Source organism: Thermoleptolyngbya sp. M55_K2018_002, assembly GCF_015295965.1.
Lineage (GTDB): Bacteria > Cyanobacteriota > Cyanobacteriia > Elainellales > Elainellaceae > Thermoleptolyngbya > Thermoleptolyngbya sichuanensis.
Map to the genome: position 1 here is coordinate 1 of NZ_DVEA01000204.1, position 50844 is coordinate 50844.

At 56.4% G+C, this 50844-nt stretch carries 42 protein-coding genes, 1 tRNA gene and 2 pseudogenes; 24 read left to right on the forward strand and 21 right to left on the reverse strand.

Annotated features, from left to right (window positions below; translation table 11 throughout):
• From IGS51_RS22345 to IGS51_RS09875, 7 genes and pseudogenes are all read left to right on the forward strand, one after another.
• Window positions 1-134, forward strand: a pseudogene (locus IGS51_RS22345) (agmatinase); the annotation flags it as partial.
• 171 nt (window positions 135-305) lie between these two features.
• Complete coding sequence (hypA, locus tag IGS51_RS09850; protein WP_297078242.1) at window positions 306-686, forward strand: hydrogenase maturation nickel metallochaperone HypA; 381 nt, start codon at window positions 306-308, stop codon at window positions 684-686.
• A 100-nt stretch (window positions 687-786) separates the two neighbouring features.
• Window positions 787-1569 carry a hydrogenase nickel incorporation protein HypB gene (gene hypB / locus IGS51_RS09855; RefSeq protein WP_297078243.1) on the forward strand — a complete coding sequence of 261 codons (783 nt, stop codon included), beginning with the start codon at window positions 787-789 and terminating at the stop codon, window positions 1567-1569.
• A 214-nt stretch (window positions 1570-1783) separates the two neighbouring features.
• Complete coding sequence (locus IGS51_RS09860) at window positions 1784-3286, forward strand: sodium:solute symporter family protein (RefSeq protein ID WP_297078244.1); 1503 nt, start codon at window positions 1784-1786, stop codon at window positions 3284-3286.
• A 152-nt stretch (window positions 3287-3438) separates the two neighbouring features.
• A complete protein-coding gene (locus IGS51_RS09865) occupies window positions 3439-3717 on the forward strand; it encodes a (2Fe-2S) ferredoxin domain-containing protein (protein WP_172354837.1) in 279 nt (92 codons plus the stop codon).
• Between the two features lie 103 nt (window positions 3718-3820).
• Window positions 3821-5227: a 1-acyl-sn-glycerol-3-phosphate acyltransferase gene (locus IGS51_RS09870; protein WP_297078245.1), complete on the forward strand. Its 1407-nt coding sequence runs from the start codon at window positions 3821-3823 to the stop codon at window positions 5225-5227.
• 92 nt (window positions 5228-5319) lie between these two features.
• Window positions 5320-5760 (forward strand): DUF29 domain-containing protein, encoded by a 441-nt coding sequence (locus IGS51_RS09875; RefSeq protein WP_297078246.1) that lies wholly within the window; start codon window positions 5320-5322, stop codon window positions 5758-5760.
• Between the two features lie 185 nt (window positions 5761-5945).
• Here the strand turns inward: IGS51_RS09875 and IGS51_RS09880 are convergent, their stop codons facing one another.
• Complete coding sequence (locus IGS51_RS09880) at window positions 5946-6797, reverse strand: peptidoglycan-binding protein (protein WP_297078247.1); 852 nt, start codon at window positions 6795-6797, stop codon at window positions 5946-5948.
• A gap of 339 nt (window positions 6798-7136) precedes the next feature.
• Between IGS51_RS09880 and IGS51_RS09885 the strand changes: the two genes are divergently transcribed.
• Complete coding sequence (locus IGS51_RS09885) at window positions 7137-7445, forward strand: hypothetical protein (RefSeq protein ID WP_172358854.1); 309 nt, start codon at window positions 7137-7139, stop codon at window positions 7443-7445.
• A gap of 131 nt (window positions 7446-7576) precedes the next feature.
• Window positions 7577-9304, forward strand: coding sequence for a succinate dehydrogenase/fumarate reductase flavoprotein subunit (locus IGS51_RS09890; RefSeq protein WP_297078248.1), 1728 nt, complete (start codon window positions 7577-7579; stop codon window positions 9302-9304).
• 71 nt (window positions 9305-9375) lie between these two features.
• On the opposite strand, the gene IGS51_RS09895 is transcribed toward IGS51_RS09890, so the two are convergent.
• Window positions 9376-10395, reverse strand: coding sequence for a tetratricopeptide repeat protein (locus IGS51_RS09895; protein ID WP_297078249.1), 1020 nt, complete (start codon window positions 10393-10395; stop codon window positions 9376-9378).
• Window positions 10396-11078: 683 nt separating this feature from the next.
• Between IGS51_RS09895 and IGS51_RS09900 the strand changes: the two genes are divergently transcribed.
• Together IGS51_RS09900 and IGS51_RS09905 are read left to right on the forward strand one after the other, a co-directional pair.
• Window positions 11079-12698 carry a radical SAM protein gene (locus IGS51_RS09900; RefSeq protein WP_297078250.1) on the forward strand — a complete coding sequence of 540 codons (1620 nt, stop codon included), beginning with the start codon at window positions 11079-11081 and terminating at the stop codon, window positions 12696-12698.
• A gap of 183 nt (window positions 12699-12881) precedes the next feature.
• On the forward strand, window positions 12882-13223 hold the full coding sequence (locus IGS51_RS09905; RefSeq protein ID WP_297078251.1) for a hypothetical protein: 342 nt from the start codon (window positions 12882-12884) through the stop codon (window positions 13221-13223).
• A gap of 100 nt (window positions 13224-13323) precedes the next feature.
• Here the strand turns inward: IGS51_RS09905 and IGS51_RS09910 are convergent.
• Window positions 13324-13394 (reverse strand) — tRNA-Gly (locus tag IGS51_RS09910).
• A gap of 261 nt (window positions 13395-13655) precedes the next feature.
• Window positions 13656-13994 (reverse strand): hypothetical protein, encoded by a 339-nt coding sequence (locus IGS51_RS09915; RefSeq protein ID WP_297078252.1) that lies wholly within the window; start codon window positions 13992-13994, stop codon window positions 13656-13658.
• A 266-nt stretch (window positions 13995-14260) separates the two neighbouring features.
• Between IGS51_RS09915 and IGS51_RS09920 the strand changes: the two genes are divergently transcribed.
• The 6 genes from IGS51_RS09920 (at window position 14261) to IGS51_RS09945 (ending at window position 22219) form a co-directional block, all read left to right on the forward strand.
• Complete coding sequence (locus IGS51_RS09920; RefSeq protein WP_297078253.1) at window positions 14261-17881, forward strand: EAL domain-containing protein; 3621 nt, start codon at window positions 14261-14263, stop codon at window positions 17879-17881.
• Window positions 17882-17894: 13 nt separating this feature from the next.
• Window positions 17895-18029, forward strand: coding sequence for a hypothetical protein (locus IGS51_RS09925; protein WP_297078254.1), 135 nt, complete (start codon window positions 17895-17897; stop codon window positions 18027-18029).
• Between the two features lie 90 nt (window positions 18030-18119).
• Complete coding sequence (locus tag IGS51_RS09930; RefSeq protein ID WP_297078255.1) at window positions 18120-19928, forward strand: proline--tRNA ligase; 1809 nt, start codon at window positions 18120-18122, stop codon at window positions 19926-19928.
• 30 nt (window positions 19929-19958) lie between these two features.
• A complete protein-coding gene (locus IGS51_RS09935) occupies window positions 19959-20612 on the forward strand; it encodes a Uma2 family endonuclease (RefSeq protein ID WP_297078256.1) in 654 nt (217 codons plus the stop codon).
• 434 nt (window positions 20613-21046) lie between these two features.
• Window positions 21047-21799, forward strand: a complete 753-nt coding sequence (locus IGS51_RS09940; protein WP_297078257.1) for a GerMN domain-containing protein — start codon at window positions 21047-21049, stop codon at window positions 21797-21799.
• 204 nt (window positions 21800-22003) lie between these two features.
• Window positions 22004-22219: a hypothetical protein gene (locus IGS51_RS09945; RefSeq protein ID WP_297084920.1), complete on the forward strand. Its 216-nt coding sequence runs from the start codon at window positions 22004-22006 to the stop codon at window positions 22217-22219.
• Window positions 22220-22447: 228 nt separating this feature from the next.
• On the opposite strand, the gene IGS51_RS09950 is transcribed toward IGS51_RS09945, so the two are convergent.
• The 6 genes and pseudogenes from IGS51_RS09950 to IGS51_RS09975 all read right to left on the reverse strand — a co-directional run bounded on the left by IGS51_RS09950 (window position 22448) and on the right by IGS51_RS09975 (window position 35177).
• On the reverse strand, window positions 22448-23116 hold the full coding sequence (locus IGS51_RS09950) for a type I restriction endonuclease subunit R (protein WP_297078259.1): 669 nt from the start codon (window positions 23114-23116) through the stop codon (window positions 22448-22450).
• A gap of 51 nt (window positions 23117-23167) precedes the next feature.
• The gene (locus IGS51_RS09955; protein ID WP_297078260.1) at window positions 23168-24802 is read right to left on the reverse strand and encodes a bifunctional pantoate--beta-alanine ligase/(d)CMP kinase; all 1635 of its coding nucleotides are present in this window, start codon (window positions 24800-24802) and stop codon (window positions 23168-23170) included.
• A gap of 329 nt (window positions 24803-25131) precedes the next feature.
• On the reverse strand, window positions 25132-32214 hold the full coding sequence (locus IGS51_RS09960) for a PAS domain S-box protein (RefSeq protein WP_297078261.1): 7083 nt from the start codon (window positions 32212-32214) through the stop codon (window positions 25132-25134).
• Between the two features lie 451 nt (window positions 32215-32665).
• Window positions 32666-34108, reverse strand: a complete 1443-nt coding sequence (locus IGS51_RS09965; protein WP_297078262.1) for a GAF domain-containing protein — start codon at window positions 34106-34108, stop codon at window positions 32666-32668.
• 514 nt (window positions 34109-34622) lie between these two features.
• A pseudogene (locus tag IGS51_RS09970) lies at window positions 34623-34754 on the reverse strand (IS1 family transposase); the annotation flags it as partial.
• A 9-nt stretch (window positions 34755-34763) separates the two neighbouring features.
• A complete protein-coding gene (locus IGS51_RS09975) occupies window positions 34764-35177 on the reverse strand; it encodes a hypothetical protein (RefSeq protein WP_297078263.1) in 414 nt (137 codons plus the stop codon).
• 87 nt (window positions 35178-35264) lie between these two features.
• Between IGS51_RS09975 and IGS51_RS09980 the strand changes: the two genes are divergently transcribed.
• Entirely contained in the window at window positions 35265-35420 is a 156-nt protein-coding gene (locus IGS51_RS09980) for a hypothetical protein (protein ID WP_297078264.1), read from the forward strand.
• A 347-nt stretch (window positions 35421-35767) separates the two neighbouring features.
• On the opposite strand, the gene lipB is transcribed toward IGS51_RS09980, so the two are convergent.
• On the reverse strand, window positions 35768-36469 hold the full coding sequence (gene lipB / locus IGS51_RS09985; protein WP_297078265.1) for a lipoyl(octanoyl) transferase LipB: 702 nt from the start codon (window positions 36467-36469) through the stop codon (window positions 35768-35770).
• Window positions 36470-36633: 164 nt separating this feature from the next.
• On the opposite strand from lipB, the gene raiA reads away from it, so the two are divergent.
• Window positions 36634-37299: a ribosome-associated translation inhibitor RaiA gene (gene raiA, locus IGS51_RS09990; protein ID WP_297078266.1), complete on the forward strand. Its 666-nt coding sequence runs from the start codon at window positions 36634-36636 to the stop codon at window positions 37297-37299.
• 1066 nt (window positions 37300-38365) lie between these two features.
• Window positions 38366-39811 (forward strand): sugar transferase, encoded by a 1446-nt coding sequence (locus IGS51_RS09995; RefSeq protein ID WP_297078267.1) that lies wholly within the window; start codon window positions 38366-38368, stop codon window positions 39809-39811.
• 223 nt (window positions 39812-40034) lie between these two features.
• Here IGS51_RS09995 and IGS51_RS10000 read toward each other — a convergent pair whose 3' ends face one another.
• A complete protein-coding gene (locus tag IGS51_RS10000) occupies window positions 40035-40409 on the reverse strand; it encodes a hypothetical protein (protein WP_297078268.1) in 375 nt (124 codons plus the stop codon).
• A 60-nt stretch (window positions 40410-40469) separates the two neighbouring features.
• Between IGS51_RS10000 and IGS51_RS10005 the strand changes: the two genes are divergently transcribed.
• Window positions 40470-40685: a hypothetical protein gene (locus tag IGS51_RS10005; RefSeq protein WP_297078269.1), complete on the forward strand. Its 216-nt coding sequence runs from the start codon at window positions 40470-40472 to the stop codon at window positions 40683-40685.
• Here the strand turns inward: IGS51_RS10005 and IGS51_RS10010 are convergent.
• The 6 genes from IGS51_RS10010 to IGS51_RS10035 all read right to left on the reverse strand — a co-directional run bounded on the left by IGS51_RS10010 (window position 40626) and on the right by IGS51_RS10035 (window position 46339).
• A complete protein-coding gene (locus IGS51_RS10010) occupies window positions 40626-41135 on the reverse strand; it encodes a hypothetical protein (RefSeq protein WP_297078270.1) in 510 nt (169 codons plus the stop codon). The two genes, IGS51_RS10005 and IGS51_RS10010, sit on opposite strands and share 60 nt — an antisense overlap.
• A 148-nt stretch (window positions 41136-41283) precedes the next feature.
• On the reverse strand, window positions 41284-42270 hold the full coding sequence (gene secF, locus IGS51_RS10015; protein WP_297078271.1) for a protein translocase subunit SecF: 987 nt from the start codon (window positions 42268-42270) through the stop codon (window positions 41284-41286).
• 76 nt (window positions 42271-42346) lie between these two features.
• Window positions 42347-43759, reverse strand: a complete 1413-nt coding sequence (gene secD / locus IGS51_RS10020; RefSeq protein WP_172354971.1) for a protein translocase subunit SecD — start codon at window positions 43757-43759, stop codon at window positions 42347-42349.
• 92 nt (window positions 43760-43851) lie between these two features.
• Window positions 43852-45030 (reverse strand): glycerate kinase, encoded by a 1179-nt coding sequence (locus IGS51_RS10025; RefSeq protein WP_297078272.1) that lies wholly within the window; start codon window positions 45028-45030, stop codon window positions 43852-43854.
• A 1-nt stretch (window position 45031) separates the two neighbouring features.
• The gene (locus tag IGS51_RS10030; protein ID WP_297078273.1) at window positions 45032-45382 is read right to left on the reverse strand and encodes a DUF565 domain-containing protein; all 351 of its coding nucleotides are present in this window, start codon (window positions 45380-45382) and stop codon (window positions 45032-45034) included.
• A gap of 39 nt (window positions 45383-45421) precedes the next feature.
• Complete coding sequence (locus tag IGS51_RS10035) at window positions 45422-46339, reverse strand: NAD(+) kinase (protein WP_297078279.1); 918 nt, start codon at window positions 46337-46339, stop codon at window positions 45422-45424.
• A gap of 484 nt (window positions 46340-46823) precedes the next feature.
• Here IGS51_RS10035 and IGS51_RS10040 point away from each other — a divergent pair, with 484 nt between their 5' ends.
• The 3 genes from IGS51_RS10040 to IGS51_RS10050 are packed head-to-tail and all read left to right on the forward strand — an operon-like array spanning window position 46824 to window position 48677.
• Window positions 46824-47618 carry a DUF2993 domain-containing protein gene (locus IGS51_RS10040; RefSeq protein WP_367279305.1) on the forward strand — a complete coding sequence of 265 codons (795 nt, stop codon included), beginning with the start codon at window positions 46824-46826 and terminating at the stop codon, window positions 47616-47618.
• Between the two features lie 23 nt (window positions 47619-47641).
• Window positions 47642-48292 (forward strand): MotA/TolQ/ExbB proton channel family protein, encoded by a 651-nt coding sequence (locus IGS51_RS10045; RefSeq protein WP_297078275.1) that lies wholly within the window; start codon window positions 47642-47644, stop codon window positions 48290-48292.
• Window positions 48276-48677 (forward strand): biopolymer transporter ExbD, encoded by a 402-nt coding sequence (locus IGS51_RS10050; RefSeq protein ID WP_297078276.1) that lies wholly within the window; start codon window positions 48276-48278, stop codon window positions 48675-48677. The genes IGS51_RS10045 and IGS51_RS10050 overlap by 17 nt, the downstream gene beginning before the upstream one ends.
• Window positions 48678-48727: 50 nt before the next feature.
• Here the strand turns inward: IGS51_RS10050 and IGS51_RS10055 are convergent, their stop codons facing one another.
• The 3 genes from IGS51_RS10055 to IGS51_RS10065 all read right to left on the reverse strand — a co-directional run.
• Window positions 48728-49672, reverse strand: a complete 945-nt coding sequence (locus tag IGS51_RS10055; RefSeq protein WP_297078277.1) for a glycosyltransferase — start codon at window positions 49670-49672, stop codon at window positions 48728-48730.
• A 257-nt stretch (window positions 49673-49929) separates the two neighbouring features.
• Entirely contained in the window at window positions 49930-50463 is a 534-nt protein-coding gene (locus tag IGS51_RS10060; protein WP_172354959.1) for a DUF4330 domain-containing protein, read from the reverse strand.
• Window positions 50464-50649: 186 nt separating this feature from the next.
• On the reverse strand, window positions 50650-50844 hold a 195-nt coding region (locus tag IGS51_RS10065), incomplete at its 5' end, for a hypothetical protein (RefSeq protein ID WP_297078278.1).

The window sequence follows — 50844 nt, forward strand, 5'->3', positions numbered from 1 at the left end:
CGGCGCTGATGGCGACTCGCGTAATCTGCGACACGATGGCGCATCTGGTGATTTCGGGGCAACTGCCGCGCCGCGAAAAGCCCGCCTACATTCACGCCGAAGCAAATATGGCGGTGGATCAGGCGTGGTCGTAGCGATGGAGAATCTGTGCATGAAATGATGCGCTTAATGATGCGCTTAACGTCTATTTCTAACGTCTACTTCTATTGTCGTGAAGCGTGTTAGGGGCGATCGCCCTCATCCCCAATTGCTATCTGTTTCTAGTTCTACGCAGCGTTCTCGCTTTACTCCTCCGTTAATCCGATATGCATGAAACCGACATGACCAAAGCGCTCATCCTGACGGTCAAAGACTGGTGGGAATCGCAGCCCGATCGCCCCACCATTCAGCGCATCCATCTGATCGTTGGGCGATTTACCTGCGTCGAACCCGCCAGCCTGCGGTTCGCCTTTGACGTGCAGACCCCAAACACCTTCCTGCACGGTGCAGAGCTAGCGATTCGGGAAACGCCCCTGATTGCCTTTTGCCATACCTGCCAGCAGGAGTATGCGCCGGAGATTGGGCTGCACTATGCCTGCCCCACTTGCCACGCGCCTATGGACGACATCCGCTCTGGGCGAGAACTCAAAATTGACCGGATTGAATACGCCGCCGCCCACAGCGCCGACCTGGCCATCCTCCAGTAAGTAACTCGGCATTTTGCCTTTTACTCACTCGGCGGATGACTCGGCCAAAACGCTCGACTGACCCACTCGACACACTCTCGATACCCACCGTTGAACCACCATGCACCTGACCCACGACGCTGCGATTGAAATGAACCTGCTCCACGCCAACCAGGCCGGAGCCGACCACAACCGCGCCCATTTCGACGAATGGGGCATCACCTGCCTGAACCTGATGAGCAGTCCCGGCGCGGGCAAGACGGCCCTGCTGGAGCGCACCCTGGAGCATCTTGCGCCCCAGATCAACATCGCCGTGATAGAAGGCGACATGACCACAGAACTAGATGCCGATCGCCTGCGCCAGCACGGGGTTCCGGTGGTTGCGATCAATACTGGGCGATCGTGCCATCTGGATTCGCGCATGGTGGCGGGCGGCATTCACCTGCTGGAACACCAGTGCAACCCGGCAGCGCTTGACCTAGTGCTGGTGGAAAACGTGGGCAACCTGGTGTGTCCAGCGGAATTTGAAGTGGGAGAACACGCTAAGGTCGCGCTGCTTAGCATAACCGAGGGCGAAGACAAGCCGCTGAAATATCCCATCATGTTCCGCGAAGCCGATTGTCTGCTGATTACCAAGATGGATCTGGCTCCGCATCTGGAGGTGGATTTGGAAAAGCTGGTGGCGAATGTGCGCCAGGTTAATCCGCAGGTGGTGATCTTACCTGTTTCTGCCAAAACTGGGGCAGGACTGGAGGCTTGGTTTGACTGGGTGCGATCGCAACTGGGTTCACCAGATCTATGCCAAAGCCATTCATCAGACCCTTCGCAAGACCGCTCACAAAACTATTCGTCAGACCCTTCGCATCATCCTGCGGCCGCTTATCCAATGGCGATCGCCCCCTAGCAGATTTTGCAGTCAGAAACTTAGTCAGAAACCTGATTGAGGGTATTGCATCAGGCGTGCATCGACGCACATAGAGGACAGCAGTAGAGGCAGGGCTACCTCCGGCCAGAGACACGACCCCGCCCCAACTGGCTCCCAGACCGACCGAAACCAAATCGATGACAGCTTAATCCACTGTCAACCGTTCACTCTTATCGACCAGGAACAACTCATTATGGCAGAACATATCTTTTTCTGGGGGATTATCGTATTCCTCTTGGGAACTTTGGGCGTTGGTGTTTGGGCTTCCAAGCAGATCAAAGGCGACAGTGTAAATTATCTGGTGGCAGGGCGAGGACTCGTCTTGCCCTTGGCGGCGGCGACCCTCATGGCCCAATCTGTGGACTCAAACGCCACGATGGGCAACATGGATCTTTCGTCTCAGTTTGGCTTTTGGGCGGGCGCGTCCCTACCGCTGGGGCTGGCGCTCTGTCTGTTGCTCACGGCGCTGTTTTTTGCCAAGCCGATGAACCGCATGAAGCTGATCACGCTGCCCGATTTCTATCGGGTGAAATATGGCCGACGAGTTGAGGTAGTCGCCTCTGTGATCATGGTGCTGAGCTTTGCCTTTTTGCTGGCGGGCAACCTAGTGGCGGGCGGCTTTCTGTTTCAGGGATTTTTGGGCACGAGCTATACGGCAGGCGTACTGCTCATCGCCACCATCGTCTTTGCCTACACGGCTAGCGGCGGGCTGTTTGCCGTAGCCTATACGGACGCAATTCAGGTGGCGATCGCCTTCTTGGGAACCCTGGCACTGCTGGGCTTTATGAGCAGCAGCTTTGGGCTGAACGTGCCCGAAGGCATGGGACCGCTGGCCCTGGGACAGTTGGTAGACCCCGGTCAGGGAGCCGCAGTGAACTGGGCCACTCTGCTGGCGCTGGGGCTGGGCGACATTGTGGCAATCGACTTTATGGCGCGGGTCTTTGCCGCCGAAAGCCCCGAAACCGCTCAGCGGGCCTGTCTCATCGGCTCTCTGGGAACCGTGGTTATCGGCGTTCCCTTTGCCATGATGGCGTTGGGCGCACCGAGCATCCTCTCTGGGTTGGGCATCCAATCTGACGGCCCCATCCTGCTGTCGCTCCTCAAAAACGTGGCACCGCCGCTGCTCAGCCTGCTGGTGATCGCTGCGATTCTATCTGCGTCTCTCTCCACCGCCGATGGCGCAATTTTGGGAACCTCGTCGGTGATTGCCCACAACATTCTGGGCGTTCGCCACACCGACCACAACGCCGGGGGCGATCGCCTGCTAGCGCTCACCCGCACGATGGCACTGGTCATCACCATCCTGGGCGTAATCTTTGCCCTGCTGGTGCCCCAAACAGGTATCTTGCTGCTGCTGGCGTTTGACCTGGGCTTTGCGGGGCTGCTGGTGCCGCTGGCGGGCGGGCTATATTGGCCCAAAGCGACCCGCTACGGCGCAATGGCCTGCATTTTGGTGGGCACGGCAGCGCGGCTGCTGTTTTTTGTGCTGATGCCCACCATGTTTGGCGCAGACAACACGTTGCTCTACATTCCCAACCCCATCTTCACCGCCGACTTTGACGGATTCCCCACGCTGATCAGCCCGCTGCTGGGGCTAGCCGCCTTTGTGATCGTGTCGCTGATGACCCAGCGCAGTCGCGGCGCAGCGCCCGAAGTGGTGGATTTGGAGGCGATGCAGCCCGTTGAAAGGTCGTAGAGAAAAAACGAAGAGGGAAGAACGAAGAGGGAAAAAGGCGTGCTACGGGGGTGGAGAGTTGACGGGTTGGGATAGGCGGGTTGGGATAATGGAGGGAGTCTCGGACGCAATCTAGCAATTCCAACCCTCGATTACTCCATCCCCCCATCCCCATGTCTTACCAAGTCCTCGTCTGCCAGAGCAACGCCTGTCGCAAGGCAAAAGCGCAGCAAGTGCTGGCGGCATTTCGAGCGGCAAGTTTAGAGGGGGTCGAGGGGGTAGAAGTTGTGGCGAGCGGCTGTTTGGGGCAGTGCGGCAACGGGCCGATGGTGCTGGTGTTGCCAGACGAGGTGTGGTACTGGCGCGTGCTGCCAGAAGAAGTGGGGGCGATCGCCCATCAGCATCTCCAGTTGGGGCGACCCGTCGAAGCGATGCGCCTGCGTGGGGTATAAAGGGAAAAAAGAAAAAACAAAGAACGAAGAACGAAAAACGAAAAGCAGAAGTTTTCGTTCTTCCCTCTTCCCTCTTCGTTCTTCCCTCTTCCCTCCTCCCCAAATGCCCTCCCCTATCACCCAAGTCCAACCCCCGCTGGAGTTTATTCCGCCCGATTTTGACCCGCTGGTTTATCGGGGGATGTGTGCGGTGCTGCCGTCCTGGATGAAGCTGCGAGTGGCGATCGCCGATGTGGAGGTAGAAAACACCAAGCAACTGGTTGAGTTGTTTCAGCAGTTTCAGGCGGGGAAGACGCGATTTTTGCTGGCGTTTCGGCATCCCACGCCGGATGACCCGTTTTCGCTGCTGTGGCTGCTGTCGCGGTCGGTGCCCCAGACGGCGCGAGAGTTGGGCGTGTCGCTGCAAAAGCCAGTTCACGCCCACTTTATCTATGACCGGGGGATTCCGCTGTGGGCAGGAAAGTTTGTCGGCTGGCTATTGCCCAAGATGGGCTGTGTGCCCGTAAAGCGGGGCAAGGCAGATCTGGTGAGCCTGAAGGCGGTGCGCGATCTGTTTGCGAATGGTCAATTCCCGATGGCCGCCTCGCCGGAGGGCGGCACGAATGGACACAACGAAATCGTTAGCCCGCTGGAGCCGGGAATCGCTCAGTTTGGCTTTTGGTGTGTGGAGGATTTGCAGAAAGCCAAGCGGACAGAAACCGTAGCACTGCTGCCCGTGGGCATCCAGTATCACTACATCACGCCGCCCTGGCGATCGCTCGAACAGCTCCTTCTGGATTTGGAATATGACACGGGTATTCGAGCCGGCGTTTCGCCGACGGCCTATCTGGGCCTGCAAGACGGCACAGAACCCACGCCAGAGCAGCAGACCCAGCTTTATCAGCGGCTATTAAACCTGGGCGAAACGTTGTTAACGCAGATGGAGAATTATTACAGCAAATACTACGGGCGATCGCTCGTGGTGCCCGACTTGCCGGCCGATGCCGACCCCAACGCCCGCCTGGCCGCCCGCCTGAAGTCGCTGCTGGACACGGCGCTGAAGGTGGCAGAAGAATTTTTTGCGATCGCCCCCAAAGGCAGCCTCACCGACCGCTGTCGCCGTTTGGAGCAAGCCGGGTGGGAGCGCATCTTCCGCGAAGACCTGAATCTGGAGGCGCTGTCGCCCGCCGAGCGCGGTCTGGCAGACCGCATTGCCGAAGAGGCTGACCTGCGGATCTGGCACATGCGCCTAGTGGAAAATTTCGTCAGCGTCACCGGCCGTTATGTCATGGAAAAGCCCACCGCCGAGCGCTTTGCCGAAACGCTGCTGCTGCTGCGAAACATGGTGAACCGCCTCAAGGGCGAAGCACCCAAACCGCCCCTGCGTCTGGGGCCGCGCCGCGTGGTGATGACGGTCGGCACGCCCCTCTCGGTGAGCGATCGCGCTGAGCAATATCGCGCCAACCGCCGCGAAGCCGTCACACAGTTGACCCAAGACCTGCAAACGGCGATGGAAAGCCTGATTCGGTGAGTCAGTGAGCTTGCTGGCGGTCTATAAACTGCGGAGGCAGTTTAGAATTTAGACGAGTTGCTACTTGTTGCTACTTAAGGAAGTAACGGCTGATGAGAAAAGCAGCACTTTACAATGAAGACTTTCTAGAATGGACGCAACAACAAGCTGAGTATTTGCGAGCAGGATACTGGCCGGGGCTAGATGTTGAAAACTTGGTAGAGGAATTAGAAGCCTTGGGCCGCAGTGAACAAAGAGAACTTGGCAGCTACTTGCAGATTCTTTTGATGCACCTCTTGAAGTGTCAATATCAGCCTGAGCGCAGAACCAAAAGCTGGGAGGATACGCTTTCCAATTGCCGAGACAAGATTCAAGATTGTTTGGAAGATACTCCCAGTTTGCAACGTTTTCTTGAAGATCCAGAGTGGCTGGGGAAATATTACCGACGTGCTTGTCGAGAGGCAGTTAAAGAGACGAACAAGCCAGCAGAAACATTTCCTGCCAAGTGTCCTTACACGCTTGAACAAATACTCGATCCAAATTTTTTGGCTTGAGTTGATGAGAGTTTGAATCTTTTGAATCTGTAGTTTCAGCAGCGGTTCTGTGATTACAAAAAACATTGCAATGCACACTTTTCAGCGGATTGGTGCGATCAGGAAAAGTGCAAACCCCTGGCTGATGAAACAACCGAGATTTGCACCTGCGGACTGGGCCAACTTAAACTTGCGCTGAGCTAGGGCTAGCAAGATTGCCGCGTTTCCTCTTGCTGCTTCAGCCGAATTAGCATCATACTGCGGGTGATTTGATTGGCGATTCCGTCTGGCTCCAAACCGCACTGACACTCAAGCTGAAAGTTTCGGACGGCGGCCTCAGTGTTTGAGTCATAGTTCCAATCGATCGCTCCTGTGAAATCGCCTAGGCGGGTAAGTCGCTCTTGCAGCGTGCCTACACTTTGCTTGATGTCTCCTGGCTTGACTGGCCCCCAAGGCAGACCATCGGACGGCCGTGGCACAGGGATGAGACCCAGCATGACTTGGGTCGCTTCAGTGGCTTCGCCCGTTGCAGGCAGCCCCACAACCTGTTTTTGAAACTCTGCAACGGCAGCCGCAGTTTCCTCGTCATAGCGATTCCCATAGCGATCGCCCTGATTAATTGGATAATCCGCCCGCAGATGTCCTCTTCTGATGAGCTGCTGTTGAACCTGCCTCACCCGATCGCTGCGATCGCCCAGCTTCAGCGTAATGGAGTCTTGGGGGCTGGAGTCTGTCGGAGCGGGTGACGGGATAACTAGCCCACCGGAAGCTCGTAAAGCTGCTGTCGGAGAAGGGTTAGGGTCTGTAGTCGGGTTGAGAATCTGTGCTGGTCCACAGCCCGAACCCAGAGCGGCCATCAGACCAAACGTGCTTACGAGGGTCGCTTTTGAGCGGAACTGCCGAGCTATTGCGGGTGCAGAACTCCGAAGCTTGAACGCGGGCAAAACGGGTGCTGCGAGAGAGCGATCGCCCTTCACGTACAGGCAGGACGAGGCTTGAGCAATTAACACGGCGCGGCCCTGAGCGGAACCAAGCGAACCGAGCGCTGGAAGTTTCATGGGAAATGGTAGAAATGCGACTTAGTAGATATCATTTTTTGATATCTGAACTGATGATACCTTAAAACGATATCGTCTGGACAGCAAGACCTCACCAAAGAAATTTCCAACCCAACCCCCAATCCCCCACCCCTCATTAAACAGATGTTGCAGAAACCTTAAGAGAGATTGAGGACTTCGGGCGATCGCTCAACTCACGCTTTACGCTTAGTCCATTAGTTTTATGCGCTTCAACTTGCGTTGCCTTTTGGGGTAAGCGAGATGCGCCTCACTGGGCGATCGCCAAAGCCGCCGCAATGCAGGTTTGCCAACCACTCAAGGCTAAATGGGTTAACGGTCATGAACATGGAAAAATATCGCGTCACTTGCACGCTGTCCTTTGGAGATATTTACGGTCAGGTGGTGGTCTGGCTGGTGGTTATTTTCCTCAGCCTGGCCAGTGCGCTGGCGCTGATGGGCACGAGTCGCCCACTGTTTGCCCTGGTGACGGTAGGGCTGATCCTGGTGCTATCGCTGCCGTTCCTGCTGTTTGCCTTCGTCACGACGCTGCTCAACCACATCGAGTTTTCGTCGGTCGATCCTGCCACAGAAACCACGAGTAAAAAAGTGACCGTTTCGGGCCAGCGCCCCGCCCAGAGCCTCAGCTAGCTCCCCTCCGCTGCTTCAGAAAATCGCTACTTTCTATCGCTACTTTCTAAAGAAGTTCCCTGCCAATCGGCGGGGAGCTTTTGTTTTGCGCCACCATAGAGAACAGGAGAACACCGACCCAGCACACTAGCATGATTGATCACGACGTTGTGATTGTGGGCGGCGGACTGGCCGGATGCCGCGCCGCTGTCGAAATTGCCCGCATGAATCCATCCCTCAGCGTGGCGGTGATTGCCAAAACGCACCCGATTCGCTCCCACTCGGTCGCAGCCCAGGGCGGCATGGCGGCCTCGCTCAAAAATGTCGATAGCGAAGATTCTTGGGAAGCCCACGCCTTCGACACCGTGAAGGGATCTGACTATCTCGCCGACCAGGACGCAGTGGAAATCCTCACCCGCGAAGCGCCCGACGTGGTGATCGACCTAGAACACATGGGCGTGCTATTTTCGCGCCTGCCTGACGGACGCATCGCCCAGCGAGCCTTTGGCGGCCATTCCCACAACCGCACCTGCTACGCCGCCGACAAAACCGGGCACGCCATCCTGCACGAGCTGGTGAACAACCTGCGGCGTTACGGCGTTCACATCTACGACGAGTGGTACGTCATGCGCCTGATTTTGGAAGAAGAGCAGGCGAAAGGACTGGTGATGTTCCGCATTCGTGATGGGCATCTGGAAGTGGTGCGGGCAAAGGCGGTGATGTTTGCTACGGGGGGCTATGGGCGCGTGTATAACACCACGTCCAATGACTTTGCCTCGACGGGCGACGGACTGGCCATGACGGCAGCCGTTGGATTGCCCCTGGAAGACATGGAGTTTGTGCAGTTTCACCCGACGGGCGTGTATGGCGTAGGGGTGCTGATTTCGGAGGCGGTGCGCGGCGAAGGGGCCTACCTGGTGAACTCGGAGGGCGATCGCTTCATGAAGACCTACGCCCCCAGCCGCATGGAACTGGCTCCGCGAGACATTACCTCACGGGCGATCGTGAAAGAGATTCGGGCCGGACGCGGCATCCACCGAGACGGCAGCGCGGGCGGCCCCTTCGTCCATCTCGACGTGCGCCACCTCGGCCGCGAAAAGATTATGAGCCGCATTCCCTTTGCCTGGGAGGAAGCTCATCGGCTGCTGGGCGTAGACGCAGTGCATGAGCCGATCCCTGTGCGCCCGACGGTGCATTATTCGATGGGCGGCATTCCCACCAACACTGACGGGCAGGTGCGGAGCGGCGACGAGACGCTGGTGGAAGGCTTTTTTGCCGCCGGAGAAACGGCCTGCGTGTCGGTGCATGGCGCAAACCGCCTGGGCAGCAACTCGCTGCTGGAGTGCGTGGTGTATGGGCGGCGGACGGGGGCGGCGATCGCCCGCTATGTGCAAAACCGCAAGCTACCCGACCTGAACGAGACACCCTACCTCAGCGAAGCTCGTCAGCGTATCCAAACCCTGCTCGACCAGCGTGGCGAACACCGAATCAACACGGTGCGGCAAGCCTTTCAGGACTGCATGACCGATCACTGCGGCGTGTTTCGCACTGAAGAGGTAATGCAAGCAGGGCTGCAAAAGCTGCAAACGATTCGCCAGCAGGCGGGCAATATCTTCCTAGACGACAAAGGCAAACTGTGGAACACCGAGCTAATCGAAGCTCTGGAGCTACAAAGCCTGCTCACTGTCGGCGAAATCATCCTCACGGGCGCACTGAACCGCAAAGAAAGCCGGGGGTCGCACTGCCGCGAAGACTGCCCCGATCGCGACGATGTGAACTTCCTTCAGCACACAATGGCTTACTACTCGCCTGCGGGCATTGAGCTACGCTATCGCCCAGTGACCATCACTCAGTTCCAGCCCCAAGAGCGGAAATATTAACCGTTGGAACTTACGCAGAGCGATCGCCCTTCATCTCCTTGCACCCGTACCTTTGGGCGAGCGAAGCTCAGCTAGTAGGAATTAGCTCTGGCATAATCGCCAACGGCGTAGCATACATTTCGCAGGCTGGTTAATAGCTGCTGCTCCAAGTCCTTATCTTGAGCAGTTTGGGCGATCGCCAGCCGTTGTTCATAGCATTCGATGGCTTTGGCATAGTCTCCCATTGCGTCGTAAATCACGCCAAGGCTTTCTAGCGCCTGGTCTTCATTGCGCCTGTCGCGGAGGGTGCGGGCGATCGCCAGCCGCAGTTGATGATAGGTAATGGCTTTGTTGTAATTGCCCAGAGAATAGCAGGCGCTTGCCAAATTTTTGAGAATTTGTCCTTCGGTAGACAGGTCAGACTGCTGCCGCGCAATTTTCAAAAGCTGCTCGTAGCATTCCACCGTTTTCTGACCGTTTTCTAGCGCGTGGTAGGCATTGCCCAAGTTCCGCAAAACCTGCCCCTCTACCTGCAAATCATGCAGTTCTTTCGCCAGACGCAGGCTTTGTTCGTAATAGGCGATCGCCTGTTCACAATCCCCCATTGCCTTATACACCATACCGAGGTTGTTGAGCGCCGCCATTTCGCCCCGTCGGTCTTGAATTTCGCGGGCCACGACTAGCGTTTGCCCTTTATATTCAATGGCCTTTTCAAAGTTATTCAAATGGCGATAGGCATTGCCCAAATTTCCCAAGGCCTGACGCTCGGTGCGCCGATCCATCGTCTGACGGGCCATTGCCAGCGCTTGATAGGAATGGGCGATCGCCTCTTGGTATTGACCCAGCGCATAAAAGGCCAGACCCATGCCGCTGAGGGTCATGCCTTCGCCCTGCAAATCATGCACTTCTCGATAGCCAAAGAGGACATGTCGAAATGTTTTCAGGGCTGATGGATAGTCCCGAATTTGATATTGCTCAATCGCTTTTTCCAGCAGTTGATCTAGCTCAGCTTTTCGAGTGCTGAAGCTCGCTGTCTTTGAGTTGCGAACGTCCGTGGTTCGCTCGGTTTCTGGGACAAAGGTTCCTCGATAGGAATCAAAAAAATCAGCCATGACTGCGATCGCCTCCCGATTCAGTCCATCTTCCAATCCGTCGGATCATTGCAGATGCAAACGTCCATTCAGATGGAATCTTCTTCAATGAAATATATCTGTAGTCCTAGCTGCAAGTTACTAGTGACTCGATCACCTCGTAGATCAAAATCTAGCCGCAGACCTAATGAATTATCTCTGGCTTTTTAACCAGCTTATCTACTCGTTCCACTCTCTCGATTAAGCTTGGAAATCAATCAGCGTTTAACAAGTTTGTGTGTAACTCGGCCTTTAACCCATCGGACTTTAACTAGAGCTTGATCAGCGTTTAACTAAGGTTTAACTGGGGGTTTAACTGGGGTTTAACCGGGGTTCAACTAGGGTTCAACCAGGGTTTAATAACTGCTCTTGAGGGCAGCAAAACTCGTCACAAAATTGTCAATGTATGAGGGCTGAGCTTTTCGTTATCTTCAGATTGCCATGAAGATTGTGCAAACTCCTACGGTAGATGCCCTGAAAAATGCCGCCTATAGCGTTCCAATTCCTCAATTGCTCCCGCTACATCTGCGTACATCCCCATATTTTTTAGTAGCTAAATATACACGCCTAGAGTCCATTGCTAGCGGCGATCGCCACATGGCCCACATCTTCTAGGCTTTTGCTATAGGCTGAAGGAGAATGTCTCCTCTCTTGCTTCTGCCTTTGTGACTGCTGTTTTCGCCGATGAGCGGCTGCTGTTTACGCCTGCAACGCCGGATGCCGACGCGGTTCCGGTAATTTTTGCGTTTCCCAATGACTATACCGTTGGCATCACTAGCCTGGGCTATCAGGTGGTCTGGGCGACGCTGGCGACGCGGGCCGATGTGCAGGTCAGCCGCCTGTTTACCGATCTGCATGAGCCGCTGCCAGCCTGCCCCGAATTGCTGGGGTTCTCCGTATCCTGGGAACTGGACTATGTGAATATTTTGGGGCTGCTGGAGTCACTGGAGATTCCCCTGCGATCGCCCGACCGCACCGATGCCTACCCGCTCATTTTCGGAGGCGGCCCTGTGCTGACGGCCAATCCCGAACCCTTTGCCGACTTTTTTGACGTGGTGCTGCTGGGCGACGGCGAACTGCTCCTAGATGCGTTCATCACGGCTTACAAAGCAGTGCGGCAGGAGGGGCGATCGCAGCAGCTTCGACACCTGGCGCAGGTTCCAGGAGTCTATGTTCCGTCGCTATATGACGTGACCTACACTGCACCAGACGGAAAAATCCGGGCGATCGCTCCGCTGGAAGGCGCACCTGAGGTCGTCGAAAAGCAGACCTATCGCGGCAACGTGCTGTCGGCTTCGACCGTCGTCACCGAGCAGGCCGCCTGGGAAAACATTTACATGGTGGAAGTGGTGCGGAGTTGTCCTGAGATGTGCCGCTTTTGCCTGGCCAGCTACCTGACGCTGCCCTTTCGCCCGGCAAGTTTGGAGCAATCGCTGATGCCTGCGATCGAGCGGGGGCTGGCGGTGACCAATCGGCTGGGGCTATTGGGCGCATCGGTGACGCAGCATCCAGAGTTTGACGAGTTGCTGGATTATCTCAACCAGCCACAGTTCGACGATGTGCGGCTCAGCCTGGCCTCGGTGCGGACGGGCACCGTGACCGAGAAACTGGCGCGATCGCTCGTGCGACACGACACCCGCTCCATTACCATTGCGGTCGAAAGTGGGAGCGATCGCCTGCGGCAAATCATCAACAAAAAGCTGGAAACCGAAGAAATTGTCCAGGCTGCCATCAACGCCAAAGCAGGTGGACTCAGCAGCCTCAAGCTCTATGGCATGGTCGGCATTCCGGGCGAACAGCCCGACGACCTAGATGCGACCGTAGACCTGCTGAAAACCCTGAAAAAAGCCGCGCCCGGTCTGCGCCTGACGCTGGGGTGCAGCACCTTTGTCCCCAAAGCCCACACGCCCTTTCAATGGTTTGGCGTGAACCCGCAGGCAGACAAGCGATTAAAGATTTTGCAAAAGCGGCTGGGGGCACTGGGAGTCGAGTTTCGTCCCGAAAGCTATAATTGGTCGGTAATCCAGGCGCTAATTTCGCGGGGCGATCGCCGTTTGTCCCATTTGCTGGAAGTGGTGCGTCACTACGGCGACACGCTGGGCAGCTACCGCCGCGCCTTCAAGGAACTGCGGGGAACCCTGCCACCGCTGGAAGCCTACGTTTTCGACCCCTGGCAGGCGGATGACCTGCTGCCCTGGGAGCATCTGCATGGGCCGCTGCCCAAGGCGACCCTGCTCAAACATCAGGCGAGCGCGATAGCCCTGTTTGCCCCCGCAATGGTCTAACCTGGCTCTGGCTTACCCGCGAACAATTTGCCCAATTCCACCGTCTGCAAGTTTATTCCTATGTATCCTTGCGTTGGAACCAGGCGCAATCTGGGTAGTCTACGCTAGGGTTTCCCTTTTCGTTCTTCCCTCTTTGTTCTTCGTTCTTTCCCTTTCGTTCTTCCCTCTTACCAAACCGTTGTCATGATTGAAAAGTCCAGTGAATGGAACCAGAGAGCAATGCTGCGCCGCGCCGCCCGATCGCCCTATGCCTACACCGGGTCGCGAGTCAGGGTAGCTGCTGCCGTTGCGCCCCAGCCAGAAGTGCTGACCACGAAGGGTCTGGATTTCCTATCGCTGGCGGTTTGCTCCTGTGCGCTGACGCTGCTCTGCCACTCGGCCACCAGTCCGCTCCATAGCGCCAGCCCCAGCAACACGACCCCCGTGCGCCCGCCAGCCATGAGCCGCACAGCCACCACGCCTTCTTTTGCGCCTTTTACGCTGGTTTCTCCTTCGCCCGAAGTGAAGGAACAGGACGAAGACTAGGACTTGTAAACCGCGTGTCCAGCCATTTACCAGCCATCTCGCAAGCAGTTTGGCAAACCGTTTTGATAAACAGTCTGCCAGATTGCTCAAATCCTTCCGAAGCGGGCAGCGGGAATCGAACCCGCATCAACAGTTTGGAAGACTGTAGTTTTACCACTAAACTATGCCCGCAAGTGCCCGCAAGTATTTCCACAACAGCCCGTGTCACAGGTGTGCGTGAAAGGTGTTCGTCAAAGGCGCTGGGAAATTCTCAAGCTTTACTAGGTTAGCATAATTCTAAAGGCACAATTCCAAAAGCGGACTGCTCTGAAAGCGGACTGTTAGGAGTGTCGCTTCGGTTCTGGCGATCGCCCTCCCACGCTGCCTGCGATGCAATCGCCCTTGAGGGCTGAATGCATGGCAGGTTTCTGGCTGGTTTCTGGCTGGTTTTTGCTAGGGACTGGCGATCGCCGCCGCCACCATCGACAGCAGCGCGATTGCCCCCAAAACGCTCCCCGTCCACAGCGCCAGCCGCCGCGAGGTAAACCGCGCCCACACCAGCAAGGTCAAAAATGCCGCCAACCCCACCAGCAGCGCCACCAGCACCAGGGGCAGATCAGGTGGCAAATTGTCGCGAATCATCTCCCGAAAGCGACCCGGCGCAAACGCAGACAACAGCAGCGTGAACGAGGTGAGGGCGATCGCCAGCCCTCCCATAACCACACAGGTTCCTGCAATGCCTTGCAGAAAATACAGCCCGTCTTGGCGCAAACGGTTTTGAGTAATCCGCATAGTAACAGGTGAAATAGAAGCGCAATGAAGCAGTTTCGACAAAAAACGTTGACCCAACATTGAGTCACTGTTGTGAGTGTACCGGAAGTTTGAACACTTGCTGGTAGACGAGCAGCCCAGAGATGGAGTGGGCTTTTGTTTCAAAGCTTGAAAGGTGGCTTGCAGCCCTGAAATTTTGAAGAGAGATAGGTACACTTTTCATCAGACAGGCTCCAGACAAAGCGAATCTGGCAGAAGGCGAAAACTCTTGAGTTTGTGTTTTACCTATGGAAAACCACTCCTCCGCCGATTATGAGCAAGTTTCGCCAGCAGACTGGAACCGCACCCCTGCCTCTGTTAAACGGTGGATAGCGGCCCTTCAGCAGGAATGTGCCAACTGTTTGGAGCGCGAAAGCCGACTGCTTCAGTGTCTAGACGCAGCACCCATTGGCATCGCTGCCTACGACGCAACAGGGCAGCTAGTCTACATCAACCCTTCGGGTCGCAGAGTGCTAAGGCAGGACAATGACACCAACGAGGACACTCACAAGTTGGAAAATTCACCAGTGCCGCCTTTGAAAGCGTCTCCGATTTATCGAGCGGGCACTCAGATTCGCTACCCGGTCGAGCAGTTACCTACGACGCAAGCGCTCAGAGGCGTGGCGGCTGCGGCAGATGATTTGGAGGTTCGTTGGGGCGATCGCACGATTTTTCTAGAAGTGCAGGCCACGCCTATTTTCGACGCGCAGGGCAACGTCACCTATGCGATCGCTACGCTGCAAGATATCAGCCCTCAAAAGCGACGCAACATCGAGCAGCAAATCATTGAAAACACTCGACTGCAAAGTGATCGACACAGTGATCAACAAAGTGACCGACCAAGTGATCAACGCTATCGCCAGGTGATCCAGGCGCAGACCGACCTGATTCTACGCTCTACCCCAGACACCTGTATTACTTTTGCCAACGACTCCTTCTGTGCAACGCTGGGTCTGCCGCTGGAGGAAGTGGTTGGTCAGCGCTGGAGTAGCTTTGTTCCCGCCGAAGATTTGGATGCAATCTATCGAAAAATTGCTGCCCTGACACCTACACATCCAACCTTTGAAAACATTAACCGAGACCAACGACCCAACCATCAGATTGGCTGGACCCAGTGGGTTAACGTTGGCATTTTCGATGAACAGGGCGTGCTAGTCGAAATTCAATCTGTTGGGAGAGATATTACAGAACTACAGACGCAAATTCAGCGAGAGCAGGCGCTGAACCACGTCTTCCAAGCGATTCGCAACTCCCTCGACCTCGATACTATCTTTGCAACAGCAACGGCAGAAACTGCTCGCTTGCTCCAGGATTTGGACTGTTACGTCGTGCAGTATCTGCCGAAGCAGGGTGTTTGGAAACACGTCGCAGCCTATCGTCACGATGCTGCTCAGCCCTCAACGCTGGGTTTAGAAATTTCTGATGCAGGCAACCCCTTTGCATCCAGGCTGAAGCAGTTTCAGGTGGTGCAGGTGAACGATGCCACCGTTGTCGAAGACACGATTAATCGAGATCTGGCCCAAATCGTGCCGGGGGCGTGGCTGCTGATTCCGCTGTCGGTAGACGGTAAGCTGTGGGGTAGCTTTACGATCGTGGCTGATGGGCGATCGCTCCTTTGGTCCGAAGATCAATTGCAACTGGTCCAAGCCGTTGCCCATCAGCTTGAAATTGCCATTCAGCAAGCCAATCTCTACCAACAGGCGCAAATAGAACTAACAGAACGCCGCCGCATCGAGGCTGCTCTGCGAGAAAGCGAAGCAAGATTTCAAAACATGGCAGCCAATGTGCCAGGCGCTATCTTTCAATATCTCCTTCGTCCTGACGGGTCTGATGCAGTGGTCTACATGAGTCCGGGCTGTCTAAGGTTGTGGGAGGTGGATGCACAGGCAGTTGTTGAAGATGCCACCGTGCTGTGGCAGATGATTGATCCAGAGGATCTGCCAGCAATGCAGGCTTCGGTGATGGAATCGGCACGGACGCTGCAACCTTGGTCTTGGGCATGGCGAATCACGACCCCCTCTGGACGCAAAAAGTGGCTCGAAGCAGCAGGTAGACCAACGCGCTATGCCAACGGGGACATTATTTGGGACACGCTGATTTTAGACGTGACAGAGCGGCAGACAGCCCTAGCGCAGCTCCAACAGTCAGAACTGGCCCTGCGAGACAGCGAAGCCCGCTATCGACTTTTGGCTGAAAACACCAGCGACCTTGTTTGTTTGCATCAGCCGTCGGGCCATTACAGCTACGTCAGCCCGTCCTGTGAGGGGCTGCTGGGCTATCGCTATGATGAAATGTTGGGTCGTTTACCGCAGCAGTTTGTGCATCCTGAGGAGGGCGATCGCCTTGCCCAGGCGTTGGAAATCGCTGCCAACAGCGGCAAGGCTGGGCCCGTCACCTATCGGATGCGCCATCGGGCAGGGCACTACGTTTGGTTTGAAACCTTGATTAAATCAATCGTTGATGGGACGGGCACGGTTGTGCAACTCCAGACCACTTCCCGCGACGTGACCGAGCGCGTGCGGATTCAACGCCAGCTAGAGTATGCGGCGGTTCATGATGCGCTGACGGGGTTGCCCAATCGCAAGCTGCTGATGGAACGGCTAGAAGCGGCGATCGCCCGTGCCAAATCCGCTGGGGACTATCAGTTTGCGGTGATTTTTCTCGACCTCGATCGGTTTAAGGTAATTAACGACAGCCTGGGGCATCTAGCGGGGGATCAACTGCTGGTTGCGATCGCCCAAATCCTGCAATCGACCCTAAAACCGTCAGACTTGGCGGCGCGGCTCGGAGGGGATGAATTCATTATTTTGCTAGAAGAGATACCCCAAATTCAAGCAGCGATCGATGCCACGGCAGAGCTTTTCTTGGCGCTGCAAACGCCGCTGCTGTTGGAAGGTCGCGAAATCTACACAACTGCCAGTGCGGGCATTGTGCTGGGCACTTCTGCCTATGACCAGGCTTCGCATTTGCTGCGGGATGCTGACATTGCCATGTACCGCGCCAAGCAAAAAGGCAAAGCTTGCTACGAAATTTTTGATCTCCAGATGCACGCCCAGGCGCTCCGACGGCTGCATCTAGAAAATGACCTGCGACAGGCGATCGCCGCTGAAGAATTTGTCCTCCACTATCAGCCCACCGTCGATCTCAACACTGGCGCACTGGTAGGGTTCGAGTCCCTCATCCGCTGGCAGCACCCAACCCAAGGCTTGAAGTTTCCCGCCGATTTCATTACTACTGCTGAAGAAATCGGGCTAATTACAGCGATTGATCTGTGGGCGCTGCAAACGGCCTGTCGGCAGTTGGCAAGCTGGCAACAGGTCTTTCCCCAATGCAGCCAGATGAAAGTTGGGGTGAATCTCTCGGTGCAGGACTTGAAGGACGGCGGGTTAATCGATGAGATTGACCGAGCATTGGCACGGAGTGGTCTCAAACCTGCCTGCCTGATGTTGGAAATTACCGAGAGTATGCTGGTCGAAGATGCCGAGGCCGCGATTCGCCTGCTAGAACAAATCAAAGCACGCGGCATTCACATCAGCATTGATGATTTTGGTACAGGCTATTCTTCCCTTAGCTATCTGCATCGGCTACCCGTCGATAGTCTAAAGGTAGACCGATCCTTCGTCAGCCAAGTTGAAGTAGATCCGCGCAACCATCAGATTGTTGAAACCATCGCAGCCCTGAGCCAACAGCTTGGGTTGGGGGCGATCGCCGAAGGCATTGAAACGCACACTCAGCTTCAGCTACTCCATCGCCTTGGCTATCAGTTAGGACAAGGCTATCTCTTCTCTCGTGCGCTCACGTCAGAGGCAGCCGCAGCGCTCCTTGCTCAAGAGACGAATCTTCTGGACAATCAGCCCGGAGAGGCTTAGGGCAACAGTCCGCATGGCCGCTAGGTCTGCACTGGGAGGGATTGCCCCTGAGCCACAGGCCGACGACTACTCCGGGATGCCGCTTGAGCCGGGAATGAGGTCTGGGGCGATCGCTCGTCAGCCGATGGAGCCAAGCGATGTCTATTAACAAGCGATATCTGTAAAGCGATGCGAGAGGCAGTGGGTTCGGTAGACTGAGAGAACCAACGCAAACGTTAGTAGGAAGGACGACCCAGCGATGCGCCTGTCTCAGATGCTATTTGTCACCCTGCGCGAAGATCCGGCAGAGGCAGAGATTCCCAGCCACAAGCTGCTGCTGCGGGCGGGCTATATTCGGCGCATCGGCAGCGGGGTCTATGCGTATCTGCCGCTGATGTGGCGAGTGCTGCAAAAGGTGTCGCAGATTGTGCGCGAGGAGATGAATGCGACCGGGGCGCAGGAAGTGCTGCTGCCCGCGATGCAGCCGTCGGAACTGTGGAAAGAGTCGGGTCGCTGGGACACCTATACCCAGGCGGAAGGCATCATGTTCACCCTGACAGATCGGCAAAATCGCGAGGTGGCGCTGGGCCCGACCCATGAAGAAGTGATTACGGCGATCGCCCGCGACATGATCCGCTCCTACCGCCAACTCCCGCTGCATCTGTATCAGATTCAGACGAAATTCCGCGACGAGATTCGTCCCCGCTTTGGGCTGATGCGTGGACGCGAGTTCATCATGAAGGACGGCTATTCCTTCCATACGAGTGAAGAAAGCCTGAAGCAGACCTACGCCGACATGGATCGCGCCTATCGCAATATGTTCACCCGCACGGGGCTGAAGTTCCGCCCGGTGGAGGCAGACTCCGGGGCGATCGGCGGATCGGGATCTCAGGAATTCATGGTGCTGGCGGACGCTGGGGAGGACGAAATTCTCTACACCGAAGACGGCAAGTATTCCGCCAATACTGAGAAAGCTGTGTCCCTGCCGCCTGAAGCCGTACCCTCCACCTTTACGAAATTTGAAAAGCTGGACACGCCCAACACGCCCACGATCGAAACCCTAGCTCAGTTTCTCAAATGCTCCCCCACGCAAATCGTCAAAAACGTGCTGTATCAGGCCTTTTACGACAACGGCGTGACGGTGCTAGTGCTGGCCAGCATTCGCGGCGACCAAGACGTAAACGAGGTAAAGCTGGCGAATGAGCTGGTCAAGCTGGGCGATCGCTTTGGGGGCAAAACGCTGCTGGCGCTGACCGTGCCCGATGCGGAGGCGCAGGCGAAGTGGGCCGCCAAACCCCTGCCGCTGGGCTACATTTCCCCTGGGCTGGAAGACAGCTACATCGGCAAGCAGGAAAAGCTGCATCCCAAATTTCTGCGGCTGGTGGACAAAACGGCCGTGGACTTGCAGAACTTCGTCACCGGGTCGAACGAGTCTGGCTATCACGTCGTCGGCGCAAACTGGGGCAAGCAGTATCCGCTGCCTGCGGACGTAGTGGACATTCGCAAGGCCCGGCCGGGCGATCGCGCAATGCATGACCCCAGCCAAATCCTGCAAACCGCCCGTGGCATCGAGGTGGGGCACATTTTCCAGTTGGGCACGAAATATTCCAAAGCAATGGGCGCGACCTACACCAGCGAAACGGGCGAAGAACTGCCGCTGGTGATGGGCTGCTATGGCGTGGGCGTGTCTCGACTGGCGCAGGCCGCCGTGGAGCAAAACCACGACAAAGACGGCATTATCTGGCCCGTGGCGATCGCCCCTTATCACGCCATCGTCGTCATCCCCAACATCACCGATGCTGCCCAGGTCGAGGCCGCCGAAAAACTCTACGCCGACCTCAACGCCGCTGGCGTGGAAACCCTGCTAGACGACCGCGATGAGCGGGCCGGCGTGAAGTTCAAAGACTCTGAACTGGTGGGCATTCCCTTCCGCGTGGTGACGGGGCGATCGCTCCAGCAGGGCAAGGTCGAAGTCGTGCAACGCGCCACCAAGGAATCGCAGGAAATCGCGCTGGATCAGGTCGTGCCCACGCTCAAACAGTGGATACAGGAGGCGATCGCTCCCTAGCTCTCTGTCCTTTCATTCCTAGAAATGTCAATGGTTCAACTCACACCCGCTCAAGTCACCAACGCCTGGGTTCCAGCCTCCTGGGAGGAGTTTGTGCGTCTGACGGATGATCCCACCTACGCCAAGGCAAAGGGCTACTATTTCAACCAGCAAATGAGGATCGAAACCGTGGGAGTTGGGCCAGATCACGCTAGAGAAAATACACTGCTGATTCTCGTTATCGGTTTGTATTGTGGGCTAAACGGCATTCCGATTGTGGGGTTAACAAACTGTAGCTATCGAAAGGCAGGCGTGCGAGAAGCGCAGCCAGATATTTCCTATTACGTCGGTAGCCGCGCTGCGCTAGCGCCCCAGGGACGGGCGATCGCCAACCTGGACGAGGTTCCTCCCCCGGATCTGGCGATCGAAATTGCCGACTCCTCGCTGGCAGAAGACCTGGGCACCAAGCGACTGCTGTATGAAGAACTGGAGGTGGCGGAATATTGGGTCGTGGATGTGTCCCAGAGCCAGATTATTGCCTTTCAAATTGCCAACCAGGGCAGCCGCCGCATCCTGGTTTCCCAGGTTTTGCCAGGGCTGGAACTGTCGGTACTGCAAGCCGCGCTGGAGCAGTCCAAGCAGGCGGAGAATAGCCAGGTGGTGGCGCAGTTGATGGCCCAATTTCAGCGCCCCCGCGAAGCCTGATTCGCGCAGAAGCACGCCGACGGAATCGCAGCACGGCGCAGTTTTCAGCGAATCATCCCGGATCAGAACAAGATTTCTAGAATAAAAGAGATGGGGTGTTGTGCTGGAACTATTCCAGGCTGCTCCAATCTGCCAGCAGCGGAACAAAAATCCAGTCTGTCCGTCTGAAAACTTAGGCCAGAATTGCGTTGCGTTATTAGACTGGGTATTTGCATCAAGCCCGCGATCGCAGCAGATGAGGCGATCGCCCCGCCCTTGGACTGATGTCGATTCTCGATTTTGGATTTGCGCTTTCGGGTTGCCCAATCAGCCTTTGCGGGGCGTTCAGCCACTCTATTCGCAGCGCCTCTGAGGAAGATTGACATTCCCCTCCACTGGTTTTCCAAACTTTTTTCAAACCCAACCCCTTACCCCTGTAGCGTGGGGACGCTTCTATGGATAATCACTCGTTTCAAGATCAGCCCCTGCCGTCCGACACGACCGAACAGCCCGGTCTGGCGGAATCGTCTCCCTCCTCATCTCGGTTGCCTGTGGGCGTAGTTGCTGCGCTGGCAGGCGTTGTGCTGGCGGCGGGCAGCGCCACGGCCTGGTTCACTTGGCAAACGGTCACCTCCAGAGCGCCCCAGCCGGAGCCAACCGTCGCCGTGTCGCCCTCGCCCCTAGCAGCTCCCATCGAAAATCCACCCATCGCGCAGGAACCCGCAGTGGATGCGCCCTCCAACGCAGAGCCGACGGGTGAGCCGATCGCTGTGGTGCAACAGCGGACGGTGCAGGTTTACTGGCTGAAGGACGACGGTCAAAAGACGACGCTGGTTCCGGCTTCGGTGTCTGTTGAGTCGGGCGATCGCCCTGAAGAAATCCTCAAAGCCACCTTCGAGGCGCTGCTGCTCGGCCCCAGCGACAACACAGTAGGATCTACAATTCCCCGCGACACCACCCTCCGCAGCGTCGAGGTAGAAGACGATGGCGTGCATGTCGATTTATCCAACAGCTTTACCCAGGGCGGCGGCAGCACCTCCATGACTGGACGGCTGGCGCAGGTGGTTTACACCGCAACCACCCTAGACCCCAACGCAAAGGTGTGGATCACCATCGAAGGCAAACCGCTGGAGGTGCTGGGCGGCGAGGGAATTCTGGTCAACCAGCCCACCTCGCGGGCGGACATTGCCGAAGATTTCTCGCTGTAGAACCTTGCTGTAGAACTGGGATGGCCTGATGAGCAGGGGAAGGGCGCTACTGGGAGCCAGTCTGGCCGCTGCGAGGTCCAGAAATTCGCGCTAGGATCGGGAGGCAGGCGGGGATCTGCCCCGGATTTGCCGAGGGCGATCGCCATCAGATTGCTGACTCAGGCTAAAATTCTGCCTAGACTAGAATCCGCAGTGGAGAAACCCATGTTTTTGGATGAGCTAACGCCTGTCGTTCGAGAAATCACCAGCCACCCGGTCGCCTTTTTGGGGGGCTTTTTCTCAGGATTATTCCGGCTAAATCTCAACGACGACCCCGTGAAAAGCTGGCTAGATCAGCAAGCAGGCAGCGGTGTTTCCGCTAGCGATGCGCCGCCCAGCAGCAGCAATGGCAGCGGGCCGCAGTCCATCTCGATTGATTAGCCTTTGATTATGATTAGCCTGATTAGCCTTTGATTAACGCGATGGATTAACGCGATGTGCAACGTTCAGTTTGCCCTCATCCCCCAACCCCTTCTCCCAGATCAGGAGAAGGGGAGCAAGAGAGGCTTGAAGTCCCTCTCTCGCTCTGGGAGAGGCATCCAGAGTGAGGGAGATCGGTAAAGTTGCATATTGCGTTTTGATTAACTTTTAATTAGCCCTTCGAGTTAATTAGCCCTTTGAGTAGCTGTTAGACTCGGTTTCGGGCGAGCCGCTTGCGTGCATGAGGCGTTTGATCACCTGAGCAACGGTGTAAAGCTGATTGTCTCGTCGAGTCGTTAGGGTGAACTTGTCTGACAAGTCATACTGGCGCGATCGCCCATCTAGCTTGACAAACAGATAGTCTTCGCCTGTGGTGATTAGCCCATAGACGGGGCGATCGCTTTGAGGAGCCGCCGATAGGTAAGCAAGAGTCTGCGGGAGTGCCTGCAAGACGCTAAATCCAAACCGCTTGCTTTCAATCAGCACTAGCCAAAGCTGGTCTTGAACCACCAACACATCAATTAGCCCCTGAAGCCGCCGATCGCCATCTTCAATTTCGATCTGCACATATTTTTCTGCCCGGATTTTGTAGGGCGGATCGCACAGACCCAGCAATTCCAGCAGCGGTGACACTAGAATGACATCGACTGTTCCTTCGGTGATTGAACCATCGGCCGCGTAGTATTGATAGCGCTGCTTCAAGCGGTCTAGAGCCGCTGTTTCCGCATGGGTCAGCCCTGGCAACTCCGTGAACCACTCGATGAAGAAATCTGCACTCTCAGCCAGTTGCAGATTAAAGCGCTCCTGAGCTTCCTTCAGGTTGGTGATGGCTGTTGTGATGGCAGTGGGTTGCGTCATGCTCTCAGTTTACTGCTGCTCTGCTGAGGGTCTACGCAAGTCCACTTAGGCTTACAAGCCGGACGACAGGCGATCGCGGTATAGGCAGATAATCTTTTCCACGACCGCCTCAATCGTCAGGTCATCCGTCACCAGTTCGATGGCATCGTCGGCTTTGCGGAGCGGCGAAATCTTGCGGCTGCTGTCCTTTTGGTCGCGTTCAAAGATGGCTTGTTCTAGGGTTTCCAAAGACACCTCTGGCTGACCCTGCTCCTTTAGATCAAGCTGGCGACGGCGGGCCCGCTCCTGCACCGAAGCCGTCAGAAAAATCTTGAGTTCGGCATCGGGAAAGACCTGCGTGCCAATGTCGCGCCCGTCCATCACTACGCCGCCGCGCCGGCCGTATTCTTTCTGCTGTTTCACCAGCGCTCTGCGGACTTCGCCCTGGGCGGCGATCGCCGACACCTGCGCCGTGACCTGGGGTGTGCGAATCTCGCGGGTCACATCCTGCCCGTTGATCAAAACCGTCAGCGGAGCGGGCGTGCTGGGGTGAAGGCGTGAAGGCATAAGGGCATGAGGCGCTGTTCCTCCAGCATCAACGTCCCCCTGGACTAGCTCAATCTCGCTCTGGCTCACCAGTTCGGCGATCGCCGCTTCGTCCGAAATCTCCACGCCTGACTGCTGCACCAGCCAAGTTACCGCCCGATACATGGCTCCCGTGTCGAGATACAGCAGACCCAGTTCGGCCGCGACGCGGCGGGCGACGGTAGACTTCCCGGCACCGGCGGGGCCGTCGATGGCAATAATCGGCTTGCGGGCGCTCAGCACGATGTTGTCGATCAGGCGCGTGCTGCCCAAATGAGCAGCGATCGCCACTAGCCCGCGCTCCTCCACTTCGTCCAGCGGCACCATCGTTTCTGGATGCACCAGTTCCACATACTGCGGCCGCACCGCCGCGACGGTTGATAACTCTTCCTTCACAATTGAAATTAGCTCCTGACTATTGCGAATGCCCTGGTGAAACGCTTGCTCAGCCCGATGCAGGCTGCGATAGAGTGCGGCAGCGTGCGATCGCTCCTCTGGCGAAAGGTATTGATTGCGCGAACTCATGGCCAACCCGCTAGCTTCGCGCACCGTAGGACAAGCAACCAGCTCAACGTGTAGGTTCAAATCCGCCACAACCCGCCGCAAAATGGCAAGCTGCTGAGCGTCTTTTTGCCCAAAATAGGCGCGATCGGGCTGCACGATGTTGAGCAATTTTGCCACCACCGTCGCCACGCCTTCAAAGTGCCCCGGCCGATGCGGCCCACACAGCACCGCCATCATCGCCTGCGGCGGAATCACCTGCGTCAGTATATCCTTTCTGGAGCCGCTGCGTCCGCCATACAGTTCCTCAGCGCTGGGGGCAAAAATTACATCTACCCCTGCTGTTTCGCAGAACTGGCTGTCTTGCTCCAGCGTTTTGGGATACTTGTGAAAATCTTCTTGTGGGCCAAATTGCAGCGGGTTGACGAAAATGCTGACAGCAACCACGGCGTTTTCCTGGCGGGCGCGGCGAATCAGGCTGAGGTGTCCATCGTGCAGTGCGCCCATCGTGGGCACTAGACCGAGCGATCGCCCGGCCTGCGTGGTTGCGGCACCGTCTGCCCCTTGACGACACGACGCAAGATAGGAGCGCAGTCCTGCAATGGTCTTAAACAGCCGCACTCCGTCCCCCTGCAAGGCTCTTGCATAGCATGTCTGGTTTCGATGATTCTGTCCTATTCATGGGGAATGTTCCGCAAAATTTAATCCGTGCCTAATAAGTGTTTGGGATAAGTGTTTGGGAGTTTTTGGGGCGATCGCGCCCGATCCCCACACTCAAGATTCTAATCAGAGTTTCCCGATGGGCAAATCTGGAGGCTGCCAAGTCGCGCCTCGATCCAGCCCCGATCGAACGATTTCTCGCGAATACAGCCTGCGAAAAATTCTGCATCGGCGCTGTTTTCAAGTCACAGCACGCCAATCACAGCCCTTGGGTGGTTGAATCTCTGGCTCTAGGGTGCTGAGTCTGCCTCGTATTCGATGAGCGGCTGCGTCAGTTGAGTAATAGACTCGAACTGGAAGTTTGTTGCCCAGTGGGTTAAAGCGCTAGCCAAGCGGGAATAATCTGGCGGAATTTGCCGCACCAGTTGCAAAACGCGATCGTCAAATCCTTCTGTTGCTGCCTGATGCAGTTCAGCGATCCATTCCACAGGCATGAACGATAGATCGTTGTCTAAATTTTCGTCTAAATTTTCCGCAGATTCATTCGCTTCCGGTTGCCCCGTTTCAGCCATTTCACAGATATATTGAACGCCCAAATGTTCAGCAATCTTGGTCAGCAGCAGGCTCTCTTGAACAGGCTTGCGAATAAAATCATCGCAACCAGCCGCCAGCGCTGTGACCTTGGTTTCTTCAAACGCATCCGCCGTCAGCGCAATAATTTTAGCGGTCTTAATTGGGGGATAATCTGTGTTGCTTTGCGTTTGAATTTGAGATCTGAGTGTCTGTTCATCCTGGCGGATTTGTCGAACCGCGTCGAACCCATTCATTCCTGGCATTCGCAAATCCATCAGGATTAGATCGGGTTGCCAGGTAGACCAGCAGGCGATCGCCTCATAACCATTCGTTGCTTCCTTTAGCTCAAACCCAATAGACGCAAGCATCTCCACCAAAAACTGCCGATTCTGCCATTGGTCTTCGACAATCAGAATCCGGCAGGGGCCCTGATCTTGCGCTAGGGTCAGCACGCGGCGAGTTTCGACAGGCAGCAACACAGCCGCAGCGTCTTTCACCTGCACCTGAATTTCAAAGGCGAAAGTGCTGCCCTGCCCCAAGACGCTTTGAACGCGGATGTCGCCACCCATCAAGTTTACAAAGTGACGGCTAATCGTCAGCCCCAACCCTGTGCCCTCACTGGCTTGTTGACTATGCTTCGCCTGGACAAAGGCATTAAACAAGTCTTCAATTTCCTCCGCCGCAATGCCACAGCCCGTGTCGATGACTTCAAACTGGAGTCGCTGGGTTTGGGGGGTGTCCGGCTGCGAAGAGTCATTGGGCAAGTGGTCAGGTGCTTCGGCAACCAAAGCCCGCAAAGTCACGCTACCCGCCTTGGTGAACTTGATGGCATTGCTGAGTAAGTTGAGTAAGATTTGCCGCAGCTTGCCTTCATCCGTCACGATATACTGCGGCAGGTTTGGGGCGCGATCTAGCACCAGTGAAATACTTTTCTCGGATGCCTTGAAGCGCAGCAGTTGCATCAGTCCATCCAGCAGTTGATACAAGTCAAAGCTACTAGTGCTGAGCTTAATTCGACCGGCTTCGATCTTCGAGACTTCTAAAATGTCGTTGATCAAACTCAGCAAATGTTCGCCGCTGTGGTTAATAATTTCTAACTGCTCTCGCTGGCTGTCGTTGAGCAGGGGATCGTAGGCTAGAAGCTGGCTAAATCCAAGGATGGCGTTGAGCGGGGTTCGGAGTTCGTGGCTCATGTTGGCCAGGAATGTACTCTTGGCAGAATTGGCGGCCTCAGCGGTTTCTTTGGCCTGCTTTAGCTCTAGCTCGGTGCGTTTGCGATCGCTCACATCCCGACAAATACAAAGCTGCACTGTTTGCCCATCCCAATTGACCGGATTGGCGCTAATTTCAACTTCGTAGATCGAGCCATCTTTGCGGCGATGGCGCGTTTCAAACCGATGGCTCCGGTCTTTAAACTCGGCCTTGATTTGCACCAGTTCCTCTGCGGTCCACTGCGCTTCCCAATCGGCGACTGTCAGGGATTGGACTTCCTCTAGCGAATAGCCCAGCATCCGGGCAAAGCTGGGATTGGCTTCTATCACTCGCCCCTGGGACATCACCACGATGCCGTCTACGGATGCCTCAAACAGGGCTTTGCTGCGGGCTAATTCTCTGGCGAGGGCGGCTTCTGCCTGCTTGCGATCGCTGATATCTCTCATAAAACAGTGATGGCCGGTGAACTGCCCTTCCTGGTTGTAGGCAGCCACCATAATGGCCTGCTTGTAGAAGATAGAGCCATCCTTGCGGAGACCCCGCAGTTCTAGCTCGGCCTTGCCGTGTTGCAGCATAGACTCATAGCCTGCGATCGCCGTCGCCAGTTCTTCGGGGTGAACGGTTTGCCGCCAGTTCATCCCGATCATGTCTGCTGGCTCATAGCCCATGATCCGAGCGTAGGCTCGGTTAACAGACAGATAGCGTCCCTGTGGGTCGAGCCGCGCAATGCCCTCGATGGCGTTGCTCATGGCGGCGCTCATTTCCTGAAGTGCCAATTCTGCCTGCCGCCGCTCGGTGATGTCTTCGTGGACGGCGACATAGACCATGCCATAGTCGGGATGGTCGAACCGAACGGTAGTAGCTCGGCACCAAAAGGGTGTGCCGTCTTTTTTGCGGTTGCAGATGGTGTAGGTATATTCGCCGTAGGTATCAAGGTGATAGGTGATGTTGCGATGGACTTCCTGGGCATCCAGTGTGTCGTCTTCGTAGTTCACGGCGGAGGCGTGTTTGCCGTTGAGTCCGCCACTTTCGTAGCCAAACATGGCCTCGAATTTGGGGTTGGCGTAGACGATGATGCCGTCGCTCGCCCGCACCAGGCACACGCCTTCGGCCATGTTCTGCACGATCAGGCTGTGCATTTCCAGAGATTTCTCAGTTTTGATGCGGTCGGTGATCTCCCAGCAGAGTCCTTGAATTTCTACGATTTGCCCGTCAGCGTCAAACACCGGGCTTTTCATGCTTTGGAAGTATTGGCGATCGCCCGTGGCTTCCGACATTTCAACACGGCTGACAGGTTCTCCGGTTTGCAGGACTCGTGCATCTGCCGTGAGGCACTGCGCGACCAAATCTGGCGGCAAGATATCAGGGGTGGTTTTGCCCAGGCACTCCTCAAGGGTCATGCCCAAGAAATTAAGATAGGCGGGGTTGGCGAACGTAATGCGATCGTGCCGATCTTTGCGATAGAGATACAGCGGCAGTACATCGGTCAGAGATTTATATAGCTTCTGGCTGGCGACCAATTCTTCTTCGGCCTGTTTGCGCCCAGTAATATCGACAGTAATCACGGTCGCAATCCAACTGTCGGCGATCGCATCTCGGCGGGCCGTGAGCGTGGCCAGGTGCCAGCGCAGCGATCCGTCTTTGCAGTAGAACCGATATTCGTAGGTGCAGGTGCCCTCCTGAAAAATCACGTCGTAGAGCGGCAGGATGACGGTTTTTAGGTCATCAGGGTGGACTCGCGACATCCACAGATGCTTGTCGGCCATGAGTTCTTCGGGTTCATAGCCATAGACGGCTCGGCTCCCTGCGGAATAGTAGTCATACACCCAGTCGTGATTGCCAAAGACGCGGAAGCTGCACACGGCGGCGATCGCATTGTTTAGCACGTCCTTCAGGCTGGCCTCTGATTCTTGCAACCGCTGGTAGAGGGCGGACTGCTGAATGGCGATCGCCAGTTGATCCACCAGCGCCTGAATTAAGCTACATTGCTCCTCAGTCCAAATAGTCTTTGGATTCTTGGTTACGGCGAGGCAGCCCCAAACCCGGCCGTCTATTGCCATTGGGGCAATCAGCCAAGAGCCTGGAAAAAGCTCTGCAAGTTGGCGATTTACGTCATCTTCAAGCAGGCTGGCATCATCAATTTTGATAATTTCCATGTGCCGAAGCCGGGCCGCGATGGGATTGTCGGCATCCGGAATTTGCAGCCCCTTCACATCCGGCAAATCGGGGTGGGCGCGGTAGCTCGCTACAATCTGCCAATAGCCGCGCTCGGAGAAAAGCTGTATAACGTTGGTCTGATCTGCGCCCAGCAGTTGTGTAATTTCCTGGGTTGCAGTGCTAAAGATCACATCCAGGTCTAGCGATTGGCGAATTGCCTGAATCACCCGGTTAAGTGCATGTTCCCGCTGCACCTTCTGCTGGAGGGCAAGTTCTGCCGCTTTGCGATCGCTGATATCGACTACCCGCACCAGGTTAAACTGCTGGTCGTCAAAGGTAATGAACTTGGCCGACAGGTCGCCCCAAAACTCTCGCCCTTTGCGCGTGACATACTCCACCTCCATGTTCCAGGAGCCTTGATGAGCAATTTGCTGGGCGATCGCCTCCACCTCTTCTGGCGTAAAGGGCCGCTTTTGCAGGAGATTTCCTGTAAACCCGATTAGGTCTGCTTTGCAGTCCGCCTCAAACAGTTCAACCGCCCGCTGGTTGCAATCGACCGTGTGCAGGGTTTCCAGATCGACCAGAAACAGCGCGTCGTTAGATTCATTAAACAATAGCTCCTGAAAATCGCGCTGGCGTTCGAGTTCGCTTTCCAGGGCTTTGAGTTCGGAAATATTGTGGCTAACGACGAGGATCTCTTCGACCTGATCATAGATGTCAAAGAGCGGTGCAGCGCTTACCAGCCACTCTTGCTCCGCATAGGCCATCTCGATTTGACCAGAATCGCCCGCTAGCGTCCGTTGGAGCAGCAGTGCTAGCTGAGGATAGGTTTCGCGGGGTGCCGCCTCAAAGACATGCTTGTCAACCCAAAAATCTGCTGTAAACCCAATGTCTTGGAGTACTTGCCCGCTGGCAAAGGTAATCCTTAGGTTGCGATCCAGCAGGCACACCACGGTATTGGGCACATTGTCTACCAGCTTTCGATAGCGGGCTTCGCTCGCTTCTAGGGCGCGTTCGGTCTGCTGGCGGGCGGCTTCGGCATATTTGCGATCGCTGATGTCTATCATTACGCCCGTCATGCGGAGGGGCTGTCCGCTCTCGTCATAAATCCCCTGGCCCTTGGTCAGCACCCAGTGCTCGGTGCCGTCGGGATGCACCACGCGATACTCGACTTCTAGCAGCGTGTGCTGTTCGAGCGCCTGCTGGAATGCCTGCTCTACCCACTCCAGGTCTTCTGGATGGACGCGATCGCGCCAGGTATAGTAGTTGCTGGGATACTCTCCCGGCCGCAGCCCCATCAGGCGGAAGTGGCTCTCGCTCCAGACTGCCTCGCCCGTGGCCACGTCAAATGCCCAACTGCCCGTCTGGCTTAGCTCTAGCGCCTGTCGTCGGTGTTGCTCGCTGGCTTGCAGCGCGGCTTCGGCTTGCTTGCGGTCAGTAATATCCACACCAACCGTCATCAGATACTCGTAGCCGTCGATTTCATAGCGCTCCGCTGTCATCAAGACCGTGCGAATCTCGCCATCTTTGCGGCGCAGTTGAAACTCAATGTCCGCCGCGCCGCCCTGGGTTTGCACCTGTTGCAGCAGTTGTTCTCGTTGGGGCAGATTTACCCACAGGTCAAGTTCGGCGGCAGTGCGTCCGATGACTTCATCACGGGTATAGCCTGTGTATTGCTCGAAGGCGGGATTGACCTCGATATACTGCCCCGTCGGCAGGCAGGAGACGACGATCGCCGCTGGGCTACAGCGGAAAAAGGACGCATAGCGCTTCTCTGAGTCTCGCAGGGCGGCTTCGGCCAGGTCGCGGGCCAGTTCGGCCCGTTTGCGCTCGGTGAAATCTTCTGCAAAGCCCACGAAGCGAATGATGCTGCCTGCCTCATCCCGAACAGGGAAGACATCTGCCCGCACCCAGCGAATGCTTCCATCGGGGCGAACGATGCGATATTCCCGATGCGCGGCTTCACCCTGATGTTGGTTGGCAATAGACGCAAGAACCGTGGGGCGATCGCCCGGATGCACTGCCTCTAGCCAAGACTGGGGATTGCGGTACAAGCTTTCGCAACTGCGGCCCCAGATTCGCTCGTAGGCCGGGCTAACGTAAAGGTATTCACCCGTTTTGGCATCGCACACCAGAAAAAGCTGGTTGACATGGTTGGCGATTTGCTGGAATCTCTCTTCGCTCTGGCGCAGCGATTCCTCAGCGGCCCGCCGCTCGGCTTCTAGCTGTTTGCGCTCGGTAATGTCTTCGATAATGCCTGCACAGCGAGTAAATGCGCCCGTTTCGTCTAGGACGGGAAAAACTTCGGCCTGCACCCAGCGGAGCGTGCCGTCGGGTCGGAAGATTCGGTATTCGTGATGGATGCGATCGCCCTGAAACTGGCGCTCTACGACTTCTTCTACCTCTAGACGATCCTCTGGATGCACCGCCTCCATCCAAGAGTCGCGGTCTTGATACAGGCTTTCGCAACTGCGGCCCCAGATCGCTTCATAGCCCGGACTGGCATACAAACACTGCCCCGACTGGGCATCGCGGATTAGAATAAACTGCTTGATGCTGTTGGCAATTTGGTGAAATCTTTCTTCACTCTGGCGCAAAGCTGTTGCGGTGTTTCGCAGTTCCGCTTCTAGGCGCTTTTGCTCGGTAATGTCTGTATCCACAAACGTTACCCGCCAGCAGTTTTCTGCGGCATCCCAGCGGGGCGACAGGTGGCTTGCCATCCAGCGTAAACTGCCATCTTTGTGCAAAAAGCGGTACTCCATGCGGTGCGATCGCCCAGCCAAAATCGCGTCTACTTCTTGAGAAAGCACCGTTTCTCGATCTTCCGGCAGCACCCGCTCCAGCCATGCACCGCCAATCAATTCTGCATTTGTGAAGCCAAACACCCGTTCGCAGCCTGCGGAGCAATAGTCATACTGCCAATGGCGATCGGGATACAGGCGAATCTGCCCGATTGATGCCGCCGCCTGATCGAGAATCTGGCTGGCAAGTTGCGGAGGTGCGGGCTGAGAAGATTCGACAGGTTCAGTGGGCTGGGCGATCGCCGTAATCCAGAGGCTCGGCTCGTCGCCAAACGACACAGCGCGGGCCGACAGCAGCACCGGCCGGCGACTGCCAGTGCGGGTGCAAAAAACATCGGCGATCGCGCTCACCGTCTCCTCTGTCTGAATCTGCTGAACAAGCCGTGCGTAGCTGCCCTCCTCTGCCCAGATGCCCGTCTCAGCAATCGGCCGCCCCGCCATCTCGCTGGCGCTCCATCCCACCAGCTCACAAAACGCCTCGTTGATTTCTAGAATCCGCCCTTCGGGAAAAGACAGCAGCAGACTTGCCGCCGGAGTTGCCTGAAAAACCTCGCGGAATACTGAGTCACAGCAAGCCTGCGTTGCCGCTTGCTGATCCGAAGCGCGATTTTTGAAAAGATGCATAAACATGAACTGTGGAGCGTTTAGCAGCGAGGGCAACAGGAATTTATTAAGAAATAGTTTTTTTGCTTCTAGTGTTCCAGAATACCCGACAAATCTACGCAAATCTTCATTTCGCTCTTAGCAAAATGAAATCCTTAAGAATTAAAAGATATTGACCTATTCGCCTGACGTAAAACGACTCAGGCTTATTTGTAATGGAAGGATTTGACGGGGCTGCATCCACGCAAAATCAATGGATGGAGCCGATTCCCTGCATGGACTGAATGCAGGGCCAATTAATACCTGTTTTATCGTTACGTATTTGGATGATACTGTGGCTCAGCAACATTGCGATTAGCCATACTTCGTTTTATTAAACTTATCGAATGTTCATCTTCGAGAATTTTCTATGCCGAATGGCAGTCTTGCTTCAGTAGAGTTGCTGGCGCGAAGATCGCTGCACTCTTCCGCAAAGGTTTTAAATCCAGCCATTGCGCGTGGCCTGATAAATCGCCTGATAGCGAGTCTGCACCTGAAGCTTGGACAGGACGTTGTTGAGGTGAAACTTGATCGTGCTTTCGCTGAGGATCAGCCGATCGGCAATGTCGCGATCGCGCAATCCCTGCACCAGCAGCCCCAAAATTTCGCGCTCTCGCTCCGATAGCCCCTTCAGTTCTTCGGCCAGCGTCGGCGGCCAGGGCCGGTCTTGCAGCACGGTTTCAACAGCCTGACGCAACTGCATTGGGGTAATGTCTAGGTCAATCCGTCCCAAAACGGCGGCTGGCAGCGTGGGCAACGGCTGAGCCTGGGTTTGCAGCCACAGCACCCAACGGGCTTGGGCTGCGGCGGCTAGGTCGTCGGTGAGGAGCGGCAGATCTGCGCCATCTGCCAGACTTGTAGATGGAACGACGGAGAGTCCAGCCAGGACAGCCAGTTGCGTCAGGGCAAGCTGCACAATAGCACGGGTACAAACGATGCGCACGGCGGGCCCTGCTGCTGCCCCTGCGTCGGGCAGTTGCAACACCACTTGCAGCACGTTCTGCGATGGGTTGGGCAAGAGTTGCAGCGTGCCCCGCAAACAGGCCGCCGCCAGCGGAAACTCGCCAAACGCTTCTTCACTCCAGTCTTGCAGGCGATGGGCTGCAAAGCTGGGCGGCGCAATCATCGCTTCTAGAATGACCTGGTGCGGCTCGTAGCTGAGGCGGCAGTAGGTGCAAGACAGCCCGTGCAGCACCTCCGCCAGCCGCAAAAACAGACAGGCGATCGCCGGAGACAGCACCCGCTCTGTTCCCACCAAGCTGAGGCGCGTCGGCGGCAGCCATTGGGCAATTTGTTCCGAGAGCAGCGGCGTGGGAGAGCCAGAACGCAGAGCGGCGATCGCCCTTTCTTCCTGCCGCTGCCGCTGCCCCGCATTGATCATCACGGCCAGCGTGGTGCAGAGGCTTTGCAGCACCTCCAAAAACTCTGGCGACAGTGGGCGATGGCTGAAGACCGCCAGCACGCCAATCACGCGATCGCCAATCGCCAGCGGATAGCCTGCAAAGCCCGTAATCTGGTTGGCGATCGCCCAGTCGCGATCCTTAACCCAGGCTTCATTGGCGAGATTATTGCTCAAAAACGGAATGCGATTTTGAGCGATTTTACCCACCTTAAACGCCCCCAGCGGCACTCGCGCGAAGGAACCATCCAGCCGGGTATATAACCCCGACGAAGCCACCAGCCGCAAAAACTGCCCGTCCGGTTCCATCAGCCAGATGCGGGCAAACGCACAGTCAAACGCATCTACCAGTCCGTCTGTGGCCCGGCGCACCATTTCTTCTGGCTCTCGACAGTCCCCAAACTGCTGCACCAGCGAACTGACCTGCTGCAAGCCCATCAGCAGGCGCGTTGCATCGACAAAATTGGCAGACGATTCGGACACCGACGTTTCGCAATCGCTCCAAAAAAGGGGGTTACGACCTGAACAGGCTGCTTCTCTTCTTTCTATATCAATTATCTATATCATTAGCAATTCTCTATACCATTGAGCCTGCGATCGCCCCGGAGGCTCTGTATCACTGGCTACCGTCTCTCGCGCCTCACCCAAAGGCGGTTGCGTCCCGGATCAAGCAGCCGTTAAACAAAAAAAAGAAGGTGGCGATCGCCCGCTCTCAATGTATTCGGTGTATGACTCGGTGTATAACACTGCGTCGTAGCTGTCGTGCGAGCAGCTTGTTTCCCCCGAAGTTTTGGTCGTTTAGTCACCTACGGTGCCGGTAGATGCGGACAACACCTACCAATGCCGTCCAATGCCGTCCAATGCCGTAAACGACGAACCGGCAAAATTTTTCGGGGAGAAAGGTAAGCCGCACCGATCGGAATCAAATTGCAGCTTGATGGATGACTGTGGTGGATACCCCTGATCGGCGCAAGCAAAATTTTGGGCGTTGCTGAATTCAAGGATGAATCAGTTGTGGGATAGGCATCTTACCGAACCTGAGGGAGTGAAGTAGCAAACGCATCGAGTGCTTTAGCCTGTCTACGGACTTGGAATTACGATGCGGGGGAGCAAGATAATGCCTCAAGCGGCTGATGAGCTACAGGTACTCTGCCAGAAAATCGAGGGCATCAGTGGCATCTGCACCGAAGGGGTCATCTTCCCAGCAGGGGGCAGGCAACAGCAGCGCCAGATTTGCCAGCACGTCCGCTTCGATTTCATCCAGATTTTTCACCGAAAACCAGTCCTCTAGCGCCTTCAGGTCGCGATCGCGCAGAGGAGCCAGCGTTGGCGTTTCAACAGGCGGGACGATCGGCAATTCAGGCAGGGGTGCAAGCCTGCTTCCTGGCTCTACCCTCGCCAGCGCCACGTCTCCATCGGGCAGCCGCAGGGCGGATGTTGTGCCCACAGCCTGCCGACGAGCCACGCGCTTGCGGGTGAGGGCACGCGCACTAAACTCCAACAGTTCTGCTAGAGACGGGTCGGCGTTGTCGTGAGGAGAGGTGAGGAACATGGAGGGTGTGTGGGAGGAGGAGGGAGGAGGAGTGGAACAGGAGAGATGGCGAAGAAGCGCAGGCTGAACTAGCGCGCGTGTGCGTCTGTGTATGCTTGGCGGGTGGTGAAGTTGGGGTGCAATGAGCTAGCGCGATCGCGCTCTGTTCGACCGGGCTATACAACCGGAACCCACAAGCAGGTTATGCAGCTGAGAACAGCGTTTCAGCAGGGACAGCGCGACTGGGAACAGCGTTTAACTTAGTCTGTCGGGATTCCGAACCTGGGCCAACCGACCTTATGCTGAAATGCCTGTGAAATGCCTGCATAATGTCCTGAAACTCAGGCAATGTGAGCCTGCGGGCACTTCAGAAGTATTGGGTTTGCAGACTGAAGACTGGCACAGGGCGATCGCCCAGGTGAATTAATTGAACTGGGACTCAGCAGATCCTGAGGATTAGAAGCAACCAGAATCAACAGATTCTTGAATCCGGCGAGATAGCGAAAACTGCTATCACTTAAACCAGATTTTGGCTTCAGCAACGCTGCGGAAATTTGAGAAACACCCCGTTTCTTGAAGATACGAAAAAATCCGGAAAGTTGCCAATTTATTTACAGATCGTTCACGGTTATGCAATAGGGCTGGAGCGTCACTTCAAAGACCTCGGCAAACGACTGGGCGATCGCCCCTTGCACCTCCGCCACGGTAATCTCTGGAATCCAGTCGGCTAGGCAACCCACCGGGCGATCGCCGATGCCGCAGGGCACGATCGCCCCAAAGCCGCCCATCTCCGGGCAAACATTTAGCGAAAAGCCGTGCATCGTCACCCACCGGCTCACCTTCACGCCAATTGCACCGACCTTGCGCCCGCCCACCCATACGCCCGTCAGCCCGTCGATCCGGCCGCCCACCAGCCCAAACAGGGCGATCGCCCGGATCATCACCTCCTCCAACTGCCGCAAATACCAGTGCAAATCCTGCCGATAGCGCCGCAGGTTCAGAATCGGGTAGCCCACCAGTTGCCCCGGCCCGTGATACGTCACCTCGCCGCCGCGCTCGACCCGGTGAATCTCTGCATCCGTCCGCTCAAGATCAAACTTCACAAAGTCCAGCGTTGCCCCCTGCCCCAGCGTGTAGACGGGTGGATGCTCCAGCAAGATCAGCAGGTCTGGAGAATCAGGCTGCTGGATCAGGCGATTTAAGTGCGATCGCTGCCATTCCCAGGCTGTTTTGTAAGGCACAAGTCCCGCTTCCCAAAACCAGCAAATCCGGCTGGATGATTGATTTACCCGTTGCTCTACCAAAGGACTCATCCCGCCCAAAAGCGACCGTCTGCACCCGCCAACAAATCAAGAATCATCACAGCTTGCAAAGCAATATGTAACGAATCCGTCGTCTAGAATACAAGGTGCTAGGGTGAAAATATACCCACTACAACAGGGTAATTGAATACCCACCATTAAGGGGAGGAAGCTCTATGAAGCTTGTCATCCAGGGCAAAAACATTGAGATCACCGATGCACTCCATGAATACGTTCGTCAGAAAGTTGAAAAGGCAGTGAGTCATTTCCAAAACCTGACGACCGAAGTGGATGTATGTTTGTCGGTGGCTCGCAACCCCCGGATTAACCCTCGACAAACGGCTGAGGTGACGATCTACGCAAACGGCGCTGTTGTCCGCGCAGAAGAAAGCAGCGAAAACCTCTACGCCAGCATCGACCTCGTGGCGGACAAGATTAGCCGCCAGCTCCGCAAGTTCAAAGAAAAGCGGAAAACACACACACCCATCCGCACGGCGGAGGTGTTGCCCTATCAACCCGTTGATGCCGACTTGCTCGCCAACCGCGAACCCGAACTGCCCTCGGAGGTGGTGCGAAGCAAGTATTTTGCCATGCCGCCGATGACCATCGAGCAGGCGCTAGAACAGCTTGAACTGGTAGATCACGATTTTTATATGTTTCTTAACGCCGAGACGGGCGAAATCAACGTGATTTACGAGCGCAATCACGGCGGCTATGGCGTGATTCAGCCGCGCCGCACCAATGGCCACCACCCTGCCGAAAATGGCAATGGCAAAGCGGCTCAAAATGGCACCAAAGCCTACACGCCTTCGACTTCTGCTTCGGTTCATAAAGGAACCTAGACCGCAGGGCGCGTTGGTTCATGCCACTCGTTTAAGTCAGCTACATCAATCAGTTACAGCGGCTCATGCAGCGGCTTACGCAGCGACTTAAACGTGACTAACCGCTCTTAACTGATCGCTCTGATCGCTCTTAACAGGAAAAACGGGAGTCCAGCAGTTTCGCTTGGCTCCCGTTTTGGGTTTTAGCAAAACTTACGCCCCTGAAGCCACCAGCCCTAACCCCACCAAGCTCCTGAAAACACAATACGGGGTCGTGTCGATTCGGGTTCTGCGATTTTGAATGGTCAGTCAAGCATCTGTGGGGCTTTTGGCGATTCCATTCATAGCGCCCTTGGGGAGGGCTAATGCCGCTTGGGGCATGAGAGGGTCAATTTAATACATCAAGCACAAAGCTTCCACATTAGATTTCATTTTGATTCTTTGATTTCACGTCTTTGGAAAGCGGATACGTATACATAGCCAGCCTGAGTGTATAGAAGCACTTCATGATGCCTCCATGAAAGCACCGTGAATTTTCCGTAAAGACCTGGGGGTAAAAGTATCAGACCCTTTGGCGATTCAGCTAATCTACGCTCTACAAAGTAAATTCATACACGGGTCAGGAATGATAAAGATTTAGTGGACTGACCGGATGCCCCTTTCTGTCCGTAGTTACACGGTTTAAGTTGTACGTATACGCAGTGGGATCTTGAAAACTTTAAGAAGTAAATTTATTTACTGCCTGATGTTGAGGTGAGTGGTTTCACTGACGCAGGCGCAGGTGATTTCTGAGGTGTTTCTGGTTTGTCAGTCTCTTTGAGGGCAATTAAGTGTCTAGCTCATTTCAGGCAATAAGCCGCTTTAGGGGGCGTTGAAGGGGGGGTGAAACGTATTTTGACTGGAGTTTAGTTCTGTTCCGCTGATTCGGTTGTTGGTTCGTCGGCAGAGTTTCTCTTGCATCAGAGTTCAAGCTTGTCGCCTGATCAACCTTGGTTTCAACCCCCGGTTTTAGGTGCATGACTGATCATCTGGTCTTGGGTGCATGTGTTTCGGTTACGTTTGAGTGTTAGCTGGAGATTCAAAAGAGATGGTTTCCATAAAATCCCTCTCGCTCGGTTCGGCATCTAGAACCCTATCCGACTTGCGATCGCCCGCCTTTACTCAACTCCGCAGAGGTGTGGCAATTGGCTGGGTGCGGATGCTCAGTTTGCTCGTGTCGGATGGCGCTGCGATTTTACTGGCTTGGGGGCTGGCGGTTTCTCTAGGAACCGAGTTGGACTCCCCTTGGAGCAGTTTAGGCCGCTACTCCTTCTTACCGCTCATTCTGGCGGTCAAGCTGGGAGTCATGATTTCGCGAGGGCTATACGGTTCGGGGCTGCCCCGTCGAGACTATCTGGGAGTTGTCAAAGCGCTTTCGCTGGCGGAAGGATTGCTGCTGCTGATTGCCTTCCTCTACGAGCCAGATCGGTATGTCTCGCGCTCGACGTTTCTAATTTCCTGGTTTCTGAGTGTGGCATTTGTATGCAGTGGTCGGTTCTTGATTGACCGGGGCACTGAGATCGTTCGTAAGCGTGGTGCAGCCTGCTATCCGGTATTTTTAATCTGTGATGATGATGAGCAGCAGCGAAATATTCAATTGATAGAAAAAGAAAATCGTTATCGACTGATGGGGGTGGCAAGTGCCCGCGCCCTCGACCGACGCAATCGAGATGAAACGATCCGACGAGTCCGAGAACTTGGCATCGCGGAGCTGTTTGTTTCTTGGACTTCGATTCAAAACCGACTCCACCTTTGCTGGCATTTTCAAACGGCGGGCATTACGCTTCGTATCTTGCCGGGTGAAATTGCCTCTTCGTTTCCCAAGTCGCAGTTTCGGATGATGGGTGAGTTGCCGACGCTGACACTGGAAGCGCCAGTTCTGGTCGGCAGTGATTTTTGGGTCAAGCGGTTCTTTGATTTCTGGGGCGCGGCGATCGCCATTCTGGTGTTTTCTCCGCTATACGTTGCGATCGCCCTGCTGATTCGGATGGATTCTCCGGGGCCCATCTTCTTCCGGCAAACCCGCGTTGGTCTACATGGCAATAAGTTCAAGGTCTGGAAGTTCCGCACAATGGTACAGAATGCGGCTCAGCTTCAGGCCGTGCTAGAGGCGCAGAACGAGATGAAGGACGGCGTGCTGTTCAAGATGAAGGACGACCCCCGGATTACGCGAATCGGCAAGTTCCTGCGTCGCTACAGCCTGGATGAGCTACCGCAACTGTTCAATGTGCTGGTGGGTGAGATGAGCTTCGTGGGGCCGCGCCCTCTGCCTGTGCGAGATGTTGAGCGCTTTCAAGAGCGCCACTTCATTCGGCAAGAGGTGCTGCCTGGCATTACGGGACTGTGGCAGGTTTCGGGGCGTTCGGATATTACCGATTTCGAGAAGGCCGTGCAGCTTGATCTGATCTACATCACCAACTGGTCGCTCTGGCTTGACTTAAAGATTCTGCTGAAGACGGTTCAGGTGGTGATTGGCAAGAGCGGCGCTTATTAAGCCCTCTCCTAGAGCGGCAGAGGGACTTTGAGCCTCTCTTGCTCCCCTTCTCCCCACCTGAGAGAAGGGGTTGGGGGATGAGGGCAGATTGAAAGTTGCACATCGCGTCTATAAATCGCGTCTATACAACTTAAGCGGGAGGGCACAATGCTCTCTCGCTTCTTCTTATTTCTTCTTATAACGGCTCTCCTGAGATTATGATTCTTCTGCGGCGCTTAATCGTTTATTCACTACTGAGTAAATAAACCTCACCCTGTTCGTCTCCGTCGATCACAATGCTCTCAAACATCAGTCGGCCCTGCACGGTTCGCCGCTCTCCGGATTGCACCGTTGAGTCTGGCGAGAGAACCCAGATGCTGCCTGTGTTGTCTTGCAGTTCATACAGCAGCGCATCTACAAGCGGAGCGCGATCGCCCACCACGCCCGACACTCGGACGGGCACGCTAAACACAAACGGCATCCGCTGCACCGAGCGAATCGAAACCGGAATGCCCACCCAACTGAGGGCCGCAAATCGCAGCGGCGTGAACAGCAGCACTGCGAGTACAATGCCTAGCAGCACTGCCAGAAGATAGGAGAGCGATCGCCGTTGAGTCACGGTTGGGGCATGTTGGAGGGTTGGAGGGCCAGAGCCGTTGGAGCTTTGGAGTGTTGAAGCATGAGACTGCTGATATCCAATGATCCGATTTCCAAAGCAACCATGCGAGCCACGGGCATTGTGCTGGTATTTGTGGGCGGGCTGCTGCTGCTGCAAGCGTGGAATGAAGTGCAGACATCGGGGCGGCGCAGCCGAACCTTTTGGCAGGATATGGTTTTAGGGAGCGCGTTTGCGGCGCTGGGGGTGTGGCTGATCGTGTGGGGGGTGTTGCGCTAGTGGCTTGGTTGCTGAGGGCCCGGCTTGAAACGACTGACACACCCTACGCCACAGGGGATGCCTTGGTCCCCGCTGGCGAATTTCTAGAACGCACTCACTCAGACGACGGCGGTAGTCGGTGGGAATGCCAAACAGGAGCGTACAGCTTTGCCACAGCAGGGTTGAAACCGTGAGGCTAGCGCAGAGAATCAGCCCTGTGGCGGCCAAGGGATGGTAGATCAGCCCGTAGCGCACGGCAGTCCAGGTAAAATATTGTCGCCAGAGCGCAATTTCATCGCGCAGGTGCCACAGGGAGAGCGGCACGACCGCTAGCCACAACAGCCTCAGCCACCGCCAGCGCATGTTCATCCAGTGCTGATGCAGCCGCTCCACTTCAGCCTGAAAGTCTGAATCCGTGGGAAAGGGGTCTGGCTGGGCCGCAGGTTTTTTCCAAATCGGTTTGGGCCACATAGAAGCCACGTCTGAGAAGCCACGTCTGAGAAGCTACATCAAAAAAGCCATTTCCAAAAAGCCATTTCTAAAAAAGCCATTTCAAAGCCATATCTAAGTAAAACTGCGTCGTAAAACTGCGTCGGCGCTGTCTAGAGGGACTGGGTGGTCAGGCATCTTCTGGGCTGGGAGTAATGTCTAGCGGGCCGTCGGCAACGGGTTCTGGCTGGGCGATCGCCCGTCCCGTCCGCTCTCGCCAAAAGGCCAGCAGCGTGCTGGCGATAAAAATACTGGAATAAGCACCTGCTACGAATCCCACAATCAGCGCCAGGGCAAAGTATTTCAGCGTTTCTCCACCAAACAGGAAGATCGCCACCAGGCTTAAGATTGTGGTCAATGTCGTGTTGATGGAGCGGGTCAGGGTTTGGTTTACCGCTTCGTCCACGATGTCGTTGATGTGGCGACCCGGGCTTTCCTTGATGCGCTCCCGGATGCGATCGTAAATTACCACCGTATCATTCACCGAAAAGCCCACAATCGTCAGCAGCGCCACAATAAACAGGCTATCCACCTCCAGCCCTGCCACCAGCCCCAGAATCGAAAACAGCCCCAGCGTCACCAGCACATCGTGCAGCAGTGCCACAATCGCAAACAGAGCATAGTCAAACTGGAACCGCAGGCTGAGGTAGACCATAATGCCCGCAAAGGCCGCCAGCAGCGCCAGCAGCCCCGATGTGAAAATCTGCCGACCGAGCGTGGGTCCTACGGTGTCAATCTGGGTTGCAGCAGGGTCAAATTTGCCCAGCTTAGCCTCCAGGGCTTGCAGGAGTTCGGTTCGCTGTTCCACATTCAGCGTCGAAGTGCGAATCAGCAGGGCATCTTGCTCGGTTCCTAATACCTGGATGCTGCTGTTTGCTAGTCCCTGTTCTGCCAGAACAGACCGCACCGTTGCTGGATCGATGGGCTGCTCACAGGTTTTCTCGCGGGCGCAGGCCAGCTCTAGCTGGAGCCGGGAGCCGCCCACAAAGTCGAGGCTAGGCCGCAGCGGCGCACCAAAGTTTTGCCAGGAGATCAACATCGCTGCCAGTCCACTGAGGATGAAGGCGGCGGAGATCGCCCACCAGAGGTTGCGCTGTTTGATGACGTGCAGTTTCATGGAGTTGCCTTTGCCAGACGTGCGGCAGAAATGAACGGCAGAGCGGAGCCTTGTTTCGAGAGATGTTCAAACCTTCTCAGGTCGAAGAGGGACGAGCCGAGGGGGAATTGGAAACGCCGGGGCTAAAGTAGCTGGGCTTCCGCAGGCTGGGAACCGACAGCGCAGTGAGCAGCAGCGTGCGGGTACAGGTCAGCGCGGTAAACATGCTGACGACCACGCCAATTGCCAGCGTTAGGGCGAAGCCTTTGACCAGGCCCACCCCCAGCCAGAACAGGGCAGCACAGGCAATCAGCGTGGTGACGTTGCTGTCCAAAATGCTGGAAAAAGCGCGATAGAAGCCAGATTCTACGGAGCGGTAGAGGGTTTTGCCAGACCGCAATTCTTCGCGGGTGCGCTCGAAGATCAGCACGTTGGCATCCACCGCCATGCCGATGCTGAGGATAAACCCGGCAATCCCCGGCAGCGTGAGCGTGACGTTGAGCAGGTTGAACAACGCCAGGGTCAGCAGCGCGTAGACGACCAAAGCAATATCAGCTAGCAGACCCGGCAGGCGGTAATACACCACCATGAAGATGAGGACGAGAATGAGGCCGGCGATCGCCGCATAGATACTCCGCTGAATGCTGTCGCGGCCCAGGGTTGCGCCGACGGTGCGGTTTTCGACAATTTCCACCGGCACAGGCAGCGCCCCACTCCGCAGTTGCAGCGCCAGTTCCCCGGCCCGCTGTGCGTCAAAGCCGCCGCTGATGCTGGCACGGCCGCCGACGATGCCCGTTTCGGCATATTTCACGTCTACGGTGGGAGCGCTGAGCAAATCGTCATCTAGGAAAATGCCCAGGCTGCGGCCTGTGCCCGCTACGGCTTTGGTCATTTCAGCAAATTTCTGGCCGCCCTCCTCGTTAAATTCCAGCCCCACTTCCCAGGCGTTGCCGCTGATGGGCTGGGCGTAGGCATTTCGTAGCATGTCGCCTGTCAGCCCTACTTTGTCGAACAAGCTGGCGATCGCCTGGTTGCTGCGCTCGATGGCGGCTCGGTTTTCGGCCAATTCTGCCGGGTCTGCGTTGTTAATTTCTAGATTCGCCTGCTGCACGAGCAAGCCTTGCAGCACCTGATATTCTGCCCGAAGCTGGGCCTCTGTGCCCTGGCGCTGTTGGCGAAAATCGAGCTGGGCCGTGTCGCCCAACACTCGCTCTGCCTGGGCCGGATCGCTCACGCCCGGAAGCTGAACCAAAAGCTGCGTGTCGCCCACGGTCTGCACCAGCGCCTCCGATACGCCCAGCCCGTTGACCCGGCGCTCCACCACCGCCCGCACGCTCTCCATCTTCTCTGGTGTGATTTCGGGGACTTCTGCCGTCGGGCTGACCTGGAGCGTCAACTGTGACCCGCCCCGCAAATCCAGACCCAAATTCAGTGGTCGCTGGGTCAGCAAAACCGCCGCGGCGATCGCCAACAGTAAAATCAACGCCAGGAGAGAACGCTGTCTGCCCATGCTTTGTAGCTCATACGACAATCGCTATGATAGCCGGATTTGGGGAGTGTTGGGGCGTTAGCGCCTTAGGGTGGAACTGTGAAAATCGAGGATCATGCTGTCCTGTCATTCCCTCTGCCCTTCCAAACGCGATCCACTTGCCGATCTGCGCGCACCTCCACCACCCAATCCACTTGCTCAGAATCCCGCAGCAGCGGCGGGTAAAACAGCGCGGGATGGAGCGATCGCCAGAAATATTCCACAAACTGGTCGATTTCGGCATCGCTCATGCCGGGGCGGCCAGCGGCGGTCATGCGGTGTTCGGCTTGCTTTCGCCACTGCTGGCTGAGGCGATAATCATCGGGGCGCAGCACGATCAGCCCATCCAGCAGGCTCCACAGGGGCAGATAGTCTGCCAAACGAGTATTGCAGTCGCGGGCAAAGGCTCGGTCGGCGGCGGTGAGAATGGGCGGCGGCGCGTCGTCGAAGGCGGCTGAGTCGATGGGGCGCAGCCCGACAAACCAGCCTTCAAATAGCACAATGTCTGCGCCGGACACTGGCTCTGGCGGAATGCGATCGCCCTGGCCCTGGTGCAGCGATTTGTCGAACCGGGGCAGCAGCACGGGACTTTTGCCCTGTCGCAGGGCTTGGAGCGTCTGAATTCCCAGATTTACATCGTGAGTGCCGGGGGGGCCGCGCCAGCGCAATCGCGGATCGGCCTGCTGCAACTGCTGGCGATCGCCCCAGGTTTTGTACAAGTCATCAATCGATAAACAAACAACCCGCAGCCCGTCCGCCGCCAAAATGCCGCGTAGCAGCCGCGCCAGGGTCGATTTGCCCGTGCCCTGGCCGCCCAGGATGCCCTGAATCAGAGGGCGAGAGAGCAATCGCCAGCGCTGCTTGAGCCATTCTGCCAGCGGCAACCACAGACCCCACAGCAGATCTAGGGGCACTGCGTCCCAGCCGAGTTCATCCTGGCACAGGGGGGCGATCGCCCGATACGCCTGTCGAAAGTGTTCGGCTTGGGCGATCATCCAGTCGTCTAGCTGGGCCTCGGCAAGCCCAAACTGCTCAGGTCGCCAGCCCCGTGCCAGCCAATCTGCCCTCAGCAGCGAAACTGCTAACGAAACGGCTGCGGACGAATCGGAACCCTGCCCAGAAAACGGTTCGTCAGCGAGTTTCGCCAGGAGGGTCTGGAGTGGAGCGTTTTGAGTTGCCACAAGTTGCTGTAAGTTGCCACGATGCGTCTTGCCGAACCGCTTGCCGAACCGCTTGCCGAACTTTTGCTGCACCTCAGCTTCCCAGCTTGAAGGCTTCCAAAAACAGTCCGTAGGTTAGCCCCATTTTCATGGCGTTTAGCATTTCTGACACGATGGACGGGCGCGGACGGCCGTTGACAAGCTGCGATCGCCGCTGCCAGTATACAAAGCGGCTAATCGCCTCTGTGATTGCCACCATCAGGGCTGATACCAAAATGTCCCATTCCGAAGTTGCCCCGGCTGTGGTGGCCACGGCCCCCGCCAGAAAATTTCCCAGCAGCAAACTCATCACCACCAGCGAAATCCGCCGCCAGGGGTTGAGCAACCATTGGTCAAACTGGCCCAGCGTACCGTTGAGGAGGCGAGTCAGGCGGGTGTCCTGCATTTGAGGGATCTACAAGGTCTAAGAGGTTCAGCGTGGGGGTTAAGGCAGTTCGACGGAGGTGGGTTTGGCGACGTGGGGCAGGCCCCAGCCCAGCTTCTCGCGGAGGACGTGGAAAAATTCCGGTGGCTTTAGCCGCACAAACTTGGCAGGATAGGGCGATCGCTGCACGCGCACCCGATCTTCGGGACAGACGTAGCAGCCTGCGTTGCCGTCCACGACCATCACCAGGCGATCGGGGTTGGCTGCGTAGATTGTAACGGGTTCTGTGGCAGAAAAAACCAGGGCGCGAGAGGCCAGCGAGTGCGGGCAGATCGGCACCAACTGCATCACGGCTACGTCGGGCGTGATCACCGGGCCACCTGCTGACAGCGCGTAGGCCGTGGACCCCGTGGGGGTAGAGAGAATAATGCCGTCGGCGGCGATATCGACGGGCGCATGGCGGCCCACTTCCACCTCGAAGTGGCACATGCTGGTCAACGGCTCCCGATGCAGCACCATCTCGTTCAGGCAGAGCGCCTCCCAGGCCAGCACGTCCTTTTGAAACAACTGAACCGTCAGCATCAGGCGCTCTTCGATATCGTAATCCTGCGCCAAAATCGCCTCAATTGCCTGAGGAAGCTGGTTCAAATAGGTTTCGGTCAAGAAGCCCATGTGCCCCGTGTTGATGGCCAGCAGCGGAATGCCGTGGGGGGCGACCTGCCGAAACGCCGCCAGCACGGTTCCATCTCCGCCCAGCACCACCGCCAGCGCCATGTCTTCGTCAAACCCGGTGGGGGCAAGACTGGCGATCGGCGTATGACACATGGGCCGGTTCGGCTTGGAATATCCCAGGATGCCGCCCATTCCGGTTGCCAGGTATACCTCCCAGCCATAGCCTGCAATTTTCTCGTTCAGTTCTTCCGCAATGCGGCAGGCCACAGGTTTGATGTCGTTGTAGATAATCCCGATTTTGGGCACACTCAGCGTCCGGTTCTGGTGGTTGGGCAGTCGTCGAGGGAAAGGGTCGCACAAGGGTCGAGTCGGCGAATTTGGCGATCGCCCTCCAGACTGGCTCCGCAGCAGCGATGCAGCTTGAACTCAGGCAACACGCCTCTGCAAGAGCGGCCAAGAGCGACCAAAAGAGAGCTAGCCGGGACAGAGCTGCGCTCCAGGCTGACCCATCATTCCCTTACTATTTAGATTATGTCCAACCGTAGAAGTTTGCACGCTGCTGCTCAAGAGTTGGTAGGGGATGGGGCGATCGCCCCCAATACAGACTGATAATCCCAGCTAATGACCCCCTGCGGATTCTCCAATCTCCCCAATTCTGCTTTGAGTTGCGACTTTTGTGAATACTTGTTACAAGTGAGGTGGTTTCGTTACAAATTCGTTACAAGAATTGAACGATCCGCTGCGGATGCCTCCCACTCCTCTACTGCTGGATACCCTTTCAACAAAGCCTATGTTTGGCGGTTTTACTGGTTTCACACGCCCACTCAATACTGACATGGGTGAGCAGGTGCTGAATGCGGTTGCAAACCAGTCCATCCGCCACCTGTTCACGAGCAGCGAAGCCATCGACGTGCAGATCCGCTGCTTTCCCTCCAGCAAGCTGTTGCAGGGCAGCATCGACAGCTTCAAGATGCAGGGCCGTAACCTGGTGATTCGGCGCGATTTCCACGTCGAAGAAATGTCGTTTACCACGGATGCAGTGTCGATTGACCCGGCCTCGGCGCTAAGCGGGCAACTCCGCCTCAAGCAGCCTACGCAGGCTGTGGCGCAGGTAATCCTCACAGAAGAGGGGATTAACAAGGCTTTTGGCGCTGATTTGGTGCGCCAGCATTTGGTGAATGTCGAGATGGAGGCGCTGACGAATCTATCGGGCGGCGAACCCGTATCTTTTCGGGATGTCCACATTACCCTGATGCCCGAAAACCAGGTGCATATTGGGGCAAAGGTGGATTTGCCAAACCGAAAGGATCTGCCGATTAGCCTGCGGTCTATGATCGCCGTTGAAAAGCGCCGACAGATCCGCTTTCAGAATGCAGAGTTTGATCCAGAGGGCGTGCCAGACGAAGGGCGATCGCTCTCTAAAATCGTCAGCCTCGCCTTTGCTGAGGTGCTAGACGGCATGGTGGATCTAGATCGGTTTGATCTGGACGGCGTGATGGTGCGGATCAATCGTCTGGAAACCCACGGCAAAAAACTGGTGTTTACCGGGTATGCTCAAATAGATCACTTTCCCGGCTCTCGGTAAAGTCGCCTTTTTTGCCCCGTTTCATGTCAATTCCTAACCTACTTGCCACGGGCGGCCTGGTGATGGTGCCGCTGCTGGGGCTATCGATCTTGGCGATGGCGCTAGTGCTAGAGCGACTGGTGTTCTGGTGGCAGTTGACCCGCCAGCAAGATCGCGTCATCCAGGACACGCTGGCTCTCTATCGCCGCAGCCCCCGCGCCGCGTTTCAAAAGCTAGAGCAGCACGCCAACCTGCCCATGGCCCGCATTTTCCTGGCGGCGCTGGAGCTAGAGCAGGCCACGCCGGACGAGTTTCGGCTGGCGCTAGAGAGCGCGGCCCAGGCAGAGCTACCCTTGCTACGACGGTTCAACACGGTTTTCGACACGGTGATCAGCGTTGCGCCGCTGCTGGGGCTGTTGGGCACGATTCTGGGGTTGATCCAGTCCTTTAGCTCGCTGCGGCTGGGCGACCTCGGCGGTACGCAGACCGCAGGGGTGACGGCGGGCATCAGCGAGGCGCTCATCTCCACCGCCGCTGGGCTGATTGTGGCGATTATCACGCTGCTGTTTGCCAACACGTTTCGCGGCCTATATCAGCGGCAGGTGGCGCTGATTCAGGAATACGGCGGCCAGTTGGAACTGCTGCACCGCCGCCGTCAGGAATATCGGAGTCCCCCCTATGCGTCTACCCAGTGAGCCAGATCCGCCGCCGTCGATCAACATCGTGCCGATGATCGACGTGATTTTTGCGATTCTCACCTTCTTTGTCCTATCTACGCTGTTTCTGACGCGCTCCGAGGGGTTGCCTGTGAACCTGCCAGGGGCGGCGACGGCAGATCTCCAACCCCAGGAGCAAACCGTTGTCACCATAGACGCTAGCGGCAACCTGTCGCTCAATCGCCAGCCGATGACGCTAGACGCGCTGGATGCGGCGGTGCGCCAGCGAACGGACGGGGGCAATTCGCCGCTGGTGGTGATTAATGCTGACAAGGCTGTGCCCCACGGTCAGGTGGTGGCGGTGATGGATCGGCTGCGGGCGATTCCGAATGTGCGGTTGGCGATCGCCACGGAACGACCCTAGCAATTTTGGATTTTGGGATTTTGGGATTTTGGATTTTGGGATTTTGGATTTCAGGCTTTGGAGGCGAGGAACTCATCGTAGGCGGCGTAAACGCCCTGGACGTTGTACCAGTTGAGAAAGACGCGGGCGATTTCGAGCGCAAGCTGCGGTTTGCCCCGATCGATTAGCCATTGCAGCAGGGGCGCGAGGGTGCGCTCGTTGAGCCGGCCGCCGAGAGACAGCACGCCCCACAGGACGCGGTGCAGCCAGGTCATCTGGATCATCAGGCGCACGTCCCAGGTGGGGTGCTTTTGGTAGAACAACACGCCCATCCGGCCGCGCTGAATTTCTTTGTCAATTAGGTTGGGAATTTGGCTGAGGGCGAAGGGCGGATGCCAGTGATAGCCGACGGCCGCCGGACATTTCACGAGGGTCAGACCCAGGTTTTTCAGGCGAACGCCCAGTTCCAGGTCTTCCCAGCCGTAGAGCTGAAAGCGCGTGTCAAACAGCCCCGCTTGCTCTAGCCAGTGACGGGCGATCGCCACGTTTCCAGTGGCAAAGTAGGCCGCCGAAAAATCCGTCACCTTGAACGGTTCAGCGGTTGGGTCGTCGAAATTGCAGGTGTTGATCACGCGGCCGTAGGTAAAGAGGCGATCGCTCCCCACCCGCTTTGTGCCTTCCAGCAGCGCCGCCGCGTGGGCCTGCAAGAAGACCTCCGTCACCACCAGATCGCTGTCGATAAAGATAATCGTGTCGCCTGTTGCTTTTTCCACGCCCAGATTACGAGCCGCAGCCGGCCCCCGGTGATCTTGCAGAAACAGGCGGACGTGTGGCAATGCTGCGGCGTTTGCCCGGAGCCAGCCGACGGTTTCATCCGTCGAGCCGTCGTCTACGACGACGACTTCATAGCCTTCGATGGGGCTATTGGGCAGAATGACCTGCTGTTCGAGCGATCGCAGGCATTTTTCCAGAATCGGCTTGCGGTTGTAAGTCGGAATAACAACGCTAAAGAACACGCTTTCCCTCGGACAAGTTCTGAATCAGGCAACGCAATCTCGGCGCAATCTCAATTCTCCGATTTTGGATTTGCAATTAGATTTGCAATTGAATTTGCGATTTTGGATTGCCAGTCGAGCTTTTGCTAGGCTTCCAGCAATTTCCTTCGCAGCGCCACCTAGAAGAATTGGACACCAGCCCCAGCAGCCCACGGCCGCCAGCACGTCACTCTGAGCTTAGCGCAGCCGCCAGGCGACCTGTCCCACATGGAGGACGCTTATTCCTGAATTCGCACACCGACCACAGGCGCATTGAATCGGAAGGTTTGTCCCTCCAGTTCCAGCGGCGTGCCCACTTTCACCTTGTTGTTGCCCAGCACTGGGCCATCGTCCGTCATTTGGGCATCTCCTGCCAGAGTAATCATCATGTCTAGGGTAAAGTCCAACTCTGGGCGCGGATCGGGCAGCGAAATCACCGTGCCATCGGGCTGGGGAACCGCCACCGAGCGGGGAAGCTGCTTTACGCCCACCACGTCCAGTTCGCCATAGGGCTGGTTTCGGATGATCACATTGACCTTTTTGCTCTCTTGCAAGGATTGCACCAGCGCCGCCGGATCGCTGACCGTTAGCCCACGCACAATGGTATCCACCTGCACGGGCTTGGTCTGTACGCCAAGCTGCGCCACCGAGGAACCCGAAGTTCCTGGCACTAGAAAAACTGCCACCGCCACCAGCAGCATCACCAGCGCCGCGCCCAAATCGAGGATATTGACCTTGCCAAACAACCGTCCCTTTGAGTCCAGAATAGCCATGTCTGAAGCGTTCTAGCCGACGCGATACCAGGTTTAACCAAATTCCTGCACCACTGCAAATGCAGCGGACTCTGAAAGAGTAGCACGACGGGATGACGGTGGTGCAGTCCGTCCATTGGAGGGGGAAAATATTTGGGCAGTGGAGGGACTTAAGACCTTTTTGGATGATTTGCGGGCATCAACCCGCTACAAGTATTCTGCCTGTATTTCGACAGTTGGGAGCATCTGCTCATCTTTATGCTGCACGGTCTGGAGGCACACATCTCGCCCAGCACCACTCGCCCAGTACCAACTGAGCCGCCATACTGAGCGTTGCTGCTGCTGGCGCAGGACAATTGACGGGGGCGATCGCATCCAGTACAATCGTCCATCAAGCTGTAA

Bases quoted from the DNA above. Each gene is read 5' to 3' on its own strand.
- hypA (WP_297078242.1), top strand. From the start codon at position 306: ATGCATGAAACCGACATGACCAAAGCGCTCATCCTGACGGTCAAAGAC.
- hypB (WP_297078243.1), top strand. From the start codon at position 787: ATGCACCTGACCCACGACGCTGCGATTGAAATGAACCTGCTCCACGCC.
- IGS51_RS09860 (WP_297078244.1), top strand. From the start codon at position 1,784: ATGGCAGAACATATCTTTTTCTGGGGGATTATCGTATTCCTCTTGGGA.
- IGS51_RS09865 (WP_172354837.1), top strand. From the start codon at position 3,439: ATGTCTTACCAAGTCCTCGTCTGCCAGAGCAACGCCTGTCGCAAGGCA.
- IGS51_RS09870 (WP_297078245.1), top strand. From the start codon at position 3,821: ATGCCCTCCCCTATCACCCAAGTCCAACCCCCGCTGGAGTTTATTCCG.
- IGS51_RS09875 (WP_297078246.1), top strand. From the start codon at position 5,320: ATGAGAAAAGCAGCACTTTACAATGAAGACTTTCTAGAATGGACGCAA.
- IGS51_RS09880 (WP_297078247.1), bottom strand. From the start codon at position 6,797: ATGAAACTTCCAGCGCTCGGTTCGCTTGGTTCCGCTCAGGGCCGCGCC.
- IGS51_RS09885 (WP_172358854.1), top strand. From the start codon at position 7,137: ATGAACATGGAAAAATATCGCGTCACTTGCACGCTGTCCTTTGGAGAT.
- IGS51_RS09890 (WP_297078248.1), top strand. From the start codon at position 7,577: ATGATTGATCACGACGTTGTGATTGTGGGCGGCGGACTGGCCGGATGC.
- IGS51_RS09895 (WP_297078249.1), bottom strand. From the start codon at position 10,395: ATGGCTGATTTTTTTGATTCCTATCGAGGAACCTTTGTCCCAGAAACC.
- IGS51_RS09905 (WP_297078251.1), top strand. From the start codon at position 12,882: ATGATTGAAAAGTCCAGTGAATGGAACCAGAGAGCAATGCTGCGCCGC.
- IGS51_RS09915 (WP_297078252.1), bottom strand. From the start codon at position 13,994: ATGCGGATTACTCAAAACCGTTTGCGCCAAGACGGGCTGTATTTTCTG.
- IGS51_RS09920 (WP_297078253.1), top strand. From the start codon at position 14,261: ATGGAAAACCACTCCTCCGCCGATTATGAGCAAGTTTCGCCAGCAGAC.
- IGS51_RS09925 (WP_297078254.1), top strand. From the start codon at position 17,895: ATGGCCGCTAGGTCTGCACTGGGAGGGATTGCCCCTGAGCCACAGGCC.
- IGS51_RS09930 (WP_297078255.1), top strand. From the start codon at position 18,120: ATGCGCCTGTCTCAGATGCTATTTGTCACCCTGCGCGAAGATCCGGCA.
- IGS51_RS09935 (WP_297078256.1), top strand. From the start codon at position 19,959: ATGGTTCAACTCACACCCGCTCAAGTCACCAACGCCTGGGTTCCAGCC.
- IGS51_RS09940 (WP_297078257.1), top strand. From the start codon at position 21,047: ATGGATAATCACTCGTTTCAAGATCAGCCCCTGCCGTCCGACACGACC.
- IGS51_RS09945 (WP_297084920.1), top strand. From the start codon at position 22,004: ATGTTTTTGGATGAGCTAACGCCTGTCGTTCGAGAAATCACCAGCCAC.
- IGS51_RS09950 (WP_297078259.1), bottom strand. From the start codon at position 23,116: ATGACGCAACCCACTGCCATCACAACAGCCATCACCAACCTGAAGGAA.
- IGS51_RS09960 (WP_297078261.1), bottom strand. From the start codon at position 32,214: ATGTTTATGCATCTTTTCAAAAATCGCGCTTCGGATCAGCAAGCGGCA.
- IGS51_RS09975 (WP_297078263.1), bottom strand. From the start codon at position 35,177: ATGTTCCTCACCTCTCCTCACGACAACGCCGACCCGTCTCTAGCAGAA.
- lipB (WP_297078265.1), bottom strand. From the start codon at position 36,469: ATGAGTCCTTTGGTAGAGCAACGGGTAAATCAATCATCCAGCCGGATT.
- raiA (WP_297078266.1), top strand. From the start codon at position 36,634: ATGAAGCTTGTCATCCAGGGCAAAAACATTGAGATCACCGATGCACTC.
- IGS51_RS09995 (WP_297078267.1), top strand. From the start codon at position 38,366: ATGGTTTCCATAAAATCCCTCTCGCTCGGTTCGGCATCTAGAACCCTA.
- IGS51_RS10005 (WP_297078269.1), top strand. From the start codon at position 40,470: ATGAGACTGCTGATATCCAATGATCCGATTTCCAAAGCAACCATGCGA.
- IGS51_RS10010 (WP_297078270.1), bottom strand. From the start codon at position 41,135: ATGTGGCCCAAACCGATTTGGAAAAAACCTGCGGCCCAGCCAGACCCC.
- secF (WP_297078271.1), bottom strand. From the start codon at position 42,270: ATGAAACTGCACGTCATCAAACAGCGCAACCTCTGGTGGGCGATCTCC.
- secD (WP_172354971.1), bottom strand. From the start codon at position 43,759: ATGGGCAGACAGCGTTCTCTCCTGGCGTTGATTTTACTGTTGGCGATC.
- IGS51_RS10030 (WP_297078273.1), bottom strand. From the start codon at position 45,382: ATGCAGGACACCCGCCTGACTCGCCTCCTCAACGGTACGCTGGGCCAG.
- IGS51_RS10040 (WP_367279305.1), top strand. From the start codon at position 46,824: ATGTTTGGCGGTTTTACTGGTTTCACACGCCCACTCAATACTGACATG.
- IGS51_RS10045 (WP_297078275.1), top strand. From the start codon at position 47,642: ATGTCAATTCCTAACCTACTTGCCACGGGCGGCCTGGTGATGGTGCCG.
- IGS51_RS10050 (WP_297078276.1), top strand. From the start codon at position 48,276: ATGCGTCTACCCAGTGAGCCAGATCCGCCGCCGTCGATCAACATCGTG.
- IGS51_RS10060 (WP_172354959.1), bottom strand. From the start codon at position 50,463: ATGGCTATTCTGGACTCAAAGGGACGGTTGTTTGGCAAGGTCAATATC.